Annotated in this window: 46 protein-coding genes (2 of these 46 cut by a window edge); 22 read left to right on the forward strand and 24 right to left on the reverse strand. The window is 59.9% G+C overall.

Annotated features, from left to right (window positions below; genetic code table 11):
- Positions 1-776, forward strand: the 3' portion of a protein-coding gene (gene guaD, locus ACDZ94_RS00260; protein WP_432750906.1) for a guanine deaminase. The gene continues 529 nt to the left of window position 1, outside the view; the window shows 776 of its 1,305 coding nt (coding positions 530-1,305); its start codon lies off the left edge, out of view; it ends in the stop codon at positions 774-776.
- A 101-nt stretch (positions 777-877) separates the two neighbouring features.
- Here guaD and ACDZ94_RS00265 read toward each other — a convergent pair whose 3' ends face one another.
- Entirely contained in the window at positions 878-1,642 is a 765-nt protein-coding gene (locus tag ACDZ94_RS00265) for a GntR family transcriptional regulator (protein WP_017134778.1), read from the reverse strand.
- 227 nt (positions 1,643-1,869) lie between these two features.
- Here ACDZ94_RS00265 and ACDZ94_RS00270 point away from each other — a divergent pair, with 227 nt between their 5' ends.
- On the forward strand, positions 1,870-3,060 hold the full coding sequence (locus ACDZ94_RS00270; RefSeq protein WP_432750907.1) for a benzoate/H(+) symporter BenE family transporter: 1,191 nt from the start codon (positions 1,870-1,872) through the stop codon (positions 3,058-3,060).
- A 56-nt stretch (positions 3,061-3,116) separates the two neighbouring features.
- Here ACDZ94_RS00270 and ACDZ94_RS00275 read toward each other — a convergent pair whose 3' ends face one another.
- Positions 3,117-3,461, reverse strand: a complete 345-nt coding sequence (locus tag ACDZ94_RS00275; protein WP_003219101.1) for a YggL family protein — start codon at positions 3,459-3,461, stop codon at positions 3,117-3,119.
- Between the two features lie 237 nt (positions 3,462-3,698).
- On the opposite strand from ACDZ94_RS00275, the gene dacB reads away from it, so the two are divergent.
- Positions 3,699-5,174, forward strand: a complete 1,476-nt coding sequence (dacB, locus tag ACDZ94_RS00280) for a D-alanyl-D-alanine carboxypeptidase/D-alanyl-D-alanine endopeptidase (RefSeq protein ID WP_064453611.1) — start codon at positions 3,699-3,701, stop codon at positions 5,172-5,174.
- Positions 5,175-5,282: 108 nt separating this feature from the next.
- Here dacB and ACDZ94_RS00285 read toward each other — a convergent pair whose 3' ends face one another.
- Both ACDZ94_RS00285 and rlmKL read right to left on the reverse strand, forming a co-directional pair.
- Entirely contained in the window at positions 5,283-7,667 is a 2,385-nt protein-coding gene (locus ACDZ94_RS00285; protein ID WP_432750908.1) for a sensor domain-containing diguanylate cyclase, read from the reverse strand.
- Positions 7,668-7,826: 159 nt separating this feature from the next.
- On the reverse strand, positions 7,827-10,091 hold the full coding sequence (gene rlmKL / locus ACDZ94_RS00290; protein ID WP_432750909.1) for a bifunctional 23S rRNA (guanine(2069)-N(7))-methyltransferase RlmK/23S rRNA (guanine(2445)-N(2))-methyltransferase RlmL: 2,265 nt from the start codon (positions 10,089-10,091) through the stop codon (positions 7,827-7,829).
- Positions 10,092-10,622: 531 nt separating this feature from the next.
- On the opposite strand from rlmKL, the gene rmf reads away from it, so the two are divergent.
- Positions 10,623-10,838: a ribosome modulation factor gene (gene rmf, locus ACDZ94_RS00295; protein ID WP_002553055.1), complete on the forward strand. Its 216-nt coding sequence runs from the start codon at positions 10,623-10,625 to the stop codon at positions 10,836-10,838.
- Positions 10,839-10,965: 127 nt separating this feature from the next.
- Here the strand turns inward: rmf and ACDZ94_RS00300 are convergent, their stop codons facing one another.
- The 4 genes from ACDZ94_RS00300 to sctC all read right to left on the reverse strand — a co-directional run bounded on the left by ACDZ94_RS00300 (position 10,966) and on the right by sctC (position 14,571).
- A complete protein-coding gene (locus ACDZ94_RS00300) occupies positions 10,966-11,991 on the reverse strand; it encodes a quinone-dependent dihydroorotate dehydrogenase (protein WP_053257462.1) in 1,026 nt (341 codons plus the stop codon).
- Positions 11,992-12,077: 86 nt separating this feature from the next.
- Positions 12,078-12,533, reverse strand: a complete 456-nt coding sequence (locus tag ACDZ94_RS00305) for a transglycosylase SLT domain-containing protein (RefSeq protein WP_432750910.1) — start codon at positions 12,531-12,533, stop codon at positions 12,078-12,080.
- The gene (locus tag ACDZ94_RS00310) at positions 12,526-12,927 is read right to left on the reverse strand and encodes a winged helix-turn-helix domain-containing protein (protein ID WP_432750911.1); all 402 of its coding nucleotides are present in this window, start codon (positions 12,925-12,927) and stop codon (positions 12,526-12,528) included. The genes ACDZ94_RS00305 and ACDZ94_RS00310 overlap by 8 nt, the downstream gene beginning before the upstream one ends.
- A 189-nt stretch (positions 12,928-13,116) precedes the next feature.
- Positions 13,117-14,571 carry a type III secretion system outer membrane ring subunit SctC gene (gene sctC, locus ACDZ94_RS00315; RefSeq protein ID WP_432751474.1) on the reverse strand — a complete coding sequence of 485 codons (1,455 nt, stop codon included), beginning with the start codon at positions 14,569-14,571 and terminating at the stop codon, positions 13,117-13,119.
- Positions 14,572-14,857: 286 nt separating this feature from the next.
- Here sctC and ACDZ94_RS00320 point away from each other — a divergent pair, with 286 nt between their 5' ends.
- The 8 genes from ACDZ94_RS00320 (at position 14,858) to cobA (ending at position 26,230) form a co-directional block, all read left to right on the forward strand.
- Positions 14,858-16,084 carry a CmpA/NrtA family ABC transporter substrate-binding protein gene (locus tag ACDZ94_RS00320; RefSeq protein ID WP_064453618.1) on the forward strand — a complete coding sequence of 409 codons (1,227 nt, stop codon included), beginning with the start codon at positions 14,858-14,860 and terminating at the stop codon, positions 16,082-16,084.
- A gap of 14 nt (positions 16,085-16,098) precedes the next feature.
- Complete coding sequence (locus ACDZ94_RS00325) at positions 16,099-16,674, forward strand: ANTAR domain-containing response regulator (RefSeq protein WP_053257467.1); 576 nt, start codon at positions 16,099-16,101, stop codon at positions 16,672-16,674.
- Between the two features lie 211 nt (positions 16,675-16,885).
- The gene (locus ACDZ94_RS00330; protein WP_064453619.1) at positions 16,886-18,097 is read left to right on the forward strand and encodes a nitrate/nitrite transporter; all 1,212 of its coding nucleotides are present in this window, start codon (positions 16,886-16,888) and stop codon (positions 18,095-18,097) included.
- Positions 18,097-19,767, forward strand: coding sequence for a protein kinase domain-containing protein (locus ACDZ94_RS00335; RefSeq protein WP_432750912.1), 1,671 nt, complete (start codon positions 18,097-18,099; stop codon positions 19,765-19,767). The genes ACDZ94_RS00330 and ACDZ94_RS00335 overlap by 1 nt, the downstream gene beginning before the upstream one ends.
- A 234-nt stretch (positions 19,768-20,001) precedes the next feature.
- Entirely contained in the window at positions 20,002-22,455 is a 2,454-nt protein-coding gene (gene nirB, locus ACDZ94_RS00340) for a nitrite reductase large subunit NirB (protein ID WP_432750913.1), read from the forward strand.
- A complete protein-coding gene (nirD, locus tag ACDZ94_RS00345) occupies positions 22,452-22,769 on the forward strand; it encodes a nitrite reductase small subunit NirD (protein WP_432750914.1) in 318 nt (105 codons plus the stop codon). Before nirB ends, nirD begins: the two co-directional genes overlap by 4 nt.
- The gene (locus ACDZ94_RS00350) at positions 22,769-25,477 is read left to right on the forward strand and encodes a nitrate reductase (RefSeq protein ID WP_432750915.1); all 2,709 of its coding nucleotides are present in this window, start codon (positions 22,769-22,771) and stop codon (positions 25,475-25,477) included. The genes nirD and ACDZ94_RS00350 overlap by 1 nt, the downstream gene beginning before the upstream one ends.
- Before the next feature lie 9 nt (positions 25,478-25,486).
- The gene (gene cobA / locus ACDZ94_RS00355; protein ID WP_064453624.1) at positions 25,487-26,230 is read left to right on the forward strand and encodes a uroporphyrinogen-III C-methyltransferase; all 744 of its coding nucleotides are present in this window, start codon (positions 25,487-25,489) and stop codon (positions 26,228-26,230) included.
- 60 nt (positions 26,231-26,290) lie between these two features.
- Here cobA and ACDZ94_RS00360 read toward each other — a convergent pair whose 3' ends face one another.
- From ACDZ94_RS00360 to ppsA, 8 genes are all read right to left on the reverse strand, one after another.
- Positions 26,291-27,274, reverse strand: a complete 984-nt coding sequence (locus ACDZ94_RS00360) for an OmpA family protein (protein ID WP_064453625.1) — start codon at positions 27,272-27,274, stop codon at positions 26,291-26,293.
- 107 nt (positions 27,275-27,381) lie between these two features.
- Positions 27,382-27,972 carry an RNA polymerase sigma factor SigX gene (sigX, locus tag ACDZ94_RS00365; RefSeq protein WP_064453626.1) on the reverse strand — a complete coding sequence of 197 codons (591 nt, stop codon included), beginning with the start codon at positions 27,970-27,972 and terminating at the stop codon, positions 27,382-27,384.
- 87 nt (positions 27,973-28,059) lie between these two features.
- Positions 28,060-28,884 carry a mechanosensitive ion channel family protein gene (locus ACDZ94_RS00370; protein WP_003175519.1) on the reverse strand — a complete coding sequence of 275 codons (825 nt, stop codon included), beginning with the start codon at positions 28,882-28,884 and terminating at the stop codon, positions 28,060-28,062.
- 2 nt (positions 28,885-28,886) lie between these two features.
- Positions 28,887-29,132: a hypothetical protein gene (locus ACDZ94_RS00375; RefSeq protein ID WP_005790375.1), complete on the reverse strand. Its 246-nt coding sequence runs from the start codon at positions 29,130-29,132 to the stop codon at positions 28,887-28,889.
- Positions 29,133-29,218: 86 nt separating this feature from the next.
- On the reverse strand, positions 29,219-30,214 hold the full coding sequence (locus tag ACDZ94_RS00380) for a zinc transporter ZntB (RefSeq protein WP_432750916.1): 996 nt from the start codon (positions 30,212-30,214) through the stop codon (positions 29,219-29,221).
- 24 nt (positions 30,215-30,238) lie between these two features.
- Positions 30,239-30,730 (reverse strand): ribonuclease E activity regulator RraA, encoded by a 492-nt coding sequence (gene rraA / locus ACDZ94_RS00385; protein ID WP_432750917.1) that lies wholly within the window; start codon positions 30,728-30,730, stop codon positions 30,239-30,241.
- Between the two features lie 231 nt (positions 30,731-30,961).
- Positions 30,962-31,951, reverse strand: a complete 990-nt coding sequence (locus tag ACDZ94_RS00390; protein WP_432750918.1) for an alpha/beta fold hydrolase — start codon at positions 31,949-31,951, stop codon at positions 30,962-30,964.
- A gap of 106 nt (positions 31,952-32,057) precedes the next feature.
- Positions 32,058-34,433: a phosphoenolpyruvate synthase gene (ppsA, locus tag ACDZ94_RS00395; protein ID WP_064453629.1), complete on the reverse strand. Its 2,376-nt coding sequence runs from the start codon at positions 34,431-34,433 to the stop codon at positions 32,058-32,060.
- A 178-nt stretch (positions 34,434-34,611) separates the two neighbouring features.
- On the opposite strand from ppsA, the gene ppsR reads away from it, so the two are divergent.
- Entirely contained in the window at positions 34,612-35,430 is an 819-nt protein-coding gene (gene ppsR / locus ACDZ94_RS00400) for a posphoenolpyruvate synthetase regulatory kinase/phosphorylase PpsR (protein ID WP_064453630.1), read from the forward strand.
- A 111-nt stretch (positions 35,431-35,541) separates the two neighbouring features.
- Here ppsR and ACDZ94_RS00405 read toward each other — a convergent pair whose 3' ends face one another.
- Entirely contained in the window at positions 35,542-36,966 is a 1,425-nt protein-coding gene (locus tag ACDZ94_RS00405) for a PLP-dependent aminotransferase family protein (protein WP_064454994.1), read from the reverse strand.
- A gap of 160 nt (positions 36,967-37,126) precedes the next feature.
- Here ACDZ94_RS00405 and ACDZ94_RS00410 point away from each other — a divergent pair, with 160 nt between their 5' ends.
- Genes ACDZ94_RS00410 through ACDZ94_RS00430 form a run of 5 tightly spaced genes read left to right on the forward strand, consistent with a single transcriptional unit; the run spans position 37,127 to position 42,612 of the window.
- Positions 37,127-38,020, forward strand: coding sequence for a DMT family transporter (locus tag ACDZ94_RS00410; RefSeq protein WP_017134754.1), 894 nt, complete (start codon positions 37,127-37,129; stop codon positions 38,018-38,020).
- A gap of 38 nt (positions 38,021-38,058) precedes the next feature.
- On the forward strand, positions 38,059-39,921 hold the full coding sequence (moeB, locus tag ACDZ94_RS00415) for a molybdopterin-synthase adenylyltransferase MoeB (RefSeq protein WP_432750919.1): 1,863 nt from the start codon (positions 38,059-38,061) through the stop codon (positions 39,919-39,921).
- Between the two features lie 15 nt (positions 39,922-39,936).
- A complete protein-coding gene (locus ACDZ94_RS00420) occupies positions 39,937-40,851 on the forward strand; it encodes a PLP-dependent cysteine synthase family protein (protein ID WP_064453633.1) in 915 nt (304 codons plus the stop codon).
- A gap of 37 nt (positions 40,852-40,888) precedes the next feature.
- On the forward strand, positions 40,889-41,881 hold the full coding sequence (locus tag ACDZ94_RS00425; RefSeq protein ID WP_053257483.1) for a serine O-acetyltransferase: 993 nt from the start codon (positions 40,889-40,891) through the stop codon (positions 41,879-41,881).
- Between the two features lie 2 nt (positions 41,882-41,883).
- Complete coding sequence (locus ACDZ94_RS00430) at positions 41,884-42,612, forward strand: alanyl-tRNA editing protein (protein WP_053257484.1); 729 nt, start codon at positions 41,884-41,886, stop codon at positions 42,610-42,612.
- Positions 42,613-42,678: 66 nt separating this feature from the next.
- On the opposite strand, the gene ACDZ94_RS00435 is transcribed toward ACDZ94_RS00430, so the two are convergent.
- Positions 42,679-43,530, reverse strand: coding sequence for a hypothetical protein (locus ACDZ94_RS00435; RefSeq protein ID WP_407017055.1), 852 nt, complete (start codon positions 43,528-43,530; stop codon positions 42,679-42,681).
- 440 nt (positions 43,531-43,970) lie between these two features.
- On the opposite strand from ACDZ94_RS00435, the gene ACDZ94_RS00440 reads away from it, so the two are divergent.
- Both ACDZ94_RS00440 and ACDZ94_RS00445 read left to right on the forward strand, forming a co-directional pair.
- Positions 43,971-45,716, forward strand: coding sequence for an ABC transporter permease (locus ACDZ94_RS00440; RefSeq protein ID WP_064453635.1), 1,746 nt, complete (start codon positions 43,971-43,973; stop codon positions 45,714-45,716).
- Between the two features lie 14 nt (positions 45,717-45,730).
- Positions 45,731-47,053, forward strand: a complete 1,323-nt coding sequence (locus ACDZ94_RS00445; protein WP_064453636.1) for an ABC transporter ATP-binding protein — start codon at positions 45,731-45,733, stop codon at positions 47,051-47,053.
- A 138-nt stretch (positions 47,054-47,191) separates the two neighbouring features.
- Here the strand turns inward: ACDZ94_RS00445 and prpD are convergent, their stop codons facing one another.
- From prpD to ACDZ94_RS00475, 6 genes are all read right to left on the reverse strand, one after another.
- Complete coding sequence (gene prpD, locus ACDZ94_RS00450; protein ID WP_432750920.1) at positions 47,192-48,676, reverse strand: 2-methylcitrate dehydratase; 1,485 nt, start codon at positions 48,674-48,676, stop codon at positions 47,192-47,194.
- 229 nt (positions 48,677-48,905) lie between these two features.
- Positions 48,906-50,096 (reverse strand): 2-methylaconitate cis-trans isomerase PrpF, encoded by a 1,191-nt coding sequence (prpF, locus tag ACDZ94_RS00455; protein WP_432750921.1) that lies wholly within the window; start codon positions 50,094-50,096, stop codon positions 48,906-48,908.
- A gap of 11 nt (positions 50,097-50,107) precedes the next feature.
- Positions 50,108-52,702 carry a Fe/S-dependent 2-methylisocitrate dehydratase AcnD gene (gene acnD, locus ACDZ94_RS00460; protein ID WP_432750922.1) on the reverse strand — a complete coding sequence of 865 codons (2,595 nt, stop codon included), beginning with the start codon at positions 52,700-52,702 and terminating at the stop codon, positions 50,108-50,110.
- A gap of 202 nt (positions 52,703-52,904) precedes the next feature.
- Positions 52,905-54,032: a bifunctional 2-methylcitrate synthase/citrate synthase gene (gene prpC, locus ACDZ94_RS00465; RefSeq protein ID WP_064453640.1), complete on the reverse strand. Its 1,128-nt coding sequence runs from the start codon at positions 54,030-54,032 to the stop codon at positions 52,905-52,907.
- Between the two features lie 42 nt (positions 54,033-54,074).
- A complete protein-coding gene (gene prpB / locus ACDZ94_RS00470; protein ID WP_021491517.1) occupies positions 54,075-54,968 on the reverse strand; it encodes a methylisocitrate lyase in 894 nt (297 codons plus the stop codon).
- Positions 54,965-55,687, reverse strand: coding sequence for a GntR family transcriptional regulator (locus ACDZ94_RS00475; RefSeq protein WP_064453641.1), 723 nt, complete (start codon positions 55,685-55,687; stop codon positions 54,965-54,967). The genes prpB and ACDZ94_RS00475 overlap by 4 nt, the downstream gene beginning before the upstream one ends.
- 272 nt (positions 55,688-55,959) lie before the next feature.
- Between ACDZ94_RS00475 and ACDZ94_RS00480 the strand changes: the two genes are divergently transcribed.
- Entirely contained in the window at positions 55,960-56,505 is a 546-nt protein-coding gene (locus ACDZ94_RS00480; RefSeq protein WP_064453642.1) for an ATP-dependent zinc protease family protein, read from the forward strand.
- A gap of 5 nt (positions 56,506-56,510) precedes the next feature.
- Positions 56,511-57,671: the 5' portion of an inactive transglutaminase family protein gene (locus ACDZ94_RS00485; RefSeq protein ID WP_064453643.1), read on the forward strand. The gene runs 372 nt beyond the window's last position; only the first 1,161 of its 1,533 coding nucleotides appear in the window; it begins with the start codon at positions 56,511-56,513; its stop codon lies off the right edge, out of view.

Consider the following 57,671-nt stretch of genomic DNA (forward strand, 5'->3'; position numbering starts at 1 on the left):
CCGCCGAGTCCGGCTACCAGGAAAGCAAGGCGCTGATCGAGCGCTGGCACGGCAAGGGCCGTTTGCACTACGCGGTCACGCCGCGCTTCGCACCGACCAGCACCCCTGAACAACTGACACTGGCCGGGCAACTGCTGGGCGAGTACCCGGACCTGTACATGCAGACTCACATCAGTGAAAACCTGCAGGAAGTGCAATGGGTGAAGGAGCTGTTCCCGGAGCGCAAAGGCTATCTGGATGTGTACGACCACTACAAACTGCTGGGCGAGCGCTCGGTGTTTGCCCATGGTGTGCACCTGTGTGACGACGAGTGCGCGCGGCTCGCAGAAACGGGTTCGGCCGTAGCGTTCTGCCCAACGTCGAACTTCTTCCTCGGCAGTGGTTTGTTCAACCTGCCGATGACCGAGAAGCACAAACTGAACGTGGGCCTGGGCACGGACGTGGGCGGCGGTACCAGCTTCTCGCTGCTGCAAACGTTGAACGAAGCCTACAAAGTCATGCAGTTGCAGGGCGCGCGGTTGAGCCCGTTCAAGTCGCTGTACCTGGCCACGTTGGGCGGTGCGCGGGCACTGCGCCTGGAAGACAAGATCGGCACCTTGCAGCCGGGCACCGATGCGGACTTTTTGGTACTGGATTACAACGCCACGCCGCTGCTGAGCTATCGCTTGAAGCAGGCCAATAATATTGCCGAGACGTTGTTTGTGTTGATGACGCTGGGGGATGATCGGGCGGTGTTGCAGACGTATGCAGCGGGTCAGCTCGTGCACCAGCGCTAATTTCAGGGCCGCCATAAATCAATGTGGGAGCGGGCTTGTGTGGGAGCCAGCTCCCACACAAGCCCGCTCCCACATTTTTAGTCCCAGGCGAACCTGGAAAATTACAGTTTTACTGAAGAACGCCCTGGCTTCTTGGTCTGCAACAAATGCGAGAACACTGCATGCAAATCATCCGACGCGCTTTCCTCATCGAGGTTGAGCTTGCTGTCGATGTGATCCATGTGATGCATCATCAGATTCACCGCCAGCGTCGCGTCCCGTGCTTCGATCGCATCGATCAGCTGAGTGTGCTCATCGTAGGAACAGTGCGAGCGGTTGCCGCTTTCGTACTGGGCGATGATCAACGATGTCTGGGAAACCAGGCTGCGCTGGAAGCTGATCAGCGGCGCATTCTTCGCCGCTTCGGCCAGCTTGAGGTGGAATTCGCCGGAAAGACGGATACCCGCACCGCGATCACCGCGTGAAAAGCTGTCGCGCTCGTCGTTGACCATCTGGCGCAACTCGGCCAGTTGCTCAGCCGTGGCGTGTTGCACCGCCAATTCAGTGATCGCCCGCTCGACCAGACGCCGGGCCAGGAACACCTGGCGCGCTTCTTCTACACTTGGGCTCGCCACCACCGCGCCGCGATTGGGCCGCAGCAACACCACGCCCTCATGGGCCAGGCGCGACAGCGCGCGGCGAATGATTGTGCGGCTGACGCCGAAGATTTCGCCCAGTGCCTCTTCACTCAATTTGGTTCCGGGCGCCAGGCGTTGTTCGAGGATCGCCTCGAAGATATGCGCATAGACGATATCGTCCTGGGTTCCGCTGCGACCGGCCTTGCCGGCTCGCGGTTGTTTCTTGAGAGGTTGCAACTGTTCGTTCATGGGCACTCGGGTAGGGAGAACGGCGGCGAATTAACGGTAATACGGCAACAGCGTGTCGCTGGCAAGTATCACCTAAAAACAGGGCACATTGTACACAACCGAGTGCGCCAACACACTGTACGGCTGTTTGCGGCCTCGGCTGTATTGCAATGAGTCGTTACGTTTGAGTTTAGGCTTGAATCCGGGCCTTCACCGGCAAACACCCAGGTAAAAGGAACACCCCCTCCATGACTGACGTCATCCAAGCGCCCTTGCGCCCGCTGGCCGACACTTCAACGTCGGCCGTCGTCGCCGGCTTCATCGCCATGATGACCGGCTATACCAGCTCCCTGGTGTTGATGTTCCAGGCCGGACAAGCCGCCGGCTTGACCACCGCGCAGATTTCCTCGTGGATCTGGGCCATCTCGATCGGCATGGCGGTGTGCAGCATTGGCTTGTCCCTGCGTTATCGCACGCCCATCACCATTGCCTGGTCGACCCCCGGCGCGGCGCTGCTGATCACCAGCCTGGGCGGCGTGAGTTACGGCGAAGCGATTGGTGCCTACATCACCTGCGCGGTCCTGGTGACGCTCTGCGGGCTGACCGGCAGCTTCGAAAAACTGGTCAAGCGCATTCCCGCCTCATTGGCGGCGGCACTGTTGGCGGGGATTCTGTTCAAGATCGGCAGCGAGATTTTCGTCGCCGCGCAACATCGCACCGGCCTGGTGCTGGGGATGTTTTTCACCTACCTGGTCATCAAGCGCGTGTCGCCACGTTATGCCGTGCTGGCCGCGTTGGTCATAGGCACGCTGCTGTCGGGCCTGATGGGGCTACTGGACTTCAGCGGTTTTCATCTGGAAGTGGCAACGCCGGTGTGGACCACCCCGCACTTCTCGCTGGCGGCGACCATCAGCATCGGCATCCCGCTGTTCGTGGTGGCGATGACCTCGCAGAACATGCCCGGCGTCGCCGTACTGCGCGCCGACGGCTACACCGTGCCCGCCTCGCCGTTGATCACCGCAACAGGCCTGGCCTCGCTGGTGCTGGCGCCATTCGGTTCCCACGGGATCAACCTGGCAGCGATCAGTGCGGCCATCTGCACCGGGCCGCATGCCCATGAAGACCGCAACAAGCGCTATACCGCGGCCGTGTGGTGCGGGGTGTTCTACGGGATTGCCGGGGTATTTGGCGCCACGTTGGCGGCGTTGTTCGCAGCCTTGCCCAAGGAGCTGGTGCTGTCGATTGCGGCCTTGGCGTTGTTTGGCTCGATCATCAATGGCTTGAGCATCGCCATGAATGAGCCAAAGGAACGGGAAGCGGCGCTGATCACCTTTATGGTCACCGCGTCAGGCTTGACGTTGTTTTCCATCGGTTCGGCGTTCTGGGGGATTGTGGCGGGGGTGTTGACGCTGCTGATTCTGAATGGGCGCAAGGCTTGATCGTTTAAGACCGCGCAACGAAAAAGCGACCCGGGAGGGTCGCTTTTTTTATGACATCAGACTGCCGGATTGATCGGCTTTTCTGGGTGCCAAGCGTCCAACAGGGCGCTGACTTCAACGCGGGTCAGCTCTGGACGAGCCTTCAGCCACGCTTCAACAGCTGCACGCTGCTCTTCGTTGACCGAACCACGGGTGGCTTTGCAAACCAGACCGAAGTCATCGCCGCCGACGTAGTCCAGGCCGTTGCCGTCCATTGCTTCTGTCAGGAATGCTTCGAGGAAAGCGTCTACCGCTTCATCGTCCAAACCTTCTTTGAAGTCCAGGTTCAGTTCGAAACCCAGCTCTTGAAATTCATCAACGCACAGTTTTTTGCGCAGACGCCGGGAACGGTTAGTCGCCATTGGAACAATCCTCATAAGTAATAACGGGCGGCACTTTAGCAGTTTAAGGCGGCAATTGCCCGACTCTCTGGGACAGGCGGCTATGCGCCAGTTAAAAAAACGCCGATTACCAGCTATCGTTGAGCTACAAGTGGCTCCAGGTTGGGGCATAATGCCGACACTTTCGTGACCAATGAGGGATTTTCTTCCATACCCCTCGCCTTTTTCACCCTCCTCTACCGTAGGGTTTTATTCCTTATGATCAACTCTTTTCGTTCCCATTCTTTACGTTCAATGTTGTTTGCCGGTTTTTTGCTGCCACTGGCCTTTTCCGTTACCGCTGCGCCGATCAATAACACCCTGCCACCCAATGTTCAGCAAGCCCTCCAAAAAGCCAAAATCCCCAATACTTCGCTGTCCCTGGTGATGCTGCCGCTGACCGGCCCCGGCACCCCGACCGTGTTCAACGCCGATGTTTCGGTAAACCCGGCATCCACCATGAAACTGGTCACCACCTATGCGGCCCTGGAAATGCTCGGCCCCAACCACCAGTGGAAGACCGAGTTCTACACCGACGGCACCCTCAGCGGTGGCGTGTTGCGCGGCAACCTCTACCTTAAGGGCGGTGGTGATCCCAAGCTGAACATGGAAAAACTCTGGCTGCTGATGCGCGACCTGCGCGCCAACGGCGTGCAACAAGTCACCGGCGACCTGGTGCTGGACCGCAGCTTCTTCAACCAGCCGCAATTGCCCGAATTCAACGACGACGGTAACGACGAGAACAAGCCGTTCCTGGTCAAGCCCGACGCCCTGCTGGTCAACCTCAAGGCCCTGCGCTTTGTTACCCGCAATGATTCGGGCCGGGTGATCGTGTCGGTCGAGCCGCCGATTGCCAGCATCCGTATCGACAATCAGGTCAAGGTGTCCAACGCCAAACAATGCACCGGCGACGTGCGCTACAGCCCCGTAACTGCCGCCGATGGCAGCGTCACCGTGACCGTCAGTGGCCAGTTGGGCGATGGTTGCAGCTCGCAGACTTACCTGTCGCTGCTCGACCATGCCACTTACACCGCCGGCGCCGTGCGCGCGATCTGGCAGGAGTTGGGCGGCACCATCCAGGGCCGTGATATCCAGGCGCCGGTCCCCAAGGACGCCAAGGTGCTGGCCCGTGCATTTTCGCCGGACCTGGCGGAAATCATTCGCGACATCAACAAATACAGTAACAACACCATGGCCCAGCAGTTATTCCTGAGCCTCGGCGCGCAGTTCCGAAACGATGCCGATGGCGATGATGCCAAGGCCGCACAACGCGTAGTGCGTCAGTGGCTGGCGAAGAAAGGCATCACCGCACCGCACCTGGTGATGGAAAACGGTTCCGGCCTGTCCCGCGCCGAACGGGTCAGCGCCCGCGAGATGGCCGCCATGCTGCAAGCCGCCTGGAAAGGGCCATATGCGGCGGAATACATCAGCTCGCTGCCGATTGCCGGCACCGACGGCACCATGCGTAAACGCCTGAAAACCACCGCCCTGCGCGGCGAGGCCCACGTCAAGACCGGCACCCTGAACACGGTGCGCGCCATCGCCGGGTTCAGCCGCGATAACAACGGCAATAGCTGGGTGGTGGTGGCGATCCTCAACGACTCGAAGCCTTGGGGTGCTTCGTCGGTGCTGGATCAGGTGCTGCTGGATTTGTATCGCCAGCCTAAGCTGACGGCGGCGGCGCCGGTACTCTAAAGGCAACACAGATCAAGTGTGGGCGCTGGCTTGCCTGCGATAGCGGTGTATCAGTATCAGATGCATCGACTGACACTCTGTAATCGCAGGCAAGCCAGCCTCCCACCTTCAGGCACGCAAGCGCTCGGCTTCCACCCGGTCGCGCCCCGCCTGCTTGGCCACATACACCGCCGAATCCGCGCGCAGCAGCAGCTCATCTACGCCTTCATCGACCCGCCAACTGGCCACCCCGAAACTGGCGGTCACGACCCCCACGGGGTCCATCGACGTAGTGCGCAGCGACTGCCACAACTCCATCGCCAGGCTGTAAGCCTGATCACAATGGGTGTGCGGGCACAGCACCACGAACTCTTCGCCACCCAGGCGACAGAACACGTCCGTGCGACGCAGGCGCTGGCTGATGCGCTTGCACACTTCCTGCAGGGCACCATCCCCCACCGCATGCCCATGCTGGTCGTTGATCCGCTTGAAGTGATCGATATCGAACATGATCAACGACAGCGCCCCCGCAGTGCGGTTGAGCCTGAGCATCTCGGCCTGCAGGCGATCCTGAAAATAGCGTCGGTTATATATCCCCGTCAGCGAGTCGGTAATGGATAACGCGCGCAGTTCCTCCTCTACCCGCTTGAGATCGGAAATGTCCGAAACGTAGCCGTGCCACAAGGTGCCGCCGCCGGGTAACTCCTCCGGAGTGGCTTCGCCGCGAATCCAGCGCAGACCCCGTTGCGGCAATACCACGCGATACTCTTCGCGCCAATGGCTCAACTGCAACGCCGACAGCCGCATCGAGAGTCGTACCCGCTCTACGTCCAGAGGGTGGATACGTTCAAAAACCTTCGTCGCGTCGTGCTGCAAGACGCCGGGTTCGATTTCATAGATATCGCGCATGCCATCGCTGGCGTAGATAAAGCGCCCGTTTCCCTGGGGGTCCAGGGTGAACTGGAAGATTCCGCCGGGCACGTGGGCACTGAGTTTTTTCAGTAAGCGGTCACGCGCGGCCAGCGCTTCGTAGGCGCGCTTCTGCTCGGTGACATCCAGGTAGATCGCCAAGTGCCCGACCCACAGGCCATAGTCATCCAGTAATACAGTGGTCAGCATATTCACCGTCAAATGGCTGCCATCCTGGCGCAACAGTGTCCATTCCCGCGCCTCGAGCAGGTTGTCCGGACTTTCCACCAGCATCGCCTGACTCGGCGCAATACGCTTGCCCAAGGCCACGCTTAAACTGGCGGCGCGTGATTCCAGCTCGAAGGTCAGGTGCAGGCTCTCAAGCGTCAACCGCCCCACAACTTCGTCGGCCTTGAACCCAAGCATCTGCTCGGCACCGGCATTGAACGTGTTGATCACGCCTCTGAGGTCAGTGGCGATGATCGCAACCTGGGTGGCGGCATTGAGCACGCTGCGCAATTGCCCATGCGCCCCACGCAACTCCAGCTCACGCAGGCGCAACTGTTCTGTGCGTTGCTCCACCAGTTCCAGCGCGCGTTGGCGCTGGCTGACCAGCACATACAACAAAGCACTCAGCAGCAGGCTGAGGAGCACGCCCATGGTCAGGATCGTGCTCTTCGAAGAATGGTTAGCCTGGTCGAAGACCTGGCTGGCGCGAATACTCAGGGCGTACACATGGTCGCCAAGGGTCAGACGGCGCGCGGCAATCAGATCACTCTCGCCTACTGCATTGCTGGACGCGTACAGCACGCGCTGTTGAGTGTCGGAGGTGTCGATGATCTGCATCACCAGGTTGTCCCGCTTCGGCTTGGGCAACCCATCGGCGACCAGCTGGCGCATGCTGATCACCGCCATCACAAAACCGAAAGGCTCTGCGCCAACCGGCTTGCTGACGGGCGCCACCAGCAACACACCGGCAGCATAAGCCGGCTCCACACCCACCAGTTGCATGGGTTGAGACACCGACGGCTTGCCGCTTTTTTGCGCACGCTCAAGCGCCGAGCGACGCAGCGGCTGGGCCAACAGGTCAAAACCCAAGGGTGAGCCCAGCAGGCTTTGAGTCTGGCTGTACAGCACCGGCACGTATTCATCGCGCTCCGCGGCAGGCGCCAGCTCACCCGACGCACTCAATTCACGGATCGCGAAGGGCACGCCTCGCTGGCGGGAAATTTCCTGCTCAAACGAGCTGCGCTGATCGTGCGATATCCGTGGCGCCCAGGCATAGGCGCGGGCGCGCAACAACAAGGGTTGGGCGAAACCATCAAACTCGGCGCGGGAGACACCACTGGAATTGACGAAGAAACGTTGCAGGCTTGCCAGGCGTTGCTCCTGGTCTTCAAAACGTTCCTGAAGGCGGGCGTAGCGCTCATTGACCAGCAACTGGAAACGCTGGCGAACCTGCTGCTGATAAAGGTCGGCAGCCCCCCAGGCAACGATGATCGTCAGCGTGCAACCTGCCAGTAATACCGCCAATGCCACCAGCCAAGCCGACGCCTGTTCACTGATAAAGCCTAGGATTTTCGGGCGAACAGCTTGTAACGTCATAGGCAACACTCACAACGCCAGCGTGCGGGGGTGTCACTTTGGCTAGGCGTTAAGTTATAGCCATGAGGCCGGTATTTGACCAGCGCAAAAAAGCCGCAAGCCCGGTTTAATCCAGGCTTGCGGCTTTTTGGTGCAACGTGATGCGTCGTGGTGCAGCGATCAGCGCGCGGTGATTTTCCATGCACGGTGGATCTTCGCATTACGCGCGAAATCCGGGTCGAGGGTCTTGTCGCTGATTTCCTCTACGGCATAGCGTTCACTGAGGTTTTCCTCAAGCACGAACTTGCGGAAGTTGTTCGAGAAGTACAGGACGCCACCCGGTGCCAGGCGGGCCATGGCCAGGTCGAGCAACTGCACGTGGTCGCGCTGCACGTCGAAGATGCCTTCCATGCGTTTGGAGTTGGAGAAAGTCGGCGGGTCGATGAAGATAAGGTCGAACTCATCGCGGCTGGCTTCCAGCCACGCCATCACGTCACCCTGCTCCAGACGGTTCTTGTCGGAAAAACCGTTGAGCGAGAAGTTGCGACGCGCCCAGTCCAGGTAGGTTTTGGACAAGTCCACGCTGGTGGTGCTGCGCGCACCGCCCTTGGCTGCGTGCACACTGGCGGTGGCGGTGTAGCAATACAGGTTGAGGAAACGCTTGCCGGCCGCTTCCTTCTGGATGCGCATGCGCATTGGGCGGTGGTCGAGGAACAGACCGGTGTCCAGGTAGTCGGTGAGGTTGACCAGCAGCTTCACGCCGCCTTCGCTGACCTCGGTGAACTTGCCCTGGGCACTCTGGCGCTCGTACTGCTTGGTACCGCTCTGACGCTCGCGACGCTTGACCACGACGCGGCTCTTGTCGACGTTCAGCGCCTGGGGAATGGCCGCCAGCGCATCGAACATGCGTGCGGAGGCTTTTTCCGGGTCGATGGACTTCGGCGCAGCGTATTCCTGGACGTGAACCCAATCGTGGTACAGGTCGATGGCCATGGAGTATTCCGGCATGTCGGCATCGTACACACGGTAGCAATCCACCCCTTCACGCTTGGCCCACTTGCCCAGCAGCTTGAGGTTCTTCTGCAAGCGATTGGCGAACATCTGCCCGCCTTCGCTCAGGCGCGCCTGCTCGACCACCGGAGCCGGTGCTGGCTTGATCGGGTTACCGTTCTTGTTGTACTGGCGCTCTTGCGGCTCGGTCGGGGCTTGATCGTAAGCGGCTTGCTCACGCTCGGCCTGACGCTGTTCCGGGGTACGGCGCTCGCCGGTGACGAACTGGTCCGGGTTGACCTTGATCAGCAGCAATTTGCACGGCAACGCGCCGTTCCAGAACGAATACTGTTTGTGGCTGCGAATGCCCATGCGCTTGCCAAGGTCCGGCGCGCCGGTGAACACCGCCGCTTCCCAACCCATACACGCCTGGCGCAGACGCTCGCCAAGGTTCTGGTAGAGGTACAACAGGCTGGCTTCGTCACCCAGGCGCTCGCCGTAGGGTGGGTTGCAGATCACCAGGCCTTTCTGGTTCTGGTCCGGGCGCGGTTCGAAGGTGCCGACTTCGCCCTGGTACACCTTGATCCAGTGGCTCAAGCCTGCGCGTTCGATGTTGTTGCGGGCTGGCTGGATCAGACGCGGGTCAGCTTCGTAACCACGGACCCACAGCGGCGGTTTGTTCATGCCGATGGCGGCACGCTCACTGGCTTCGGCGTGCAGTTTCTTCCACAGCGCCGGGACGTGACCGAGCCAGGTGGTGAAACCCCACAGTTCGCGGTTGAGGTTGGGTGCCATGTCGGCGGCGATCATTGCGCCTTCCACCAGGAAGGTACCCACGCCGCACATCGGGTCCGTCAACGCGCCGCCTTCGGCAGCAATGCGCGGCCAGCCGGCGCGAATCAAAATCGCAGCGGCCAGGTTTTCCTTCAACGGTGCAGCGCCCTGCTGCAGGCGGTAACCGCGCTGGTGCAAGCTGTGGCCGGACAGGTCGAGGGAGAGAATCGCTTCGCCACGGTCGAGGCGCAGGTGGATACGCAGGTCCGGGTTGATCTTGTCGATGGACGGGCGTTCGCCGGTCGGGGTGCGCAGCTTGTCGACAATCGCATCCTTGACCTTCAGCGCGCCGAAGTGGGTGTTGTCGATGCCCGAGCCGTGACCGCTGAATTCTACCGCCAGGGTGCCGTCCGAGACCATGTGGTCAGCCCATTCGATATCCAGCACGCCGTGGTACAGGTCTTCGGCGTCCTTCATCGGGAAGCGCTTGAGCACCAGCAATACGCGGTTGGCCAGGCGCGACCAGAGACACAGGCGGTAGGCAGTTTCCATATCGGCCATGCCGCGCACGGCCGAAGTGTGCTCGCGGGCTTCCTCAAGGCCAAGCCCGACGGCTTCCTCGATCAGCAGGCCTTCGAGGCCCTTGGGGCAAGTGAGGAAGAGTTCAAAACGGTCCGACATGGGCATTCCAGGCTTTTCAGCAATAAATGAACGGGCGACGCATCGCCGGCTCGGTTTTCAATCAAGCACTTTTCTTGAAGAGTGCTCGCGTGGCACGAATGTGCCGTTCCACCCCGGCTGCCGGGCCTTTCGGCCAAAATTTCCGGGGCAGATAAACAATTGTTTGCAACAAAAAGAAATATTCCGACCCTTCGTCGAATAATAACCGACTGCAACGAGCGGGCATTCTCACTAAAGGATTAAACCCATCCTCTTTGCAAGGCACATCATAGCTGGCTTTGCCCAATAAATGGGGCGAAAAGCCATCCCAGCTTATGGCTATAGCATCGTTATCGTTACGTGCTTATGACAAAACGATCATTGAATCCATGTGACCTATTGGTTAGAACTCAACACAGGTTGGCGCCGTAACGACGCCGACACATTGGCTCGCCACGCCGGCAGCGAGCCCACCAACGGCAGAAAAACTCTGCCCGGCCTCAGACGAGGCCGAAGGATATCTACACAGTCAACAAGTGAGGGAAACACCCTATGAGAAGACTTAAGCGTGATCCGTTGGAAAGAGCATTTTTACGCGGATATCAGTATGGCGTTCATGGCAAATCCCGTGAGCTTTGCCCATTTACTCTACCGTCGGTACGCCAAGCCTGGATCAACGGCTGGCGAGAAGGACGCGGCGACAATTGGGACGGTATGACCGGCACTGCGGGGATACATAGACTCAACGAACTTCACGCCGTCGGCTAACACAGGGCACTTAATCCGACATACCACCTAGAAGATTATGTAACGACTTAACCACGCACGTCCTATCCGGGCGGCGGGCTTCGGCCCAGGGGGCTCCTAATGGAGCCCTTTTTAATGGCCGATACTTTCAGGCCTTCGGCAACGCGGCAATCGCATCCACCGACTCGCGAATCAGCGCCGGGCCCTTATAGATAAAGCCGGAGTACAACTGCACCAGGCTCGCGCCCGCCGCAATCTTCTCGGCGGCGTGCTTGCCTTCGGTGATGCCGCCCACCGCGATGATCGGCAAACGCCCCGCCAGCTCAGCGGCCAGCACCTTGACGATATGGGTGCTCTTGTCACGCACCGGCGCACCCGACAGGCCGCCCGCTTCATCACCATGCGCCAACCCTTCAACGCCGACACGGCTGAGGGTGGTGTTGGTAGCAATCACCGCATCCATACCCGAATCGACCAACGCCTGGGCAACCAGGGCAGTTTCTTCATCACTCATGTCTGGAGCAATCTTGATGGCCAACGGTACGCGCTTGCCATGGCGCACCGTCAAGTCTTCCTGGCGCTGACGCAAGGCTTCGAGCAATTGCTTGAGGGAATCACCAAACTGCAGGCTGCGCAGGCCCGGGGTGTTGGGTGAACTGACGTTGACCGTGACGTAGCTGGCGTGGGCGTAAACCTTGTCCAGGCAGATCAGGTAATCATCGACGGCGCGCTCTACCGGGGTATCGAAGTTCTTGCCGATATTGATACCGAGAATGCCCTTGTACTTCGCTGCCTGAACCCGCGACAGCAGGTGATCAACGCCCAGGTTGTTGAAGCCCATGCGGTTGATGATCGCCTCGGCTTCCGGCAAACGAAAGATGCGCGGCTTAGGGTTGCCCGGTTGCGGCCGTGGCGTCACGGTGCCGATTTCGACAAAGCCGAAACCCAGTTGCGCAAAACCGTCGATGGCCGCGCCATTCTTGTCCAGGCCGGCAGCCAGCCCGACCGGGTTGGGGAAATCGAGCCCCATCACCGTCACCGGCATCTTTGCCGGTGCCTTGCATACCAGGCCATTGAGCCCCAGGCGACCACCGGCACCGATCAAGTCCAGGGACAGATCGTGGGAGGTTTCCGGAGAGAGTTTGAACAACAACTGGCGGGCCAGGGTATACATGGGCGGGCTAGACTCGGATGGCGGCGAAAGGTGGCGCCGATTATAGCCGGGGTGGCGCGCCAGGTGCGAGGCGTGCCGTCCAATCGTCATTGGCGTTGCGCAACCAGCACCTCATACCGAGCCCAGATCTTTTGTGCATAACGTAAGCGCAACGCCTCACGCTCAGGCGCAGCCCCTGCGTTGTATGAGCCAATAGCTGTCCAGTTGTAACCGAAGCGCTGGATGAACTCGGCGAGGATCGAGGCGCCCACTTCAATTGACAAACAAGGCTCACTCAGCAGCCGCTCCTGGGTAATCCCCTGCTTGAGCAAGCGAGGCAAGTGCATGCTGTTGATTTGCATCAAGCCAATATCCCGGGAGCCATCGCTGTTGCCGGCGTTCAAGGCTTGCGCCTGGTACCCCGACTCCACGGCAGCAATGGCCTGCAACAGTTCCGGTTCGATGTCGTAACGACGGGCTACTTCATCCCAGCAACTTGCCCAGGCTGGAAGACTGCCCATCAACAGGCTCAACAGTAAACTTTTGCACAGGCGCCTAATCATGTCTCACCTGGCCACAAGCCGAACAGATGCGCTGCGCACGTCCCAGCCCTGTCTGTCGAGGTTCGTGTTGCCGGACGTTCACGGCACAGGTAAAGCGATAGCCCCTGCCATAGATCGTCTTGATAAACCGCTTGTCCATCTTCAAGTGTTTGCGCAACGCATAAATGCAGCGGGTGAGCGACTCTTCAGCAACCTCTCCCCGTGGCCAGACCCACTCAAGCAAACGATCCTTGGTGATCAGTGCGCCATCGGACGCCAGCAGCAGCCGCAGTACCTGCCACTCCTTGGGCGGCAACTGAATGTCCACACCATCGCTAGTCAACCGTCCATCGCCATGCAAGGTCCACCCGGCAAAGACCGATGAGGCCGTCGGCCCTTCATTCGTGAGGGTCATACACACCTCTGCATCCAACTACTGACATTGAATTCCTTGTTTCAAGAAACGGCGAAACGCCAACCCCGCGACTATAAAAACCTGAACCTGGGACAGCGCTAGGAAAAGACCGATGAATTCGAGGCTTTCGGCGGGTACCGCGTAGGATTTTTCGCCACTACGGTCAACAAGCGTGCTTAAACGGCTATCTTATTCAGAGACATCATGGTTTTGGCGCACAAACGCACGTTGCACGCGCTCATATTGAGCCTGCGTCAGCGGCGGCGGCCCCACAGCGCCAGCCAACATCCTGGGCTCACTCCCAACCGCACGCGCCTGGATTACAAACAACCGGATCTCGGCGCGTCGCCCGCGACCCGCCCCCTCGTCATCACGTCGAAAACCGCCCAGCCACAGGCGTTTACCCTGCGCCACGCGCACCACCGTGCTGATTCCCACTCTGCCTGCCGCCCCTGCGGCGCCAGGCGTGGTTTTACCCGCCATCTGGCGGCCATCCTCGAGACTCAGCAGCATTTCGATCTGATTCGCTTGAGCAAAGCGCGGTAGCACACTGGCTTCGGTGCCATAGCGTACGGGCTGCCATTCGCCTTTATTGTCACCGGGGTTGGGCAGGTAGAACGTGTGCTGATCCTGGAACACCGCCGGTACATTTTCCTGGGTGAGTATCACCGGGTACGCTGTGATCCTGGCTTTGCGGCGACGCTCCAGCGCATTGAGTTGCACCATCAAGCGGTTATCGTCCAAGGGTTCCATGACGCGCGTCACGGAAGCCACGCCGTCGGTTTCCCGGGCCCAGGCTGCGCCGAGCTTCTCGAGTTCGTCGCGGTCCACATCGACCTGCCACAGTGACACTTCAATCGGACGTTTGGGCTTGTCCAGCTCCGCCACCAGGTCCTCAATCACCTTCACCTGGGCAGGCTTGCCCTTGATCAACAAACTGTTGGAGTCAGGATAGGCAATCACTAACAAGCTCTTGTCAGCCAGTAAACCCGGCTGGCGCTGCGTGGCATCCTTCTGCTCGATCGCCAGCAGGTTTTCGATTATCGAGGCCATGCCCGGCACATTGACCTTTTCGTTACCCATGGCGTATTGACGGTCCGCCACGTGGGTATTGAATACCTGCACCACGCCGAAGATCTGCTTGCCCATGCGCACCTCGGTGCGTTGCCTGTCCATCAGCCGGGCCAGGTGCAACACCTGATCCACATAATTGGGTGGCCCGGCCACATAGAACGTCCGCCCGCCGCTCTCCCTGAGGGGATAACGTGATTCATCTAGCCCCGAGCGGCGCATGAACCCTCGCAACCTGTCGACCGAGATATGCCGCAGCGCCACCGCCGAGCTTTTTGCTTCGCCGGCGTCATACAGATAAAGCACCTGCCCGTCGCTGTACCAGATCAGACCTTGTTGCGCGGCGACCGCCTCCAGGGTCAGCTGAGCCACCCCCAAATCGAACTCCCCGGAGATACGCTTGCGCGCCACGTCGCGGCTGACGACGACGGGCAGGCCCAAAGGCACCGATAACGCGGTAAAAAAGGTATGCAGGCTCTCATCCCGCGCCTGGTAGCTTTCCCCCAGGGCGGGAGCGTTTGCCAGCAACAACGTAAGGCACATCAGCCAAGGGCACAGCCTGTGGAAACTCATCATTGCCGGGGGTTCGATATACACGCAGGGGTTCCTGGCAGTCTGGCGCAAAGAAGCGGCCATACTGAAAGGCCGTCGACTTTCAATCTTGATGGAAAGCTGACGGCAGGCCACCTCTATCTGCCCGTGGCATGTGCCTTGCTATGGACTTTGCATCAGAGCGCGCACCAACGTCGGAGCGTGCCTACAGACAAAGGCGTCGTTACCCCGCAATGGCCTGCGCAGGCATCACCGCGCTGCCATCTAAGGAAACGACGCTTTTTTTTGACAGAAAAGGTAGGTGTTGATGAACGATTCGGTCGGCAACAGCCCGGTGAACAATGCGCTGGCCTGGGTAAACGGCAGTGACGCCCCGGAAAAGAGCAGCCTCGACCTGGGCTTCATGGCGCTGACCGATTGCGCCTCGCTGGTGGTCGCCGCCACCCAGGGATTCGCTCAGCCCTACGGCCTGACACTGAACCTCAAACGCCAATCATCCTGGGCCAACCTGCGCGACAAACTGGTCAGCGGTGAGTTGGACGCCGCCCACAGCCTGTACGGGCTGGTCTATGCCGTGCACCTGGGCATTGGCGGCGTAGCCTCTACCGATATGGCCGTGTTGATGGGGCTCAACCAAAACGGTCAGAGCATCAACCTCTCCCACAATCTGCAACAACAGGGGGTGGTCACTCCTGATGCACTGGACCGTCACGTGCACCAAAGCCGAACAAAGCTGACCTTCGCCCAGACATTTCCCACAGGCACCCACGCCATGTGGTTGTATTACTGGCTGGCCAGCCAAGGCATTCATCCATTGCAAGATGTGAATAGCGTGGTGGTGCCACCGCCGCAGATGCTCGCGCACTTGCAAGCCGGGCGTATCGACGGCTTTTGCGTCGGAGAGCCCTGGTGCGCCAGCGCAGTCAAGCAAAACCAGGGGTTCACGCTGGCGACCACGCAAGCGATCTGGCCGAACCATCCGGAAAAAGTACTCGGCTGCACCCAGGCGTTCGTCGATCAATACCCGAACACTGCCCGCATGCTGGTAATGGCGATTCTGGAGGCCAGCCGCTTTATCGAAGAAAGCCAGGAAAACCGCCGCTCTACGGCGCAATTGCTCAGCGCCCGCGACTACCTCGATACGCCGCTCGACTGCATCGAGCCACGCCTGCTGGGCGCTTATGACGATGGCCTCGGCAACCAGTGGCAAGACCCGCATGCCTTGAGGTTTTTTGCCGATGGCGAGGTGAACCTGCCGTACCTCTGCGACGGCATGTGGTTCATGACCCAGTTCCGGCGTTGGGGCCTGCTGCGCGAAGACCCGGACTACCTCGGCGTTGCCCGCCAGGTGCAGCAACTGGACCTGTATCGTCAAGCGGCCGCTGCCGTCGGCGTTCCGGCAAACGGCCAGGACATGCGCAGCAGCCAGTTAATCGACGGCAAAATCTGGGACGGCTCCAACCCCGCCGCGTATGCCCGCAGTTTCCGCCTGCACGCCATGGCCGACCCTTCCAGCCGCCACGCCCAGCGTTGACAGGAGGAACCACGATGTTGCGAATCCTGTTGATCAACGATACCCCGCGCAAAGTCGGGCGCCTGAAGGCCGCGCTGACCGAAGCAGGATTCGAGGTGATCGATGAGTCCGGCCTGACCATTGACCTGCCTGCGCGCGTCGAAACGGTGCGACCGGACGTGATCCTGATCGATACCGAGTCGCCCGGCCGCGATGTGATGGAGCAAGTGGTGCTGGTCAGCCGCGACCAACCCCGGCCGATCGTGATGTTTACCGACGAGCACGACCCGAATGTGATGCGCCAGGCAATCAAATCCGGTGTCAGCGCCTACATCGTTGAAGGCATCCAGGCCCAACGCCTCCAGCCCATCCTGGACGTGGCCATGGCGCGTTTTGAAAGCGACCAGGCCCTGCGCGCGCAGCTCCAGGCCCGGGATCAGCAACTGGCCGAGCGTAAACGCATCGAGCTGGCCAAAGGCATGCTGATGAAAATGAAGCACTGCAATGAGGAAGAGGCCTACACCCTGATGCGCCGCCAGGCCATGAGCCGCCAACAGAAACTGATCCAGGTGGCGGAGCAGATTATTGCGATGAGCGAGTTACTCGGCTGAACTGGCGCAGCTCTTGCTAAAGAATCCTCACAGGTAACCAACGGCGGTTGCCCCTTCTACGACAAAGACGTCGCCCACTCGGTTTGCCCTCGCAAACCCGGTGGCGGCGTTTTTTTGTTTTGGCCCCAGAACATGGGGCCGGTGGGGCGGCCCTAAACGGCTGTTCCATCACCAGGCCTTCTTACAAGACTCCCAACCGTTGAGGTGCGTGATGAAATCAAGCTTCTGGAAATCCGGGCACACCCCGACCCTGTTTGCCGCGTTCCTGTATTTCGACCTGAGCTTCATGGTCTGGTACCTGTTGGGCCCGCTGGCGGTACAGATCGCCGCCGACCTGCACCTGACCACCCAGCAACGTGGCCTGGTGGTGGCGACGCCGATCCTGGCCGGCGCGGTACTGCGCTTTTTAATGGGCATGCTGGCCGACAAGCTGTCGCCCAAGACCGCCGGCCTGATCGGTCAGGTGATTGTGATCGCAGCATTGTTCGGGGCCTGGAAGCTTGGCATCCACAGCTACGAGCAAGCCCTGCTGCTCGGCGCGTTCCTTGGCATGGCCGGAGCGTCCTTTGCGGTTGCCCTGCCCCTGGCGTCCCAGTGGTATCCCGCTGAACACCAAGGCAAGGCCATGGGCATCGCCGGCGCCGGTAACTCCGGCACCGTGTTTGCCGCGCTGCTGGCACCGGTGCTGGCCGCTGCGTATGGCTGGAGCAATGTGTTCGGCTTCGCGCTGATTCCGCTGATCCTCACCCTGATTGTCTTCGCCTGGCTGGCGCGCAATGCCCCTGAACGTGCGAAAGCCAAATCCATGGCTGACTACTTCAAGGCCCTGGGCGACCGCGACAGCTGGTGGTTCATGTTCTTCTACAGCGTGACCTTCGGCGGCTTTATCGGACTGGCCAGCGCCCTGCCCGGCTACTTCAACGACCAATACGGCCTGAGCCCGGTGACCGCCGGCTACTACACCGCCGCCTGCGTATTTGGTGGCAGCCTGATGCGTCCGTTGGGCGGCGCCCTGGCTGACCGTTTCGGCGGGATTCGTACCCTGCTCGGCATGTACAGCGTGGCGGCAATCTGCATCGCTGCGGTCGGGTTCAACCTGCCAAGTTCCTACGCTGCATTGGCGCTTTTCGTCTGCACCATGCTCGGCCTCGGCGCGGGTAATGGTGCGGTGTTCCAACTGGTTCCCCAACGTTTTCGCCGCGAGATCGGCGTGATGACCGGCCTGATCGGCATGGCTGGCGGTATCGGCGGCTTCGCCCTCGCTGCGGGTATGGGTGCGATCAAACAAAGCACTGGCAGTTATCAGATGGCCCTGTGGTTGTTCGCCAGCCTCGGCGTGGTGGCCTGGTTTGGCCTGCACGGCGTCAAACGTCGCTGGAGAACCACCTGGGGCTCGGCCGCCGTGACCGCCGCACGCGTCTGATGAGCCTGCAACTGAGCATCGCCCACGCCAGCGCCATCGGCCCTCGAGCGGAAAACCAGGATGCCCTGCGCGTGGTCACCCCGGTGGCGGAACTGGCCGCAAGCAAGGGTTACCTGTGCGCCATGGCCGACGGTGTCAGCCAATGTGCCGACGGTGGCCTGGCCGCGCGCTCGACCTTGCAGGCGCTGGCGCTGGACTACTACGCCACGCCGCAAACCTGGGGCGTAGCACAGGCGCTCGAACGTTTGCTGCTGGCGCAGAATCGCTGGCTACAGGCCAACGGCGGCGGCCAGCCACTGTTGACCACCCTCAGCGCCCTGGTGTTTCGCGGCCAACGCTTCACGCTCGCACATGTCGGCGATTGCCGGGTCTATCGCTGGCTGGACGGCGAATTGCAGCGCATCAGCGAAGACCACGTGTGGGAGCAACCGGGCATGCACCATGTGCTCAAGCGCGCCCTTGGCCTGGATCAACACCTGGTACTGGATTTTCTCGACGGCGAATTGCGTGAGGGTGAATGTTTCCTGCTGCTCAGCGATGGCGTGTGGGCCACCTTGGGCGATCAAAGCATCCGGGCGATTCTGCGTGAGCAAACCGACCTGGATCTGGCGGTCAACACCCTGGTCAACGCCGCACACCTGGCCGCCAGCCAGGACAATGCCAGCGCGCTGCTGGTGCGTATCGACAGACTGGGTGCCGCCACCCTTGGCGATGCGCTGGTGCAGTTGCAGCAATGGCCGCTGCCACCGGCCCTGAAAGCCGGGCAACACTTTGAGGGCTGGCAGGTTGAAAGCGTGTTGGCGCAGAGTCGCCAGTCCTTGTTGTACCGCGTACGCGATGCACAGCAGCAGCCTTGGCTGCTGAAAACCTTGCCGCTTAACCGCGAGGATGACAACGATGCGGGCCAGGCGCTGCTCTCGGAAGAATGGTTTCTGCGGCGAGTGGCCGGGCGGGCGTTTCCTGAAGTCCACGCGGCCAGTGGGCGTCAGCATTTGTACTACGTGATGCGTGAATATCCGGGGCACACCCTTGCAGAACTGTTCCAGCATCAGGGCCCGTTGCCCCTGGCGCAGTGGCAGTCCATCGCCGAGCGCTTGTTGCGGGCGGTAGGCATGCTGCATCGGCGGCAGATCCTGCACCGGGACATCAAGCCGCAGAACGTATTATTGGGTGACGATGGCGAACTGCGCGTCTTGGATTTCGGCCTGGCGTATTGCCCGGGGCTCTCCGAGGACCGCGCACACGTGCTGCCCGGCACGCCGAGTTTTATCGCACCCGAGGCTTTCAGTGGCGAACCTCCTACGGCGCAACAAGACTTATACGGCGTCGGTGTCACGCTGCATTACCTACTGACCGGGCATTACCCCTACGGCGAAATCGAAGCCTTCCAACGACCCCGTTTCAACCAGCCCGTCAGCGCCAGCCGCTATCGCCCCGACCTGCCGGACTGGTTGCCCCTCAGCCTGGAACGCGCGGTGGCGGCTCACCCCGCACAACGCTATGAAACAGCCGAAGAATGGCTGCTGGTGCTGGAGCAGGCCGACCGCCGTGAGTTGAGCGTGCGGCCCAAACCGCTGCTGGAGCGCGAACCGCTCAAGGTCTGGCAAACCGTGGCGCTGGCATCGCTGCTGGTCAATCTGGTGCTGGCTTACTGGCTGTTGCACCACTAGAGGGCGAATAAACTCAGGGATATCGGCACTCTCCCCAATAAAACCGGGCGCTGGGTAACTTGGCACAACCACTGCATTAACTTTTTCAACAACACACATATAGCCGCTCCTTCAACGTCGAAGGGCCGAGCTTCCCGAGAGAACGGGACCAGGACAAAGGCGTCCTCGCTAGCTAACTAGCGGGGACGCCTTTTTTGTTTGCGCGTGATTTGTCGAGCCATTACGGAGAACGACATGAAAAGACTCAAATTGGTGATGATCGGCAACGGCATGGCCGGGGTTCGCACCCTCGAGGAATTGCTCAAGCTGAGCAGCGACCTGTACGACATCACCGTGTTCGGCGCCGAGCCCCACACCAACTACAACCGAATTCTGTTGTCGCCGGTGCTGGCGGGCGAGCAGACGTTCGAAGAGATCGTGCTCAACGATCTCAGTTGGTACCTGGATAACAACATCAAGTTGTTGCTCAACCGCAAAGTGGTGCAGATCGACCGCATCAAACGCATCGTTATTGCCGAAGACGGCAGCGAAGCCGAATACGATCGCCTGCTGATCGCCACCGGCTCAACGCCGTTTATCCTGCCGATCCCCGGCAACACCTTAAAGGGTGTAATCGGCTATCGCGACATCGCCGATACCCAGGCCATGATCGACACCGCCAAGACCCACACGCACGCCGTGGTGATCGGCGGTGGCCTGCTCGGCTTGGAAGCCGCCAACGGTCTGATGCTGCGCGGCATGCACGTGACCGTGGTGCATATCGGCGAATGGCTGCTGGAGCGCCAGCTGGACAAGACCTGCGGCCAGTTACTGCAAACCGAACTGGAAAACCGTGGCCTGGTGTTTCGGCTGTGTGAACAGACCCAGGCCCTGCACGACGCCGGCAATGGCCGCGTTGGCTCCGTGCAATTCAAGAATGGCGACATCATCCCCGCCGACCTGGTGGTAATGGCTGCCGGTATCCGCCCCAACACTGAACTCGCGGAAAAATCCGGCATCCCCTGCAACCGTGGGATTCTGGTCAACGACACCCTGCAAACCTATGACCCGCGCATCTATGCCATCGGTGAATGTGCCAACCATCGCGGGATTGCCTACGGGTTGGTGGCGCCGCTGTTCGAACAAGCCAAGGTCTGCGCCAATCATCTGGCCCAGCTGGGCTTTGCGACCTACAAGGGTTCGGTCACTTCGACCAAATTGAAGGTGACCGGCATCGACTTGTTCTCGGCTGGCGACTTTATGGGCGGCGAAGGCACCGAGACCATCACCCTCTCCGACCCGATCGGTGGCGTTTACAAGAAACTGGTGATCAAGGACGACATCCTGGTCGGCGCCTGCCTGTACGGCGATACCGCAGACGGCGGTTGGTATTTCCGTCAGATCCGTGAGAACCACGCGATTGGCGAGATCCGCGATCACTTGATGTTTGGCGAAAACACTCTCGGCGATGTAGGCCATCAAGGCCAGGACAAGGCCATGAGCATGGCCGACAACGCCGAAGTCTGCGGATGCAACGGCGTGTGCAAGGGCACCATCGTCAAGGCGATTCAGGAACATGGGCTGTTCAGCGTTGACGACGTGAAAAAGCACACCAAGGCCGCCAGCTCCTGCGGCTCGTGTGCCGGGCTGGTGGAACAGATTTTAATCAACACCGTGGGAGGCGCTGCGGACGTCAAACCGAAAAGCGAAAAGGCTATTTGCGGTTGCAGCGACCTCAACCACGCGCAAATCCGCCAGGCTATCCGCGAACAGCACCTGCTGACCATCGCCGGCACCCTGACTTACCTGAACTGGCGCACACCCAACGGCTGTGCCACTTGCCGCCCGGCATTGAATTACTACCTGATTTCCACCTGGCCCGGCGAAGCCAGGGATGACCCGCAATCGCGCCTGATCAACGAACGCGCCCACGCCAATATTCAGAAGGACGGCACCTATTCTGTAGTCCCCCGGATGTGGGGCGGGGTGACCAATCCCTCGGAGCTACGGCGTATCGCCGATGTGGCCGACAAGTACAACGTGCCGATGGTCAAGGTCACCGGCGGGCAGCGTATTGACCTGCTGGGCATCAAGAAACAGGACCTGCCCGGCGTCTGGAAAGACCTCGACATGCCGTCCGGCCATGCTTACGGCAAATCCATCCGCACCGTGAAGACCTGCGTCGGCAGCGAGTTCTGCCGCTTCGGCACTCAGAACTCCACGCAGTTGGGCATCGAACTGGAGCATGACCTGTTCAATATGTGGTCGCCGCACAAGGTCAAGCTGGCAGTGTCGGGCTGCCCACGCAATTGCTCGGAAGCGGGCATCAAGGACGTAGGAATTATCGGTGTCGACTCCGGCTGGGAGATGTATATCGGCGGCAATGGCGGGATCAAAACCGAAGTCGCAGCGTTCTTCGTCAAGCTGAAAACCGCCGAAGAAGTCCGCGAATACAACGGCGCTTTCCTGCAGCTGTACCGCGAAGAAGCCTTCTACCTAGAGCGCACCGTGCATTACCTGCAACGGGTGGGCATGGAACATATCAAGAAGGCCGTATTGGAAGACCCGGCCAGGCGCCAGGCGCTCAATGAGCGCCTGCAGTTCTCACTGTCATTCGAACAAGACCCTTGGAAGGAACGCCTGGAGCAGCCGCTGCTGAAAAAGGAGTTCGAGGTTATTCCCGTCAAGCAACTGGAGGTGCAGGCATGAACTGGCTGGATATTTGCGCCCTCGATGAAATCAACACTCTGGGTTCGCGCATCATCAATGGACCCAAAGGCGATATCGCGATTTTTCGTACCAGTGATGACGAAGTTTTCGCCCTCGACGACCGCTGTCCGCATAAGGGCGGGCCACTGTCCCAAGGTTTGATCTATGGCAAGCGCGTGGCCTGCCCGCTGCATAACTGGCAGATCGACCTGGCGTCCGGCGAAGCCCAGGCACCGGATATTGGCTGCGCCCATCATCACTCCGCCCGCGTGGAAAACGGCCGAGTGATGTTGGCCCTGCGGGACGCGGGTTGATGAACCGCCAGACCACTGCATCCACTTGTTGTTATTGCGGGGTGGGTTGCGGCGTGCTGATCGAGCATGACGGCTCGCAGATCCTGGCCGTGCAAGGCGACCCGAACCACCCGGCAAACTTCGGCAAGTTGTGCAGCAAAGGCGCCAGCCTGCACCTGACCGGCGACCTGGCTGCCCGCGCCTTGTACCCGGAGCTTCGCCTGGGCAAAGGCCTGGCCCCTGCCCGCACCGACTGGGACACGGCTCTCGAACACGCGGCCAACGTGTTCGCCGACACCATCGCCGAGCACGGGCCGGACAGCGTGGCGTTCTACATATCCGGGCAATTGCTGACAGAGGACTATTACAGCTTCAACAAGCTGGCCCGCGCGGTGGTCGGCACCAACAATATCGACAGCAACTCGCGGCTGTGCATGTCTTCGGCGGTGGTTGGCTACAAGCGCAGCCTGGGCGCCGATGCACCGCCGTGCAGTTATGAAGACCTGGAGTCCAGCGACTGTGTGATGATCGTCGGCAGCAACATGGCCTACGCCCACCCAGTATTGTTCCGACGCCTGGAGGAAGCTAAATCCCGGCGTCCACAGATGAAAGTCGTGGTCATTGACCCCCGGCGTACCGACACCTGCGATTTGGCTGACCTGCACTTGGCGATCTTGCCGGGCACGGACGTCGCGTTGTTTCACGGAATTTTGCATCTGTTGCTGTGGGAAGACTGGATCGACCGCGACTTTATCCAGGCGCATACCGATGGGTTGGCCGAGTTAAAGCGACTGGTGCATGACTACACACCGCAAATGGTCACGCAGTTGTGCGGGATCAGCGTCGAGCAACTGCGCCTGTGTGCGCAATGGGTCGGCACGTCCAGCAGTTTTCTGTCGCTGTGGTGCATGGGGCTGAACCAATCCACCGCCGGCAGTGCGAAAAACAGCGCGCTGATCAACTTGCACCTGGCGACCGGCACGATTGGCCGACCGGGCTGTGGGCCGTTTTCCCTGACGGGTCAGCCCAATGCGATGGGTGGACGCGAGACCGGCAGCTTGTCGAATTTACTCCCAGGGCACCGCGAAGCGGCCAACCCCGAACACCGAGCGCAAGTCGCCGCCTATTGGGGAGTTGAATCGTTGCCCGCGACAACCGGGCTAACGGCGATCGAACTGTTCGAGCAAATCCAGGCCGGCAAGATCAAGGCACTGTGGATTGCCTGTACCAACCCTGCGCAATCCCTGCCGGACCAGAACAGCGTCCGTGCGGCCTTGGCCGCCTGCCCGTTCGTGGTCTTGCAGGAAGCCTTTCGCACGACCGAAACTGCTGCCTATGCCGACCTGCTGCTGCCTGCCGCCAGTTGGGGGGAGAAGGAAGGCACAGTGACCAACTCCGAACGGCGTATTTCCCACGTGCGCCGCGCCATCGTCCCACCAGGAGAAGCGCGTCCCGATTGGGCGATTACGGTGGATTTCGCACGGCGGCTGGAGCGTCGCTTACGGCCGGGATCGACCAGCCTGTTTACGTTTGAACAACCTGCGCAGATTTTTGATGAGTACAAAGGACTGACCGGCGACCGCGACCTAGACTTGTCAGGCCTCAGCCATGCCCTGCTCGATCAGATCGGCCCGCAGCAATGGCCATTTCCCGTGGGCGCGCAAACGGGAACGCCGCGCCTGTACACCGATGGCACCTTCCCCACCGAAACCGGCCGCGCGCACTTTATCGCCGACCCTTACCGCGCCGCCAAGGAACAGCGGGACGCGCGCTTCCCGCTGACCCTTATCACCGGCCGCCTGCGCGACCAGTGGCACGGCATGAGCCGCACCGGCACAGCGGCGCAGTTATTCGGGCACGTCAGTGAGGCGTTACTGAGCCTGCACCCGGAAGAGTTACGCCGCCATCGCTTCAAAGAAGGTGACCTGGTCAGCCTGAAAAGCCGTCGCGGCAGCGTGATCGTCGCCGTCAGCAGTGACGACAGCGTGCGCCCAGGCCAGGCGTTCTTGCCCATGCATTGGGGCGATCGCTTTCTCAAAGGCGGCGTCAACGTCCTGACCCCACCGGCGTTCGATCCCCTGTCAAAACAACCCGAACTCAAGCACAGCGGCGTGCGCCTGGAACCCGTGCAACTGCCATGGCAGCTGTTCGCGCTGATCGAAGGAAATATACAGCAACACTTTGAGGCCCTGCGCCCGCTGTGCGAGGGTTTTGCCTACGTCAGCCTCAGCCTGGCCGGGCGGGAACGGCCGGCGCTGCTGGTGCGCGCTGCGCACACCGAAGCGCCCGACCTGCAACTGTTGACCCGAATCGACGAACTGCTGGGCCTCAACGACGGCCCTGTCATGGCCTATGACGATCCCCGTCGCTCAATCGGCAAGCGCGTCAAAATTGAAAAAGGCCGCATTACTGCGCTGCGCCTGGCAGGCGAAACCCTGGCCCGGCACTGGCTGCAAAACCTCTGGCAGGAAGGACGGGCTGACGAACAACTGCGTCGCTGGCTGTTGGCGCCGCTCAGTGCTCCACCGGGTGGCACGACAGCCAGCACCAAGACTTTGTGCAACTGCAAGAACGTCAGCGAAAGCGCGGTGTGCGCCGGTATCGGCCGTGGATTGAACCTGGACGGGCTCAAACAGGAACTCGGCTGCGGCACTCAATGCGGCTCCTGTGTACCGGAAATCAAACGTCTTTTGGCCAGCAACCCGCAGCCAATCGCAATGCGTGTGTGAGGGGAAAATATGAGCGCAAAGGTTTGGCTGGTGGGCGCAGGGCCGGGTGATCCGGAGTTGTTGACCCTCAAGGCGGTGCGGGCCCTGCACGAAGCCGATGTGGTGCTGATCGATGATTTGGTCAACCCGGCAGTGCTGGAACACTGCGTCAACGCGCGGGTAATCACCGTAGGCAAGCGTGGGGGTTGCCGTTCGACGCCGCAGGATTTCATTCACCGCCTGATGCAGCGTTATGCGCGCCAGGGCAAATGCGTGGTGCGACTTAAAGGTGGTGACCCGTGCATTTTTGGTCGAGGCGGCGAAGAGGCGACGTGGTTGCGTGAGCGCGGGGTGGAGGTGGAATTGGTCAACGGGATTACAGCGGGGCTGGCGGGGGCAACGAATTGCGATATCCCGCTGACGTTACGTGGTGTCAGCCGAGGCGTAACACTGGTCACGGCGCATACCCAGGACGACAGCAGCCTGAACTGGCGCGCATTGGTCGAGGGTGGCACGACGTTGGTGGTGTATATGGGCGTGGCGAAACTTGAGGAGATTCGTCAGCAACTGCTGGAAGGCGGAATGGCCGCGGATATGCCGGTGGCGATGATCGAAAACGCATCGCTGCCCCAGCAGCGCGAATGTCGCAGTCATCTGGCGTCTATGCATGCGGATGCGCAGGCGTTTGCCCTGAAGAGCCCGGCGATCCTGGTGATCGGCCCTGTTGCCGCCACTGCACAGGCGATCCGGGTTGCGGTCTCAGCCAGCATTTGAGGCAAATCACAGGCGAAAAAAAGCCCGGCCTAAGCCGGGCTTTTTTCTACCACTCAGTAATTACTGAGCAGCTTGAGCTTCTACCGAGGCTTCTACGCGACGGTTGATAGCGCGGCCAGCTTCAGTTGCGTTGTCAGCAACTGGGCGGGATTTGCCATAACCAACCGAGCTTACACGGTTAGGAGCGATACCGTCTTTGACCAGAACTTGCTTGACCGCGTCAGCACGACGCTGGGACAGCTTCTGGTTGTAAGCGTCAGGACCGACGGAGTCAGTGTGACCTTCAACAACGGTGGTGGTCTGTGGGTACTGTTTCATGAAGTCAGCGAGGTTTTTCACGTCGCCGTAGCTGTTAGGCTTAACAACCGACTTGTCGAAGTCGAACTTCACGTCCAGCTCAACACGAACAACCTGAGCAACTGGAGCTTCTGGCTCTGGAGTTGGCTCTGGAGCTGGTGCTGGGGTAGGAGCTGGAGCAACTGCGCCAGCGTTACCGCCGAAGTTCACACCCAGGCCGACCAGTGCGGAGTAATCCCACTTGCCGTTGTCCAGTGCGTAGTCAGCTTCAACGCCAGCACGTGCGAACAGGTTGTTGGTGAAGTAGTACTTCACGCCAGCGCCAGCGATAGCCAGGGTCGACTGGTCACGACCAGTGTGACCGTCAGCAGCAACGTTGGTACGGCTCTGGTGACCGAAACCACCTTCAACGTATGGACGCAGGGAGTCAACACCGGCCTGACCGAAGTGGTACTGAGCAGTCACGCTGCCAGTGTCACCTTTGATCTTCTGGTTGCCAGTACCGCCGTTGGAGCGGGTGTGGTTGGTCGTGTCGTAGTTCAGGTTGATCGACACGTCGTCGGTCAAGAAGTAACCGATGCTTGCGCCAGGGTTGAAGCCGTCTTCGATGTGCTTAACGCTATCGTTGTACTGCTTCTTGTAGAACAGCTGGCCTTCAACTGCGCCTTGGCCTTGTGCCAGAGCGCCGAAAGAAGTGGCAGCAATAAGAGAACCAATGGCAAAGCCCAAGGTGTTTTTCAGTTTCATCCGTTAAATCCCCATCTGGTGATTGTAAAGCAGTCCCACAAACCGGGGGACAACTCGGCGACAAGTCTAACAGAACTTGCCTACACGTAAGAGATATTTGCACCGAACTAAGTTTCAGTACTGCCCGCAAATTTCTCACGTAATTTATCAAGAGCACGTTTGTAACGCATTTTTGTAGCACTCAAACCCATGTGCATGATGTCAGCAATTTCCTGAAACTCGAGCTCTGCGACAAATCGTAGCACCAGAATTTCACGGTCAATTGGATTCACATACACCAACCAACGGTCAAGTCCGCCCTTCTCCTCGGGTGTCGGCGCCTTTTCTTCAGACGCTTCCTCAAGGGGGTCCAGACTCAAAGCGTCCATCAAGCGACGCTTCCGCCGTTCCTTACGATACTGCGTGATGCACTCGTTGTACGTGATGCTGTAGAGCCATGTCTTGAACTTCGATTTCCCCTCGAAGTTCTTCAGGCCGTACAGCACCTTGAGCATCACTTCCTGACAGACATCGTCCGCGTCTCTATCGTTCCCTAAATACCTTGAACAAACGTTGAACAGAGTGCGTTGATACCTGCGCATCAATTCTTCGTACGCGCGTGTTACGTGAAACAGCTCCGTGTGCGAGCGCGCGACCAACTCCTCATCAGAGAGCTCACGGGGGTCATAGCGCGTAGACAGCGTTTGGGCTTTATTCAAAACAAGTCGTGCCGACAGTCAGGTCAATGTCCGCTACAGCCCGGTCACCCGGGTTTGCGGCGGCGTACATTAGCAGGGTTTACCGGGTTAGCGGCTACTGACCTGCTGCTCCAGAAGAATCCGATTGGACAGTGACACCAGGTCACCGTCATCGGTCAGCACCGTCGTCTTGACTGTACCGATCTCTTCGATTTGCCCTTCGACCTCGCCCACACGGACCTGTTGCCCAACCTGATACAGCTCACGCACATAGATTCCCGCAAGAATCTGACCGGCAATTTCCCGGCTACCCAACCCCATGGCCAGCGCAACGGCCAGACCAACGGTAATCAAAACAATCACAATCACGTGGTTAAGAAGGTCAGTTTTGACCTCCAACTGGCTGATCGCGACGGAAATACTGATGATGATCACCAGCCCCTGGGCAATTCGCCCCAGGCCCGCAGCATAGTCCAAGCCCACGCCTTCGGCTGCCCCACGCACCAGACCGTTGGCCAATTGCGCCAGCAAAACGCCTACCAGCAACACCAGCGCGCCGCCGAATACTTTCGGCAAATACAGCGCCAGCATGTCGAGCGTAGCTGAAACTCGCTCAAGTCCAAGGGATTGAGCCGCAGAAACCAGAAAAATAAGTAAAACGAACCAGTAGACGATCTTCCCGATCAGGGTAGAGATCGGGACTTGCAGCCCGGCACGGCCCAATAGTTTGGTCAAACCGGTGCCCGCCATCAAGCGATCCAGCCCAAGCTTGGCGAGTAATTTGGACAGCAAGGTGTCGAGCAACTTGGCCACGACAAAACCCAGCAATACCAGGACCAGAGCACCAAACAGGTTGGGAATGAAATTCGCCACCTTGGTCCACAATGCGGTCATCGCGGTGACCAGGCTCTGGGTCCAGAGATCAAGTTCCATATTCAATCAGCCTTATCAGCAGTGCGAGCAAGAGGTTTACGACGGGAAACCGGCGATACATGGGCCGAACCATTGTTCAGGGCCATCATCAACGCAGGCAGCCAACGACCGAGCAAACCGAACAGGTCACCCGCCCCTACCTGACGGTTGGCGGTTTTCAACACGCGGCCCAGGCAAGCGTCGTCGTCACGGTTGGACGGCGAAGCATTGAGCATGTCACGCAAAGACTGTTCGAACGGATCGTGCATAAAGACCTCTCGCAAGTATTTTAAAAGACGAGGGTTAAATTCTTGGGGTCACATGCGACCCTTCCTGTGTTCAGGTCATATTCAGGTCAAACCCAGCGCAATCGTCGAAATAGCCACCATTGCCCGAGCGCGACAGCCACCATCATCAGGCAGGCAATCGCGAATCCGTAGGGGTCACCGGAGAAGGGTATTCCGCCCACGTTTATACCCAGCAAACCGGTCAGAAAACTCATCGGCAGGAAGATTCCCGTGATGATCCCAAAGCGATACATGGTGCGATTCATGCGCACGCTCAAGCGCCGGTCTTCGGTCTCAAGCACAAGCCCCACGCGCTCCCGAGTCAATTCGAGCTCTTCCAGGTAACGGGTCAGGCTGTTGTTCAATTCGTTCCAATAGTCAGCATCATCGTTACAGAACCACGGCAATTTGATCCGCGTCAGCTGGGCAAAAATATCCCGCTGCGGCGCCAGGAATCGCTTCAGCCCAGCCGCTCGTCGACGGATCTGCAAAACATTGCCATGTTCCGGAGTATACCGTTCGTCGGCATCAAGTTTTTCTTCCTCGAAATCGACGATTTCGGAAAGATCGGTCACCAAATCCTGCACTTTATGGGTCAGGTACTGCGCCATATAAAGGATGAGTTCAGACGAGGTTTTTGGGCCTTTGCCCTCCGCCAGTTGCACCAGCAACTCATCAGTGGCGCGCAGCGGGCGCAAGCGCAAGGAAATCACGCGACTGGCCGCAGCGAAGATACGCACCGAGACCATGTCTTCCGGCTCGGCCCCCGGGTTGAGGTTGACCCCTCGCAGAAACAGCAGCAATTCGTCGTCCGGCAGCGGCAACAGGCGCGGACGGGTGTTTTCCTCCAGCAACAAGTCGCACGCGAACTCGCTCAAGCCGCTGGATTTACGCAACCAGGTCTGGGTCTGCGGATGGCTGCGATCCCAATGCAACCACAGGCTTTCCTGGGGCTGCAGTTGCAAATCGTCGAGCTCAGTCCGGGCAATCGAACGCGCACCGCCTTTACCGTCCAGTACCAGGGCATGCACCAGCCCCCACTGCGCGTTTTCTTCCTCGAACATCCTCACCCCTATGGCTACAGCAGTTTATTCAGGCATTTTCAGCGGGCTTGGCGAGACAATCACACCATTATTGTCCGCATAGATGTATTCACCCGGGCGGAAGGTCACGCCCGCGAAGGTCACCACTACGTTCAGGTCGCCAATGCCGCGCTTGTCGGTTTTCATCGGGTGAGTGGCCAGTGCCTGCACACCCAGGTCAGTCTGGGCGATGACATCGACATCACGGATGCAACCGTAGATCACCAGCCCTTCCCAGCCGTTTTTTGCGGCTTTCTCGGCGATCATGTCACCCAGCAACGCGCGGCGCAGGGAACCACCACCGTCGACTACCAGCACTTTGCCGGCACCCGGCTGGTCGGCCTGCTCCTTGACCAACGAGTTGTCTTCGAAGCATTTGATGGTGACGATTTCGCCACCAAAGGAGTCTCGGCCACCGAAATTGCTGAACATCGGCTCAACCACCTGCACCAGGTCCGGGTAGGCGTCGCACAAGTCGGGCGTCACGTAATGGTTCATCGAGAAACTCCTGTCGTGAAAGAAGAGGTCGAACATCCCACGGTGTACATCAGAAAAACGCGTCGTGACAGGCAATCTTTACATGCTCACCCGCTGACGGCGGCCATGATCAAACCCATTTTGTCGCAACGCAATAGCCATTGCGCGACTGAATATGACCAGAAGCCCATAACGCGTCATATCTTAGCCGCAACCACACACAAGTGAAACGCCCTTGGTAGAGCGCTTGCGTCAAACCATTGCGGCAATCTGCGATTGCGCCCCGAACAAAGGTGTGAGCGGATCGTTCAACCACTGCGCCACCAACGGCCACACTTCGGCCTGGGCGGCTTTACTGACCAGCATTTCAACATGCCCGAAATCCCCGGTAAAACCTTGCCCGCGCCCCAGGCACAGGTATTGGCGATGCACAGAGCCCACTTGCTCGAACAGTTTGCGACACGCCCAATCCGGGTCTTGCCGATCACCCGCAGCGCTCACCGCCAACAGCGGCACGTCAACGTCGGCCAAGCCCTTCCACCAGTCTTGCTTACCCTCGCCAAAGCGACCGAACAGGCCATTCCAGCGCATGGCCTCGATCATCACGCCCGCCGGCTCGTCCTCCGGACCGCGCTTGAGGCGGGAGCCGGAGACCTCGCCAAAGCGCTTCAAGAGCAAACGCCCCGTCCACTCCAGCGGTGGAATTTTCAACGGCCAGTGGGTGCGGCTGACCTGGCAGCCAAACAGCGCGACTGAGGCCACTGCTGGCGCGCCAAGGTGCTGACCGCCCAAGGCTGCCGCCAGAGCGGTGCCACCCAGGGAATGCCCGATCCAGTGCGGGATTTGCGCACTTTGCTCACGCACAAACGCCCCGATGGCCGGCAAATCGTAACGCGCATAATCGGTGACGCGATTGCTGGCGTAGTTCTGATTGCGCTTGGACAGGCCATGCCCGCGCATTTCCGGGATCCATACATCAAATCCCTGGCGCGCCAGGTAAGCGCCCAGGCCGATGCCTTTAGGCGAGTACCAGAAGCGCCGATTGGAAAAACTACCGTGCACTAAAATTACCGGCGTGCCCCGGTTTTCCGGGACATCCGCCAGGCCCAAACGGGTCACGGCCAACTCGACGGTGCCGTCCGGGCTGTTGCCGGGTTTGAGGCGGTACACATCTTCACTCAGGTCGCCGCGACGTTCAGCGCTGATCAGGGCGACGGGAAACAGGTTGCTACTGCTTTGCATAATGCTCTTGCACAAAAAAGGGCGGCGTCCGGAAGGAGTTCCGCCCTGCACAGATAAGAATGCCGGTCACCCTTAATGAGTGACCGGCACTTTTGACGTAACGACCTTATGCGGGCGCTTGGCCTTCCGCGAGGAAGAACCAGGTTTCCAGCACGGAATCGGGGTTCAGCGAGACGCTTTCGATGCCCTGCTCCATCAGCCATTTGGCCAGGTCCGGGTGGTCGGAAGGGCCTTGGCCGCAGATCCCGATGTACTTGCCGGCCTTGTTACACGCCTGGATGGCGTTGGCCAGCAGCTTCTTGACCGCCGGGTTACGCTCGTCGAACAAGTGAGCGATGATCCCCGAATCGCGGTCCAGGCCCAGGGTCAGCTGGGTCAGGTCGTTGGAGCCGATGGAGAAACCGTCGAAGAACTCCAGGAACTCTTCGGCCAGGATGGCGTTGGATGGCAGTTCGCACATCATGATCACGCGCAAGCCGTTTTCACCACGACTCAGGCCGTTTTCCGCCAGCAGATCAACGACCTGGCTCGCCTCGCCGAGGGTACGCACGAACGGCACCATAATCTCGACGTTGGTCAGGCCCATCTCGTTGCGCACGCGTTTGAGCGCACGGCACTCCAGCTCGAAGCAGTCACGGAAAGCTTCGCTGATGTAACGCGAGGCGCCGCGGAAACCCAGCATCGGGTTTTCTTCTTCCGGCTCATAGAGCTTGCCGCCGATCAGGTTGGCGTATTCGTTGGACTTGAAGTCCGACAGGCGCACGATGACCTTTTTCGGGTAGAAGGCCGCCGCCAGGGTGCTGATGCCTTCCACCAGCTTCTCGACGTAGAAACCTACCGGGTCGTTGTAGCCGGCGATGCGCTTGTCGACGCTTTCCTTGATCTCCAACGGCAGACCGTCGTAGTTCAGCAAGGCCTTGGGGTGCACGCCGATCATGCGGTTGATGATGAATTCCAGGCGGGCCAGGCCCACACCGGCGTTTGGCAACTGCGCGAAATCGAAGGCACGGTCCGGGTTACCGACGTTCATCATGATCTTGAACGGCAGGTCTGGCATGGCGTCGATGGAGTTTTGCTTGATGTCGAAGCCCAGTTCGCCTTCAAAGATGAAGCCGGTGTCGCCTTCGGCGCAGGACACCGTCACACCTTGGCCATCTTTCAACAGTTGGGTGGCGTTGCCGCAACCCACCACAGCAGGGATCCCCAGCTCACGGGCGATGATCGCCGCGTGACAGGTACGCCCGCCGCGGTTGGTGACGATGGCGCTGGCGCGCTTCATCACCGGCTCCCAGTCCGGGTCGGTCATGTCGGAAACCAGTACGTCACCTGGCTGGACTTTGTCCATTTCGGACACGTCCTTGATGATCCGCACTTTACCGGCGCCAATGCGCTGGCCGATGGCGCGACCTTCTACCAGCACGGTGCCGGTTTCTTTGAGCAGGTAACGCTCCATGACGTTGGCCGAGGTACGGCTCTTCACGGTTTCAGGTCGAGCCTGCACGATGTACAACTTGCCGTCGTCACCGTCTTTGGCCCACTCGATGTCCATCGGGCACTTGTAGTGCTTTTCGATGATCATTGCTTGCTTGGCCAATTCGCTGACTTCGGCGTCGGTCAGGCAGAAACGCGCGCGTTCGGCCTTGTCGACATCAACGGTTTTCACCGAGCGACCGGCCTTGGCCTCGTCGCCGTAGATCATCTTGATGGCTTTGCTGCCCAGGTTACGGCGCAGGATGGCCGGACGGCCTGCCTCAAGGGTGTGTTTGTGGACGTAGAATTCGTCCGGGTTGACCGCGCCTTGTACGACGGTTTCGCCCAGACCGTAGGCACCGGTGATAAACACCACGTCACGGAAACCGGATTCGGTGTCCAGTGTGAACATCACGCCGGCGGTGCCGGTTTCCGAACGTACCATGCGCTGCACACCGGCAGACAAGGCCACCAGCTTGTGGTCGAAACCCTGGTGTACACGATAGGAAATAGCGCGGTCGTTGAACAGTGAGGCGAACACTTCCTTGGCTGCGCGGATAACGTTTTCCACGCCGCGGATATTAAGGAAGGTTTCTTGCTGGCCGGCAAAGGAGGCATCCGGCAAGTCTTCAGCGGTGGCAGAAGAGCGCACGGCGACGGCCATGTCGGGGTTGCCGGCCGACAAAATGGCGAAAGCAGTGCGGATTTCTTCGTTGAGCTTCTCGGGGAACTCGGCGTCCATGATCCATTTACGGATCTGGGCGCCGGTCTTGGCCAGGGCGTTGACGTCATCGACGTCCAGGGCGTCCAGCGCGGCGTGGATCTGAGCATTCAACCCGCTCAGCTCGAGGAAATCGCGGTAAGCCTGGGCCGTGGTGGCGAAACCACCGGGCACCGAAACACCAGCGCCTGCAAGATTACTGATCATCTCGCCGAGGGATGCGTTCTTGCCCCCCACATGCTCTACATCATGGACGCCGAGCTTATCGAGGGAAACTACGTACTCTACCAAGGTGATCTCTCCACTTTCTGTGTTGGAAAAGCTCAGGACGCCGGCTGCTCAGTAGGAGCAAACGCTGACGCTTGTGGCCTGGACCTGGAAAATAAGTGAGAATGCGGCCCACTGCGGGACGGCAAAATCGCGCCTATCATATCCAAGATTCGCCATCAGCTTAAGGCCCAGGGCTCAAATGAAACGATCTGCTTTCTTTATCTCCGACGGCACCGGCATTACAGCCGAAACATTGGGTCAGAGCCTGCTCGCGCAGTTCGAAAACATTACCTTCGCCAAATTCACGCGGCCCTATATCGACAGCGTGGATAAAGCGCGGGCCATGGTACAACAAATCAATCTGGCGGCCGAAAAAGACGGTTGTCGCCCGATCATTTTCGACACCATCGTCAATCAGGATATTCGTGAGATCCTCGCGACTTCCAATGGTTTCATGATCGACATCTTCTCCACGTTCCTGGCGCCGCTGGAGCAAGAGCTGAGTGAACACTCTTCCTATTCCGTAGGAAAGTCCCATTCCATTGGGCACAACTCCAATTATATGGAGCGTATCGAGGCGGTAAACTTCGCCCTCGACAACGATGACGGCGCCCGTACTCACTACTATGACAAGGCCGACCTGATCCTGGTGGGCGTATCCCGCTGCGGCAAGACCCCGACGTGCCTGTACATGGCCATGCAGTTCGGCATCCGCGCGGCCAACTATCCGCTGACCGAAGACGACATGGAGCACCTGACGCTGCCGGCCGCCCTGCGCGCGCACCAGCACAAGCTGTTCGGCCTGACCATCGACCCGGACCGCCTCACCGCCATCCGCAATGAGCGCAAGCCCAACAGCCGCTACTCCAGCTATGCCCAGTGCGAGTTCGAAGTGCGCGAAGTGGAAAATCTGTTCCGTCGCGAGAATATTGCGCACATCAATTCCACGCATTTCTCGGTGGAAGAGATATCGGCGAAGATTCTGGTAGAGAAAGGCGTAGAGCGACGCTTTAAATAATCTCTGTTGCTTGAACTGACGCCATCGCAGGCAAGCCAGCTCCCATAGCGGAATACACTGCAAATGTGGGAGCTGGCTTGCCTGCGATGAACGGTAACTCGGTTTACCGTCCTACAAATGAAACCTGTCCCCACCCTGCCCCAACGCCGTCGCCAGCGCATCAAACCCCGCCCGCAACAACTGGTCATCCCCCGACGTATTACAAATGCTCGCCCGAATAAACTGCGGCACTGCTGTTTGCCCCACGGCAAACGCCTCGGCGGTGGCGATCAGGTAATTATTCTGCTTGAGCTCCGCCTCAATTTCCGACGCTCGCCATGGCTCCGGTACTTCAATCCAGAAATGCGGACTGTTGAGGTGGGTGCGGTACTCCAAGCCGGTCAGCAGGTCACGCACCAGGGCTTTGCGTCGGCTGATCTCATTGATTTGTTGGCGTAACAGGTATTCCGCCGTGCCGTTTTCGATCCACTGGGTTGCCAGTTCCAGGGTCACCGGCGTGGCCATCCAGCACGTCGAGCGCAACGCTGCCGAAATACGGCTGACCAACGCCGGTGGCGCATGCACATATCCCACACGTAACCCGGCAGACACCGCCTTGCTCAGGCTACTGATCAAAATCGTACGCTCCGGTGCGAAAAAGCTTAGCGGTGGTGGGCGATCTTCCACCAGGACGCCGTGGGCTTCGTCTTCAAGAATCAGCAGATTATGCTCACGGCATACCTTAACCAAAGCCTCACGGCGTGCGACAGACAGCACCGCCGTGGTCGGATTCTGGATGGTCGGTGTGCAGTACAGCGCCGAAACCCGGTGATTACGACAAACTTCATCCAGCGCACCGGGCAGCACGCCTTCCTCATCCATCTCCAGACCGATCAGACGTACGCCGAGCATCCGCGCAGCGGTAATCAGCCCAGGGTACGTGAGCTGTTCAGTGACCACCGTATCGCCCGCCCGCAGCAGCGCCATCATGGCGCAAAGCAAGCCATGCTGGCCGCCATTGACACAGATGACCTGCTCGGGAATCGGGTGAAATTCGCGCTGCACCAGCCATTGCGCACCGGCCTCACGGTAGCGCGGCAAACCGGCGTCGGGTGTGTAGGCACTGATGTCTTGAAGGAACTTGGCATTGGTCGACAGGGTTTGGAAGCTCTGCGCGAGAAACACCGTCTCCTGCCCGGGAATATGCATGTTACGGCTCATATCGAAATAATGACGTGGCTCCTCGCTGACGTTGCGAAAGCCTTCATCACGCTGACGCTCCATCCCACGCTTGCGTACGAAAGTACCGTCACCCACCCGTGCCACCACTAACCCAAGGCGTTCCAGTTCGCCGTAGGCTCGGCTGATGGTGCCGATGGTCACGCCCAGATTGTCGGAAAGAACCCGATGGGGCGGCAGTTTTCGCCCCGGCTCAATCAAGCCTTCAAGGATGCCGCGTTCCATCACGTCAGACAGGCGCTTGTACTTCACGCCCTGACCGCTGGACAACCCCTCACGCATAATTGACACCATGTCAATATTTGTTTTGACAGCCATCATTCGCCCTAATAGTGTGCTTTTACGGGTTCAATCACCGAATGAAACAACTTAATACACAGTCAATATAGAGTTCAATTCCGGCTCAGGGAAGCAATAAACGATGCCAATGTCCGCCGTTCTTGAAAACACTACAAAAACAAAAACTCAGAAACAGTGGTTGGCCGGCCTGGTAACCAGCGTGATGTTTCTTATCGTGTGCCTGAGTTGGGGCACCACTTGGCTGGGGATCAAGATCGCCGTCGAAAGCGTGCCTCCGCTGACGTCTGCAGGCTTGCGCTTCCTGATCGCGTTTCCGTTGTTTCTGTGCTTTGCCCTGGTGCGCCGCGAACCGATCCTGTTCCCGCGAGAAAGCCGCTGGTTCTTCGTATTCGTAACACTGTCCTATTTCAGCGTTCCCTATTACTTGCTCAACTATGGCGAGATGCACGTCTCGTCCGGCCTCACTGCCCTGCTGTTCAGCTGCATGCCCGTCTTCATCCTGATTTTCTCCGCGCTGTTCCTGCGCGAGCGCATCTACTTTTCCCAGGTGGTCGGCATCGGCATCGGTTTCGGCAGCCTCTACATGATCATCAAGAGCCAGGGCCTGCACCTGGATCACGCCGAGTTCTTCGGGGTACTGGCGATCCTGACCGCCGCGATTATGCATGCACTGTGCTATGTCATTACCAAGCAAAAAGGCAGCGCCATCAGCGTAATTACCTACAACACCCTGCCCATCGGCATTGCCGGGCTGATGCTGTTCGTCGCCGGGCTGTGGTTTGAAACGCCCACGTTCGAAAACATTACCCTGCGTTCCTGGAGTGCACTGTTCTACCTGGGGCTGGTGGCGTCGGTGGGCGGCTTTATCGTCTATTTCATGCTGCTAAAACGCTTGAGCCCGATCATTTTGTCGTTCGTGTTCATCATCTTCCCGGTGTTCGCGGTGATCATCGGCGCCTGGTACGAAGGCGTGGAGATTTCCCGTGACCTGATGCTGTACTCGGCCATCCTGCTGGCCGGCTTTGCGATTACCAAGTTGCCGGTTGAAAAACTGCTGGCCAAGAAAAATTGACTGTCCTGCCCCATCAACATCAGCCACGCGAGAGAAACATGGATGTCCTCCGCCCGACCGCCCTGGAACAGATCTACGCCCACGCCAGCCGCAGCTACCCCGAAGAGTGCTGTGGTTTTGTCTTCGCCGACGGCAGTGTGTACCTGGGCAGCAATATCCAGAATGAGCTGCACCGCAAGAACCCCGAGATGTACTCGCGCAGCGCGGCCAACGGCTACACCTTTTCCGTGGCCGACACGCTGCTGCTGAACAAGGCGTTTCGCAGCGATAACCCGGTGGTGGTGATCTACCACTCCCACCCGGACGTCGGTGCCTATTTCAGTGACGAAGACCAGGACAAGGCGCTGTTCCTGGGTGAGCCGATCTACCCCGTCAGCTACCTGGTGGTGGACGTTCGCCAGGGTAAGGCCCTGGGCTCAAAGCTGTTTGCCTGGGATGGCAAGCATTTCGCACTTCAACCCTTCAACGACCTGCACACGGAGTTGTCCATGAACGCTGTCTCTTTCCCCGATATTCTGGTTCGCGTGGCCAAGCTGCCGGAATCGACCCTTGAGGGCACTGGATCGACATTGCGCGAAGTCATTGAAAACCTCTGCAGCAGCCACCCACAGCTGCGCCCGCACCTGTTCCACGAAAAAAACAACCAGCTCAAGGAGCACTTTCTGTTCACCGCCGAAGAAGAACTGATCGGCGCAGATGACACATTGCCGGAAAAAGCCAGGATCGAAGTGCTGCTCGCGACCTCAGGCGGCATGGATGTCGACGCCCTGAGCAATGAAGAAGTGCAGCGTTACGTGCGCCACATCACGCTGCCGGGCGTCGGCCGCGAAGGTCAGTTGAACCTCAAAAAAGCCAAGGTCTTGATCATCGGCACGGGTGGCCTGGGCTCACCGATCAGCCTGTACCTGGCGGCAGCCGGCATCGGCACACTGGGCCTGGTGGATTTCGATGTGGTGGAAAGCAGTAACCTGCAACGCCAGATCGTCCACGGCAACAGCACACTGGGCATGCCCAAGGTCGAGTCCGCCAAGCAACGCCTACAGGACCTCAACCGGCATATTCAGATCAACGCCCACAACACGGCCCTGAATGCCGACAACGCGCTGGAACTGGTGGGCGCCTACGATCTGGTGATCGACGGCACCGACAACTTCGACACGCGCTACCTGGTCAACGACGCTTGCGTGCAGTTGGGCAAACCCTTGGTGTATGGCGCCATCTATCGCTTCGACGGGCAGATCAGCGTGCTCAACCATAAAGGCGGGCCGTGCTACCGCTGCCTGTTCCCCACAGCCCCGCCCGCAGAACTGGCCCCCAACTGCAGCGCCGGCGGCGTCATCGGTGTACTGCCGGGAGTGGTCGGGATGATTCAGGCCACCGAAGCCATCAAGTTGCTGATCGGCATCGGCGAACCGCTGTCCGGCCGCTTGATGCGTTTCGATGCGCTGGCAATGAAGTTCAGCGAAATCCGCTTCAAGCGTCGCGCCGATTGCCCCTGCTGCTCGGAACTGCGCCACAGTGAAACCGTGGCACCGGCGGTTTGCGCGGACGCCCTCCCCTGCCAACCTTCCCTGGCCGAAGAGCGCTACATCAAGCCGCGCGTACTCAAGCAGCTGCTCGAACACCCGCGCAGCGCTGACGTGCTGCTGGATGTGCGCGACGCCAGCGAACTGGAAGTGTGCAAATTGCCAGGCGTTGTGCACATCCCCCTCGCCGAACTGGATGGGCAACTCGACAGCCTCAGCCGGGACAACACCCATTACCTGATCTGCTACGCAGGGACCCGCGCCGAGCAAGCGGCCAGCACCTTGCTGGCGGCCGGTTTCGCCAATACCAAAGTCCTGCAGGGCGGCATGAAGCACTGGGTTCGCGACGTCGAACCCGATATGCCTTTGTACTGATTCGGGGACAGCCTGATGTTGCATAACTCAATTCTCGACGTGATCGGCCATACGCCCATCGTGCGCCTGGAGCAGTTTTCCGAGGACCTCGGCATCGAGGTCTACGCCAAGCTGGAATCACTCAACCCCGGCGGCAGTCACAAGGCGCGCATCGCCTTGGGCATGATCCTCGACGCGGAACGTCGCGGCGTGCTGATCCGCGATTCCGGGCAAACCATTATCGAACCCAGCGGCGGCAACACCGGCATCGGCCTGGTGATGGCAGGCAATGTACTGGGTTACAAAGTGGTGCTGGTGATCCCCGACAACTACAGCCCCGAAAAACAGAAACTGCTGCGCCTCTACGGCGCCAAGGTAGTGCTGTCGGACAGCCGTTTGGGCAATAACTCCCATGGCGAAAAGTGTATGGAGCTGCAGCTGGAAAACCCCAGCTTCGTGATGCTCAACCAGCAACGCAACGGCGCCAACCCACAAACCCACCGCGATACCACCGCGCCGGAAATCATCCGAGCCTTTGGTGAACAGCGCGTTGACTATTTCGTCAGCGGTATCGGTACCGGTGGCCACATCACCGGCATCGGCGAAACCCTCAAAGCCACGTGGCCGGCGATCCGGGTAATGGGCGTGGAGCCGGAAGAATGCGACCTGCTAAAAGATCGGCACGCGCCGCACCATATACAGGGCCTGTCGATTGGCTTGATCCCAAGCATCCTCAATGTCGAGGTGCTGGACGGCATGCTCAAGGTATCGCGCCAGGCGTGCATCGACATGATGAAACGCATCATGCGCACCGACGCCATCAGCCTTGGGTTGTCCTCGGCTGCCAACATGGTTGCCATCGCTCAGCTTGCCCCCGAACTTCCGCCCGAAACGGTGGTGTTGACCATGGTCTACGACAATGCTGACAGCTACCTGCCCAATTTCGAGTAACCCGTTTGCCAACCATCCAGAATGTGGGGGTGCCTCCATGGGGGGCTTTATCGACATGCAACAGCTGCACGATGAGTTGCTTACCCACCTCATCAAGACCCTGACGCCTACGCAGATGAAGCAGTTGGAACCGCACCTGGCGCCGCTGATCCAGAACGCCGCGCAGGCAGTGGCCGAAGACTTGATCGCCTATGCCTATCGCGACCCGGCTTCCCGAGGGCGTGGCGAGTTGATCCTGGAGTCCTATGCCTCGTTCAAGGCCGTGCTGTTCTATCGGCTTGCGCACCTGGTGTGGAATTTTCCCGACCAGACTAACGGCCTGTTTTCGCGCATCGCCCTCAAGCTCAGCAATCAGGGCAAAGTGCTCTCCGGCGCCGAGATTCACCCCGCCGCACGCATCGGCCGGCGCTTCGTACTCGACCATGGCTACGGCACGGTGATCGGCGAAACCTGCGAGATCGGCAACGACTGCTACATCCTCTGCGGCGTGACACTGGGCGCACGGGGTATCGCCAACAACCCGGACGGCAAGCGTCACCCGCGCCTGGGCAACAATGTCGAGGTGGGCGCCGGCGCGCGCGTGCTCGGCTATGTGCTGATCGGCGATAACGTGTTTATCAGCCCTTCCTGTGTAATTACCCAGGATGTGCCGGCGGGCACCAAGGTCAAGGTGGTCAATCAGATTCAGCTGCAGAAAAACGCCGAATCGGACCACAGCAACTACCTCGGTGCGTTCGCCCTGGATGAGCGTTTACACGTGGTCGGTGAGGTCAGTGCCAGCCACAAGGTCACGGTACTGGATGCTGACTTTCACCCCCTGCAGGGGCTGATGCTGGAGGCAACGGTAAAAGAGCGCCATCACCTGCAATTTCGCTTGCGTCGCCTCGATGTCGGCGACCACCTGCCGCGACTGCCGCTGAACCTGAAAGTCTGCGGGCCGGAATTTGAAATCACCCTGCTCTCCCCTCCTGGCTTGAGTGCAATGGTGCGCCACCTGCTGCAAGCCAGCCCACTGATCGTCGGAGGTTGAACATGTCCGTGCACACCATGGAAACCCTGGCGCTGTTTGACAGCGCGCCCTATCAGAACGCCTTCAGCGCACGGGTGATTGCCGTCAGCGAGCACGGTATCGCGCTGGAACACACGCTGTTCTACCCCACCGGCGGCGGGCAACCGGGCGACACCGGGCATCTGACCCTGGCCGATGGCACGCGGGTCGAGGTGATCGGCACCGTGCGCGACCCGGTGCTGCGCTCGATCATCTGGCACCAGGTTGAACACTGCCCCGAGCAATTGACGGCCGGTGTGCAAGTAGACGCAGGCCTGGACTGGCAGCGGCGTTACCAGCACATGAAGATGCACACCTGCCTGCACTTGCTGTGCTCGATCATTGATGCTCCGGTCACCGGTTGCAGCATCAGCGCAGACAAAGGACGCCTGGATTTCGACCTGCCGGAAATGACCCTCGACAAAGACAGCATCACCCGCGACCTCAACGCCTTGATCGAACAGGCCCACGAGGTAAAAACCCTGTCGATGCCAGCCTCCGAATATTCGACCCTGCTCCAAATCACCCGCACCCAGGCGGTGGCACCACCGGTCATCCAGGGTTCGGTCCGCGTGATCGAGATCGCCGGGATCGATATCCAGCCGTGCGGCGGCACCCACGTGATCAACACCGAAGAAATCGGCCGGGTGTTTTGCGAAAAAATCGAGAAGAAGAGCAAGCACAACCGTCGGGTGATCCTGCGCTTTGAGTAAAAATCGAGGCTGACCCGGTCCAGCATGGGGGCTCACCCCACCCTGTCCGAAGCGGTTTTGCGCGCCCTATTTCTTTTGCTTGTCGGCGTTCTTGACCGGCGCCTCAATCTGCTGTTGAAGCGGTGAGATCAACGTGTGGTAGTAAGCAGTGGCCGCATCAAGTCCGTCCTCAAGCGCCTGGTTTTCTTTCTTGAGCGCTTCAACGGTCCTGGCCCTCGAGGCTGTTGACTCATTCGCCGGGACAGACACTTGGTTTTGCCGGGAAGCGGGTGCTTCAGGCTGCACGTCGTCTGACGAAACCGGTTTGGCGGAGGCCGCCGTCCCTGTAGGTATTTGCCTTTGCGGGAGATCCATCGTGTCGACTCGGTGAGCCAGGCTCCCAACCAGCTGTTGCAGCCGTGTAAGCATCCTATGGAACTGCTCGAATGCCTTCTTGACCATATGGCGAAACTCATCGTTTTCACGGGTCAACGTATCCAGACTGCGCGACAAGCCTGACTCGTTCACCAGCGTGCCCTGCAGGAGGAAAGTTTCATCCTGTTCATCGAAGAGGCGGTAATACGGCTGACTGGCCGGTGCAACGGCAGAATCGGGAGCTGCTTTACCCTGGGCTTGCGGCTCAAACTTTTCCACCAGCGCGTTTAGTTTGGCGAGAAGTTGATTATTTTTTTGAGTCAATTCTGCCAGCAGGCGCGTTTCTGCGGTTTCTGGCGGCTTCGGGTTGACGATTGCATGGTGGCTCGAAAACTGACCGCGCTGCTCGGGTGTCACAGGGTTGCGGGGAGGCGCCGCGTCGGGCCGTGTGTCGGATCTCCCGGAAGCTTCGGCGTCGCCTTCCGGGCCCGTGGGCGCAGGCGCCGGGGAGATCTCATGGCCGACAGTGCAGGGCGATGGTTGCCGAGTATTTACGCTAGTCATGGGGTGCCGCCTCAGATTCAGGTCTTTAATACGTAACTGACGCGTGCCAGCAGCGATGCAATAGCCAGTCGTCTCACTACCTGATTGGCACTTTTCTGAAAGCAGTTCCGAGCCTGCATGACAGGTGGGTAGCTGATTGTGTCCGCTTAGAAAAACAGCCACACCCTGCAATTTGAATGATTGTTAAGCCTTGCCAGGGCAGTCGACACCCTGGCGGTGTTTTTTTACCTAAAACTGACAGTAATTTTATACGTTTGTAACATTTTGAAACGTACAATCCCGCCAGCGGCGAATCTCCCTCAGATTCGATGCGCCCCAGACTCACGGAGAAAGAGCGCCCGCCCATTCTCGGTGGGTGATTTGTATAGAAGCTAAGCTCACCCCACCGCACCTCTTTGAACCTGAACGCTGCCGGACTGACTGCCTATGAACCACGGCCTATGAAAAAAGTATTCCGTCACTACCTGCCAGCCTCCACGCTGCGTCTGCTGCCCAACCGCTGGGATTTGGTCGCACTGCCTCTGGTGATCGGCTTTTTGCTGTTCTTGTCCATCGGCGCCCGGGAAACCTGGGCCCCCATCGCCACGTTGCAAAGTGAGGTCATCTCCCTCGACCCGGCCAACCTGCCGGAATACGCCATGCGCACCACCTTGCGCATGCTTGCGGCAATGGTGGCATCGCTGGTTTTCACGCTGTTGTACGGCACCCTGGCCGCCAAAAGCCGGCGCGCCGAAAAACTGCTGGTGCCGGTGCTCGACATTCTGCAGTCGGTGCCGGTACTCGGTTACATCTCGTTTACGGTGACGTTCTTCCTGCTGATGTTTCCAGGGCGCGTGCTGGGGGCCGAGTTCGCGGCGATCTTTGCGATCTTTACCAGCCAGGCCTGGAACATGACGTTCAGCTTTTACCAGTCGCTGCGCATGCTGCCCCATGACCTGGTGGAAGTGTCCACCAACCTGCGGCTTTCCGGCTGGCAGAAGTTCTGGAAACTCGACGTGCCCTTCGCCATGCCCGGGCTGGTGTGGAACATGATGATGAGCATGTCCGGCGGTTGGTTTTTCGTGGTTGCTTCTGAAGCCATCACCGTCGGCGACAAGACCATCACCCTGCCGGGCGTGGGTTCATACCTGGCCTTGGCCATTGCCCAGAAAGACCTGCATGCGGTGGGGTATGTGATCCTGGCGATGATTGTGGTGATCCTGATCTACGACCAATTCCTGTTCCGCCCACTGGTGGCCTGGGCCGACAAATTCCGCATGGAAACCACCGCCTCCCAGGGCGCCGCGCCACAGTCCTGGCTGCTGAACCTGATCCAGCGCACACGCATCGTCCAGCGCATCCTGCGCCCTATCACCCGCACCGTCAGTCGCATCGGCAATAAGCGTTTCAGCCTGGCGGGGGGTGCGCTCAAGGCCTTGCCGGCAGAGACACCGGCGGCGTCAAAGGTGATCGACTGGGTGTGGGGCACTCTGATTGCGCTGATGGCGGCTTATGCGCTGTACCACATCGTGCAATACGTCGGCACCGAGGTGACGTTCGCCGAAGTCGGCCATGTGTTTGTACTGGGCCTTATCACGCTGCTACGGGTAGCCGGGCTGATTCTGATCGCCTCGCTGATCTGGGTGCCGTTGGGCGTGATGATCGGCTTGCGTCCCAGCCTTGCGGAAAAAATCCAGCCCCTCGCGCAGTTCCTCGCGGCGTTCCCGGCGAACCTGCTGTTCCCGGTGTTCGTCATTGTGATCCTGCACTACAAGCTCAACCCGGACATCTGGCTGAGCCCGCTGATCGTGCTGGGCACCCAATGGTACATCCTGTTCAACGTGATCGCCGGCGCCACGGCGTTCCCCAATGACTTCAAGGAAGTCGCCGCCAACTTCCGCATTCGCGGCTGGCTGTGGTGGCGCAAGGTGATGCTGCCGGGGATCTTTCCGTATTACGTCACCGGTGCGATTACCGCGTCCGGCGGTGCATGGAACGCCAGCATCGTGTCCGAGTACGTGTCCTGGGGTCAGGACAATGTGGTGGCCCACGGGCTGGGGGCTTACATCGCGCAGACCACGGCTGCCGGCGACTTCCCGAAGATCGCCTTGGGCGTCGTGGTGATGTCGATCTTTGTGGTGGCCTTCAACCGCGCGGTCTGGCGACCTATGTACGCCATGGCTGAAAACAAACTTCGCTTGAATTGACGGGATTCGCTGTGATGAATACCAACACTGAACACACTGCTGATACCCCCGAAATCTTCTCGCTGAAAAACGTGAATCGGGTGTTCGGCAAAGGTAAAGACGAACTGCAGGTGCTCAGTGGCGTGAACCTGAGCCTGCACGAAGGTGAAATCGTCGGCATGCTCGGCCGCTCTGGCTCGGGCAAGTCCACACTGCTGCGCATTATCGCCGGGCTTATTCAACCGTCATCGGGCGAAGTCCGCTACAACGGCGCGCCGCTGAACGGCCCGGCCGAAGGCGTGGCCATGGTGTTCCAGACGTTTGCGCTGTTCCCTTGGCTGACCGTGCTGGAAAACGTGGAGGCCGGCCTGCAAGCCTTGCAGGTCGAGCGCAAGGAAACCCGCAAGCGCGCACTGGCGGCCATCGACTTGATCGGCCTGGACGGTTTTGAAAACGCCTACCCTCGCGAGTTGTCCGGCGGTATGCGCCAGCGTGTGGGTTTTGCCCGTGGCCTGGTGGTCAACCCGACCCTGTTGCTGATGGACGAACCCTTCTCCGCCCTGGACGTACTGACCGCCGAAACCCTGCGCACGGACTTGCTGGACCTGTGGAGCGGCAAACAACTGCCGATCAAGTCGATCCTGATCGTGACCCACAACATCGAAGAAGCCGTGTTGATGTGCGACCGCATCCTGGTGCTGTCGTCCAACCCCGGTCGCGTGGTCGCAGAAATCAAAGTACCGTTCCCGCACCCGCGCAACCGGCTGGACCCGACCTTTCGGCAAATGGTCGACGACATCTACGCACTGATGACTGACCGGCGCAGCGCCGACGCCAGCCGAGGCCTGCCGGAGCTGAAAATGGGCAGCCTGTTGCCGGAAGTGTCCACCAACCTGATGGCCGGCTTGATCGAAACCCTGGCCGCCGAGCCTTACAACGGTCATGCCGGCTTGCCGACCGTGGCCGAGCGGCGCTTGCTGGAAGTCGACGACCTGTTCCCGGTAGCGGAGATGCTTGAGCATTTGGGCTTCGCTGAGCTCAAGGGCGCCGACATCACCCTGACCGACGCCGGCAAATTGTTCGCCGACTACGGCACCCAGGAACGCAAAACCCTGTTCGCCGAGCATTTGATCCGGCACGTGCCGTTGGCCGCACGCATTCATCAAGTGCTGCTTGAGCGCAGCGGGCACCGGGCGCCACGGGTGCGCTTCGAGCAGGAGTTGGAAGACTCGATGACCGAAGCATTTGTGGAGAAAACCCTGGAAAGCGTGGTGGCGTGGGGGCGCTATGCGGAGATTTTCTCCTATGACGACCACACCGAGACGTTCAGCCTGGATGATGTGGAAGGCAGTATGTAAGCCGAACACTTTTTATTCAGAAACACTGAACAAATGTGGGAGCTGGCTTGCCTGCGATGGCATCACCTCGGTTAACTGCAAGACCGAGGCGCCTGCATCGCGGGCAAGCCCGGCTCCCACATTGACCGCAGTGATTTTTTAGATCACGAACAGGTCCACAAAGCGGTTCACAGGCGTGGCCTCCAGCCGTGCCTGATCCTTGCACAACGCAAAAATCTGCGCACTGCGCTGCGCGGTAAACCGCGTGGTCAAATTGGCCTTGAACTTGTCTTCCAGCAACGGAATGCCATCCACCCGACGCCGACGATGGCCAATCGGGTATTCCACCGCTACCTGCTCGGTGCTGGAGCCGTCCTTGAAATACACCTGCACCGCGTTGGCGATGGAGCGTTTGTCCGCCTCCAGGTATTCGCGGCTGTAGCGCGGGTCTTCGACAATGACCATCTTCTGGCGCAGCTCATCGATGATCGGATGAGCCGCATGAAACTCGTCCTCATACTGCTCGGCTACCAGGTTGCCAAAGGCCAAGGGCACAGCGGTCATGTATTGCAGGCAGTGGTCGCGGTCGGCGGCGTTGGCCAGTGGGCCGACCTTGGAGATGATGCGAATCGCCGACTCGTGGGTGGTGATCACGATGCGTTCGATTTCATGCAGGCGATGCTTGACCAACGGGTGCAACGTCACCGCCGCCTCACAGGCCGTTTGCGCATGAAACTCGGCGGGGAAGCTGATCTTGAACAACACATTTTCCATCACATACGTGCCATAGGGTTGTGACAGGCTGAAAGCCCGCTTGTCCTCGGGTTTGAGCGCCAGGTCTTTGTTGGTGTGGCTGAACAGCACGTCGTAAAAACCCCACTGCGGCGCGCTTAACACGCCCGGGATGCCCATCTCGCCACGCAGTGCGATGTCCGCCAGGCGCACACCACGGCTCGACGCGTCCCCCGCCGCCCAGGATTTGCGCGAACCGGCATTGGGCGCGTGGCGGTAGGTGCGCAGCGCCTGCCCATCGACAAACGCGTGGGACAAGGCGGCAAGCAGTTGCTCACGGTTGGCGCCCATCAGCTTGGCAGTGACGGCGGTAGAAGCGACTTTCACCAGTAGCACATGATCGAGACCGACACGGTTGAAGGAGTTTTCCAGGGCAATCACACCCTGGATCTCGTGAGCCATGATCATCGCGTCCAGCACCGCGCGCACGGTCAGCGGCGTGTCGCCATTGGCCACGCGTTTTTGCGAAAGGTGGTCGGCCACGGCAAGAATGCCCCCGAGGTTATCCGAAGGGTGGCCCCATTCGGCGGCGAGCCAGGTGTCGTTGTAGTCGAGCCAACGCACGATGCAGCCAATGTCCCAGGCGGCTTTGACCGGGTCCAGCCGAAAGGACGTGCCCGGCACGCGCGCGCCGAACGGCACCACCGTGCCCTCCACGATCGGCCCCAGGTGCTTGGTGCACTCGGGGAAGCGCAAGGCCAAAAGGCCACAACCGAGGGTGTCCATCAGGCAGTTGCGGGCGGTGTCCAAGGCGTCCCGCGAATCGATCCGGTAATTGAGGACGTAATCGGCGATGTCCTGCAGGACCTGGTCGTAGTCGGGACGGTTGTTCTGGTCGACGTTGGCGCTCATGGCAGTTCTCCAAAGTGGGTTAGGGTTGTTTCATCCTCAGGGTCAGGGTTGATCATGTGTGGCAGGTCTGATTGCCTGCTAATGGAGTGCGGATTGCGTTGAACCCCTGTGGGAGCGGGCTTGCTCGCGAAGGCGGCGTGTCAGCTACACATAAGTTGACGGGACCACCGCATTCGCGAGCAAACCCGCTCCCACATAAGCCCGCCCCACCAGGTGACGGTGTAGGGTTTTAAAAAGCGTCGCCGGGAACGCGTACGAAGCCTTCCATCAGGACTCGCGCGCTGCGGCTCATGATGGCTTTTTTTACCACCCATTCACCGTTCACCTGGCGGGCTTCGGCGCCGACGCGCAAGGTGCCGGACGGATGCCCGAAGCGCACGGCGTTACGTTCAACACCACCGGCGGCGAGGTTAACCAACGTCCCGGAAATTGCCGCCGCCGTGCCGATCGCCACCGCTGCCGTGCCCATCATCGCGTGGTGCAACTTACCCATGGACAGCGCACGCACCAGCAAGTCGACATCACCGGCCTTGATCGCCTTGCCACTGGACGCCACGTAGTCCGCAGGCTTGGCCACAAACGCCACCTTCGGCGTGTGCTGGCGCTGGGCGGCCTCGTCGAGGTGTTTGATCAGGCCCATGCGCAGTGCGCCATAGGCCCGCACGGTTTCGAACATCGCCAGGGCTTTGGGGTCGCTGTTGATCGCGCCTTGCAGCTCGGTGCCGGTGTAGCCAAGGTCTTCGGCGTTGATGAAAATCGTCGGGATGCCCGCGTTGATCAGTGTCGCCTTGAAGGTGCCGACACCGGGTACTTCGAGGTCGTCGACCAGGTTGCCGGTGGGGAACATCGAGCCGCCGCCGCCCTCTTCTTCCGCCGCCGGGCCCATGAATTCGAGCTGCACTTCGGCGGCCGGAAAGGTCACGCCATCGAGTTCGAAGTCGCCGGTTTCCTGCACCGCACCGTCGGTGATCGGCACATGGGCGATGATGGTCTTGCCGATATTGGCCTGCCACACCCGCACCACCGCTACACCGTTGTGCGGCACGCGGGCCGGGTCGACCAGCCCGGCGCTGATGGCGAACGAGCCCACCGCCGCCGACAGGTTGCCGCAGTTGCCGCTCCAGTCGACAAAGGGCTTGTCGATGGAGACCTGGCCAAACAGGTAGTCCACGTCGTGCTCGGCGCGTGTACTTTTGGCCAGGATCACGGTTTTGCTGGTGCTGGAGGTCGCACCGCCCATGCCGTCAATCTGCTTGTCGTAGGGATCGGGGCTGCCGATCACCCGCAACAGCAGGGCATCGCGGGCGGCACCCGGCACCTGCGCCGCTTCGGGCAGGTCCTTGAGGCTGAAGAACACGCCCTTGCTGGTGCCGCCACGCATATAGGTGGCGGGGATCTTGATTTGCGCTGTGTGTGCCATGGTTATCCTCTTCAGGCGGTCGCCGCCGATTCCAGGAAGTCCTGGGCAAAACGCTGCAACACGCCACCCGCCTCGTAGATCGACACTTCTTCAGCGGTGTCCAGGCGGCACGTCACCGGCACTTCGACACGTTCGCCATTCTTGCGGTTGATGACCAGGGTCAACTGCGCACGCGGGGTGCGCTGGCCGATGACGTCATAGGTTTCGCTGCCGTCGATGTTCAAGGTGTGACGGTCGGTGCCCGGCAGGAACTCCAGCGGCAACACGCCCATGCCCACCAGATTGGTGCGGTGGATGCGTTCGAAGCCTTCGGCGGCAATCGCTTCCACACCGGCCAGGCGTACGCCCTTGGCCGCCCAGTCGCGGGACGAGCCCTGACCGTAGTCGGCGCCCGCAATAATGATCAGCGGCTGCTTGCGTTCCATGTAGGTTTCAATGGCTTCCCACATCCGCGTGACCTGGCCTTCAGGCTCGATACGCGCCAGGGAACCCTGCTTGACCTTGCCGTTTTCAACCACCATTTCGTTGAACAGTTTCGGGTTGGCGAAGGTCGCGCGCTGCGCGGTCAAATGGTCGCCGCGGTGGGTAGCGTAAGAGTTGAAGTCGACTTCCGGCAGGCCCATTTTCGCCAGGTATTCGCCAGCGGCGCTGTCGAGCATGATCGCGTTGGACGGCGACAGGTGATCGGTGGTGATGTTGTCCGGCAGCACCGCCAGCGGGCGCATCCCCTTGAGCGGACGGGCGCCGGCCAGCGCGCCTTCCCAGTACGGCGGGCGGCGGATGTAGGTGCTTTGCGGGCGCCAATCATATAGCGGCGCGACTTTCGGGCCGGTGTCTTCGTGAATCGCGAACATCGGGATGTAGACCGCGCGGAACTGCTCCGGCTTGACCGAAGCCTTGACCACCGCGTCGATTTCTTCATCGCTCGGCCAGATGTCTTTGAGGCGGATTTCCTTGCCGTCGGCATCCAGGCCCAGCACGTCCTTTTCAATGTCGAAACGGATGGTGCCGGCAATCGCATAAGCCACCACCAGCGGCGGCGAAGCGAGGAACGCTTGCTTGGCGTACGGGTGAATGCGCCCGTCAAAGTTGCGGTTACCGGAAAGCACGGCAGTGGCGTAGAGGTCGCGGTCGATGATTTCTTGCTGGATCACCGGGTCGAGCGCACCGGACATGCCGTTGCAGGTGGTGCAAGCGAACGCCACCACACCAAAACCCAACTGCTCCAACTCGTGGGTCAAGCCCGCTTCATCGAGGTACATCGCCACGGTTTTCGAGCCGGGCGCCAGCGAGGATTTGACCCACGGTTTGCGGACCAGCCCGAGCTTGTTGGCATTACGTGCCAACAGGCCGGCGGCGATCACGTTGCGCGGGTTGCTGGTGTTGGTGCAACTGGTAATGGCAGCGATGATCACCGCGCCATCGGGCATTTGCCCCGGCACTTCGTCCCACGGGCCGCAGATGCCTTTGGAGGCCAGATCGCTGGTGGCGACACGGGCGTGCGGGTTACTCGGGCCGGCCATATTGCGTACGACGCTGGACAGGTCGAAGGTCAGGCCGCGCTCGTACTGCGCACCTTTGAGGTCATCCGCCCACAGGCCGGTGTGGCGCGCGTACTGCTCAACCAACGTGACTTGTTCATCTTCGCGGCCGGTGAGTTTCAGGTAGGCGATGGTTTGCGGGTCGATGTAGAACATGGCGGCGGTGGCGCCATATTCCGGGGCCATGTTGGAGATAGTCGCGCGGTCGCCCAGGGTGAGTGCCGAGGCGCCTTCGCCGAAGAATTCCAGCCATGCCCCCACCACTTTCTGCTGACGCAGGAATTCGGTCAGCGCCAGCACCATGTCGGTCGCGGTAATGCCCGGTTGCAGCTTGCCCGTCAGCTCCACGCCGACACTTTCCGGCAGGCGCATCCACGAGGCGCGGCCGAGCATCACACTCTCGGCTTCGAGGCCGCCGACGCCGATGGCGATCACACCCAGGGCATCCACGTGTGGGGTGTGGCTGTCGGTGCCGACGCAGGTGTCGGGGAACGCCACACCGTCACGCACCTGAATCACCGGGGACATTTTCTCCAGGTTGATCTGGTGCATGATGCCGTTGCCCGGCGGGATCACATCGACGTTCTTGAAGGCCTTTTTGGTCCACTCGATAAAGTGGAAACGGTCTTCGTTGCGACGGTCCTCGATGGCGCGGTTTTTCTCGAACGCGTCCGGGTCAGCACCACCGGCTTCAACGGCCAGGGAGTGGTCGACGATCAGTTGGGTCGGCACCACCGGGTTGACCTGGGCCGGGTCGCCGCCTTGCAGGGCGATGGCATCGCGCAGGCCGGCGAGGTCGACCAGGGCGGTCTGGCCGAGGATATCGTGGCACACCACGCGCGCCGGGAACCACGGGAAGTCGAGGTCACGCTTGCGCTCGATCATCTGGCTCAGGGACGCATTGAGCGTGGCCGGGTCGCAACGGCGCACCAGGTTCTCCGCAAGGACGCGGGAGGTGTACGGCAAGGTGGCATAGGCACCGGGGCTGATTGCATCGACGGCCGCACGGGCGTCGTAGAAATCCAGGCGGCTGCCGGGCAGCGGTTTACGAAATTCAGTGTTCATCGTCAGGACTCGGTCACGGTAGTTACAAAAGAAGAGCCGAGGCAGATCCAGAATTGGAATGAGGTCAAAATGTGGGAGCGGGCTTGCTCGCGAAAGCGGTGGAACAGTCGCCGGATGTGTTGAATGACACACCGTATTCGCGAGCAAGCCCGCTCCCACATTTTTGATTCGGTTACCACGTCAGGATCGCCGGTCACTTCACTCAGCGACGTTCGATTGGCACGAACTTGCGCTGCTCAACGCCGATGTATTCGGCGCTCGGACGGATAATGCGGTTGTTGGCGCGCTGCTCGAACACGTGCGCGGCCCAGCCGGTGAGGCGCGAGCACACAAAGATCGGCGTGAACAGCTTGGTCGGTATGCCCATGAAGTGGTACGCCGAGGCATGGTAGAAGTCGGCGTTGGGGAACAACTTCTTCTGCTCCCACATGGTCTTGTCGATGGCTTCCGAGACCGGGAACAACACGTTGTCGCCCACTTCGTCAGCGAGTTTTTTCGACCAGCCCTTGATCACTTCATTGCGCGGGTCGCTGTCTTTGTAGATCGCGTGGCCAAAGCCCATGATCTTGTCTTTGCGCGCCAGCATGCCAAGGGTGCCTTCGACGGCTTCTTCGGCCGAGCCGAAACGCTCGATCATTTCCATCGCCGCTTCGTTGGCGCCGCCATGCAGCGGGCCGCGCAGGGAGCCGATGGCGGCCGTGACGCACGAATACAGGTCGGACAAGGTCGAGGCACACACGCGGGCGGTGAAGGTCGACGCGTTGAATTCGTGCTCGGCGTAGAGGATCAGCGACACGTTCATGACTTTCTCATGCAGCGCGCTCGGCTTCTTGCCGTGCAGCAGGTGCAGGAAGTGGCCGCCGATGCTGGGCTCGTCGGTCACGCAGTCGATGCGCTTGCCGTCGTGACTGAAGCGATACCAGTAGCACATGATCGCCGGGAAGGCGGCGAGCAGGCGGTCGGTGACATCGCGTTGCACGCTGAAGTCTTTCTCGGGCTCGATATTGCCCAGGAACGAGCAACCGGTGCGCATCACGTCCATCGGGTGGGCATCGGCGGGGATGCGTTCCAACACTTCTTTCAAGGCCTGGGGCAGATCGCGCAGCGTGCTCAGTTTTTTGCTGTAGGCGGCCAGTTCGGCTTTGGTCGGCAACTCGCCGTAGAGCAGCAGGTAAGCGACTTCTTCAAATTGCGCGTCGGCGGCGAGTTCACGCACGTCGTAACCGCGATAGGTGAGGCCGGCACCGGCCTGGCCTACGGTGGACAATGCGGTCTGCCCGGCTACCTGACCACGCAGGCCGGCACCACTCAGTACTTTTGCTTCAGCCATGGTTCTTCTCCAATTTTGTAGTTATTCAGGGAGGCGCGTTCGTTACTTTTTCGCGGCGAACAGCGCGTCGAGCTTCTGCTCGAAGGTGTGGTAGTCGATGCGATCGTAAAGCTCCATGCGGGTTTGCATGGTGTCGATCACGTTCTGTTGGGTGCCGTCGCGACGGATCGCGGTGTAGACGTTCTCGGCGGCCTTGTTCATGGCACGGAAAGCCGAGAGCGGGTACAGCACGATGGAAACATCGGCAGATTTCAACTGTTCGGTGGTGTACAGCGGGGTTGCGCCGAATTCGGTGATATTGGCCAGGATCGGCGCCTTCACCCTTGACGCGAAGAGCTTGTACATCTCCAGTTCAGTGATGGCTTCCGGGAACACCATGTCGGCGCCGGCTTCGATGCAGGCGGCGGCGCGTTCCAGGGCGGACTCCAACCCTTCCACGGCAAGGGCGTCGGTGCGCGCCATGATCACGAAGCTGTCATCGGTGCGCGCATCCACGGCGGCCTTGATGCGGTCGACCATTTCCTGCTGGGACACGATCTCTTTATTCGGGCGATGCCCGCAGCGCTTGGCGCCGACCTGGTCTTCGATGTGGATGGCAGCGGCGCCGAACTTGATCATCGACTTGACCGTGCGCGCCACGTTGAAGGCTGAGGAACCGAAACCGGTGTCCACGTCTACCAGCAGCGGCAGGTCGCACACGTCAGTGATGCGGCGCACGTCGGTCAGCACGTCATCCAGGCCGGTGATGCCCAAATCCGGCACGCCGAGGGAGCCGGCAGCGACACCGCCACCCGAGAGGTAGATGGCCTTGAAACCGGCGCGTTTGGCCAGCAGCGCGTGGTTGGCGTTGATTGCGCCCACCACTTGCAAGGGATGTTCGCTGGCGACTGCATCGCGGAAACGCTGGCCTGGAGTAGTTTTATTGTTGGAACTCATGACTCACCTCGCTGAGTGGCTGTCTGGGGCGCGCCGTCCGGGAAGTGACGGGCGATATTGCGTTTGGAGGCGCCGATATGCCGGCGCATCAACAATTCGGCCAGTTCACCGTCACGATCGGCAATCGCGTCAAGAATGCGGTGATGCTCGGCAAAAGCCTGGCGTGGACGATTGGGGGTGGCGGAGAACTGGATGCGGTACATGCGCACCAATTGGTACAGCTCGCCGCAGAGCATTTGGGTCAGCGTGCGATTACCGGCGCCTTGAATTATCCGGTAATGAAAATCGAAGTCGCCTTCCTGCTGGTAGTAGCCGAGCCCGGCCTGGAACGCTTCGTCGCGTTCATGGGTGTGCAGCACTTGGCGTAGCTCCTCGATTTCCGCATCGGTCATGCGCTCGGCGGCCAGGCGGCAGGCCATGCCTTCCAGAGATTCGCGGATTTCATAGAGCTCGATCAGCTCGGCATGGCTCAAGGACACCACTCGCGCGCCAACGTGAGGCACGCGCACCAGCAGACGCTGGCCTTCCAGGCGGTGGATCGCTTCACGCAATGGACCACGGCTGATGCCGTAGGTGCGCGCCAGTTCCGGCTCGGAGATCTTGCTGCCGGGGGCGATTTCGCCTTTGACGATGGCGGCCTGGATACGCCGGAAGACGTTCTCTGACATGGTCTGGGAATCGTCTTGCGCTACCACTGGGGTTTCCAGTTGATCCAGCATATTGTCGACACCTTTAAAAGCAATGCCGCAAAAACTAGCCAATCAGACCTTATTAGTCAAAGAATAAATCAACATTGTCGACAATCGTCTAATAACCCCTTCTGCACGCTCTAGGGCATGGCCGCCTGCCAGCGCTGGCGCCAAAAAAGCATCATGTTAGAATGCCCGCCGCTTTTGCCTGACATCACTTGATGAAACGGCGCACTAGAGATTGCGCAGCAATGCCAGTCGCCTTGATGAATTGAACATCGCACTGCACCGCGTCAGGATCTATGAGACTCAAGCCCTTCCTTCTGATTTGCCTACTGTTCCTGCCGGGGCTCATGCCGGGGCTAAGTGCTGCCGCCGAGAAGACCGTGTATGGCCTGAATGAATACGCCAAATTGGCCGGCATTGACCTGGAAGTGGCGGCCAAACTCGACACCGGCGCCAAGACCGCCTCGTTGAGCGCCCGCGATATCAAGCGCTTCAAGCGCAACGGCGAATCCTGGGTGCGCTTCTACCTGGCTATCGACGCCGCCCATTCCCACCCCATCGAACGCCCGTTGGCCCGCGTCAGCAAGATCAAGCGCCGCGCCGGTGACTACGACCCCGATGAGGACAAGAACTACACCGCCCGCCCAGTGATCGCGCTGGAAATCTGCATGGGCAGCGCTTTACGCAGCATCGAAGTGAACTTGACTGACCGCAGTGCCTTCCAATACCCGCTGCTGATCGGCTCCGAAGCGTTGAAACGCTTTGATGCGCTGGTCGACCCCAGTCTCAAATACGCAGCGGGCAAACCTGCCTGCGCCGCCGACGCTCATACCGCCGAGTAAACTGAATGCGCTCTCTGACCCTGCACCTGAAAATCCTGATCACCATCCTGGTGGTGTTGGGTATTTCGGTCACCGCCTACCAGATTTTCGTGCTGGGGATTCCTGTCACCGAGGACGCCACCGACGACCTGTGGAACATCGACGCCAAGGTCGAGTTCGTCGCCAACCCCAAGGACCCGGTGAAAATCTCGATGTTCGTGCCGCCCCTGAGCCGCGACTTCGTCAGCCTCAATGAGAGTTTCATCTCCAATAATTATGGCGTCAGCGTCAACCGCACCGACGGCAACCGTAAGGTCACGTGGTCGGCGCGCCGAGCCAAAGGCAAGCAGACCCTGTATTACCGACTGGTGCTGACCAAGCGTTACAGCGGTGAAAAGGTCAAGGTCAAGGGCCCGACCTTTCGCGACAGCATCGCAGTGGACGGCCCGGAGAAGATCGCCGCCGAAGCCTTGCTGGCGCCGATACGCCAGCACTCGGCGGACGTCGAGACCTTTATCGGCGAGGCCATCAAGCGCACCAACAACCTCAACGACGACAATGTGAAGCTGCTGCTGGCCGGCGATCCGTCGACGCCGCACAAGGCCAAGATCGTCGAGCTGCTGCTGTCCATCGCCCACGTGCCGATCGAAAAGGTCCACACCATCCGCCTGGTGGCCGACCAACCGCAAACCCCCGAGCTGTGGCTGCGCAGTTTCAACGGCAATGACTGGCTGTACTTCAACCCGGAAACCGGCGAGCAAGGCCTGCCGTCCGACCGCCTGTTGTGGTGGACGGGCGATGAAAACCTGATCACGGTCGATGGCGGCAAGAAAGCCATGGTCACCTTCAGTCTGAACAACAGCGAAATGAACGCCATTCGCCTGGCCAAGCTGACCGACGAAAACACCGACGCCAACTTCCTCGAATATTCGCTGTACGGCCTGCCGCTGCAAACCCAGCAGACCTTCATGATCATGGTGATGATCCCGATTGGCGTGCTGGTGATTCTGATCCTGCGCAACCTCATCGGCCTGCAGACACTCGGCACCTTTACCCCGGTGCTGATCGCCCTGGCGTTTCGGGAGACGCAGCTGGGCTTCGGCATTGTCCTGTTTACGATTATCACGGCGCTGGGCCTGTCCCTGCGCTCGTATCTGGAACACTTGAAGTTGCAGATGCTGCCGAGG

The organism is Pseudomonas sp. UBT, from assembly GCF_050915955.1.
GTDB classification, from domain to species: Bacteria; Pseudomonadota; Gammaproteobacteria; order Pseudomonadales; family Pseudomonadaceae; genus Aquipseudomonas; species Aquipseudomonas antarctica_A.

What these genes read in the sequence shown, in the direction of transcription:
- ACDZ94_RS00445 (WP_064453636.1), top strand. Translation starts at nt 45,731, where the DNA reads ATGAATACCAACACTGAACACACTGCTGATACCCCCGAAATCTTCTCG.
- ACDZ94_RS00405 (WP_064454994.1), bottom strand. Translation starts at nt 36,966, where the DNA reads ATGGCTGTCAAAACAAATATTGACATGGTGTCAATTATGCGTGAGGGG.
- ACDZ94_RS00360 (WP_064453625.1), bottom strand. Translation starts at nt 27,274, where the DNA reads ATGAAACTGAAAAACACCTTGGGCTTTGCCATTGGTTCTCTTATTGCT.
- ACDZ94_RS00430 (WP_053257484.1), top strand. Translation starts at nt 41,884, where the DNA reads ATGTCCGTGCACACCATGGAAACCCTGGCGCTGTTTGACAGCGCGCCC.
- dacB (WP_064453611.1), top strand. Translation starts at nt 3,699, where the DNA reads ATGATCAACTCTTTTCGTTCCCATTCTTTACGTTCAATGTTGTTTGCC.
- prpB (WP_021491517.1), bottom strand. Translation starts at nt 54,968, where the DNA reads ATGAGTTCCAACAATAAAACTACTCCAGGCCAGCGTTTCCGCGATGCA.
- rraA (WP_432750917.1), bottom strand. Translation starts at nt 30,730, where the DNA reads ATGAACCATTACGTGACGCCCGACTTGTGCGACGCCTACCCGGACCTG.
- nirB (WP_432750913.1), top strand. Translation starts at nt 20,002, where the DNA reads ATGAAAAGACTCAAATTGGTGATGATCGGCAACGGCATGGCCGGGGTT.
- ACDZ94_RS00275 (WP_003219101.1), bottom strand. Translation starts at nt 3,461, where the DNA reads ATGGCGACTAACCGTTCCCGGCGTCTGCGCAAAAAACTGTGCGTTGAT.
- ACDZ94_RS00330 (WP_064453619.1), top strand. Translation starts at nt 16,886, where the DNA reads ATGAAATCAAGCTTCTGGAAATCCGGGCACACCCCGACCCTGTTTGCC.
- acnD (WP_432750922.1), bottom strand. Translation starts at nt 52,702, where the DNA reads ATGAACACTGAATTTCGTAAACCGCTGCCCGGCAGCCGCCTGGATTTC.
- ACDZ94_RS00420 (WP_064453633.1), top strand. Translation starts at nt 39,937, where the DNA reads ATGTTGCATAACTCAATTCTCGACGTGATCGGCCATACGCCCATCGTG.
- ACDZ94_RS00370 (WP_003175519.1), bottom strand. Translation starts at nt 28,884, where the DNA reads ATGGAACTTGATCTCTGGACCCAGAGCCTGGTCACCGCGATGACCGCA.
- ACDZ94_RS00325 (WP_053257467.1), top strand. Translation starts at nt 16,099, where the DNA reads ATGTTGCGAATCCTGTTGATCAACGATACCCCGCGCAAAGTCGGGCGC.
- rmf (WP_002553055.1), top strand. Translation starts at nt 10,623, where the DNA reads ATGAGAAGACTTAAGCGTGATCCGTTGGAAAGAGCATTTTTACGCGGA.
- ACDZ94_RS00320 (WP_064453618.1), top strand. Translation starts at nt 14,858, where the DNA reads ATGAACGATTCGGTCGGCAACAGCCCGGTGAACAATGCGCTGGCCTGG.
- prpD (WP_432750920.1), bottom strand. Translation starts at nt 48,676, where the DNA reads ATGAGCGCCAACGTCGACCAGAACAACCGTCCCGACTACGACCAGGTC.
- ACDZ94_RS00310 (WP_432750911.1), bottom strand. Translation starts at nt 12,927, where the DNA reads ATGACCCTCACGAATGAAGGGCCGACGGCCTCATCGGTCTTTGCCGGG.
- ACDZ94_RS00335 (WP_432750912.1), top strand. Translation starts at nt 18,097, where the DNA reads ATGAGCCTGCAACTGAGCATCGCCCACGCCAGCGCCATCGGCCCTCGA.
- nirD (WP_432750914.1), top strand. Translation starts at nt 22,452, where the DNA reads ATGAACTGGCTGGATATTTGCGCCCTCGATGAAATCAACACTCTGGGT.
- ACDZ94_RS00435 (WP_407017055.1), bottom strand. Translation starts at nt 43,530, where the DNA reads ATGACTAGCGTAAATACTCGGCAACCATCGCCCTGCACTGTCGGCCAT.
- ACDZ94_RS00350 (WP_432750915.1), top strand. Translation starts at nt 22,769, where the DNA reads ATGAACCGCCAGACCACTGCATCCACTTGTTGTTATTGCGGGGTGGGT.
- ACDZ94_RS00425 (WP_053257483.1), top strand. Translation starts at nt 40,889, where the DNA reads ATGGGGGGCTTTATCGACATGCAACAGCTGCACGATGAGTTGCTTACC.
- sctC (WP_432751474.1), bottom strand. Translation starts at nt 14,571, where the DNA reads ATGAGTTTCCACAGGCTGTGCCCTTGGCTGATGTGCCTTACGTTGTTG.
- ACDZ94_RS00305 (WP_432750910.1), bottom strand. Translation starts at nt 12,533, where the DNA reads ATGATTAGGCGCCTGTGCAAAAGTTTACTGTTGAGCCTGTTGATGGGC.
- moeB (WP_432750919.1), top strand. Translation starts at nt 38,059, where the DNA reads ATGGATGTCCTCCGCCCGACCGCCCTGGAACAGATCTACGCCCACGCC.
- rlmKL (WP_432750909.1), bottom strand. Translation starts at nt 10,091, where the DNA reads ATGTCGGACCGTTTTGAACTCTTCCTCACTTGCCCCAAGGGCCTCGAA.
- ACDZ94_RS00375 (WP_005790375.1), bottom strand. Translation starts at nt 29,132, where the DNA reads ATGCACGATCCGTTCGAACAGTCTTTGCGTGACATGCTCAATGCTTCG.
- ACDZ94_RS00265 (WP_017134778.1), bottom strand. Translation starts at nt 1,642, where the DNA reads ATGAACGAACAGTTGCAACCTCTCAAGAAACAACCGCGAGCCGGCAAG.
- ppsR (WP_064453630.1), top strand. Translation starts at nt 34,612, where the DNA reads ATGAAACGATCTGCTTTCTTTATCTCCGACGGCACCGGCATTACAGCC.
- ACDZ94_RS00480 (WP_064453642.1), top strand. Translation starts at nt 55,960, where the DNA reads ATGAGACTCAAGCCCTTCCTTCTGATTTGCCTACTGTTCCTGCCGGGG.
- prpF (WP_432750921.1), bottom strand. Translation starts at nt 50,096, where the DNA reads ATGGCACACACAGCGCAAATCAAGATCCCCGCCACCTATATGCGTGGC.
- ACDZ94_RS00440 (WP_064453635.1), top strand. Translation starts at nt 43,971, where the DNA reads ATGAAAAAAGTATTCCGTCACTACCTGCCAGCCTCCACGCTGCGTCTG.
- cobA (WP_064453624.1), top strand. Translation starts at nt 25,487, where the DNA reads ATGAGCGCAAAGGTTTGGCTGGTGGGCGCAGGGCCGGGTGATCCGGAG.
- ACDZ94_RS00285 (WP_432750908.1), bottom strand. Translation starts at nt 7,667, where the DNA reads ATGACGTTACAAGCTGTTCGCCCGAAAATCCTAGGCTTTATCAGTGAA.
- ACDZ94_RS00475 (WP_064453641.1), bottom strand. Translation starts at nt 55,687, where the DNA reads ATGCTGGATCAACTGGAAACCCCAGTGGTAGCGCAAGACGATTCCCAG.
- prpC (WP_064453640.1), bottom strand. Translation starts at nt 54,032, where the DNA reads ATGGCTGAAGCAAAAGTACTGAGTGGTGCCGGCCTGCGTGGTCAGGTA.
- ACDZ94_RS00390 (WP_432750918.1), bottom strand. Translation starts at nt 31,951, where the DNA reads ATGCAAAGCAGTAGCAACCTGTTTCCCGTCGCCCTGATCAGCGCTGAA.
- ACDZ94_RS00380 (WP_432750916.1), bottom strand. Translation starts at nt 30,214, where the DNA reads ATGTTCGAGGAAGAAAACGCGCAGTGGGGGCTGGTGCATGCCCTGGTA.
- ACDZ94_RS00270 (WP_432750907.1), top strand. Translation starts at nt 1,870, where the DNA reads ATGACTGACGTCATCCAAGCGCCCTTGCGCCCGCTGGCCGACACTTCA.
- ACDZ94_RS00300 (WP_053257462.1), bottom strand. Translation starts at nt 11,991, where the DNA reads ATGTATACCCTGGCCCGCCAGTTGTTGTTCAAACTCTCTCCGGAAACC.